The organism is Polaribacter sp. P097 (genome assembly GCF_036864555.1).
Lineage (GTDB): Bacteria > Bacteroidota > Bacteroidia > Flavobacteriales > Flavobacteriaceae > Polaribacter.
In genome coordinates this window covers 1,153,432-1,211,102 of record NZ_JAZETJ010000001.1, presented here as the reverse complement: position 1 = coordinate 1,211,102, position 57,671 = coordinate 1,153,432, and the positions used below count along the sequence as shown (strand labels likewise).

Annotated in this window: 40 protein-coding genes and 1 tRNA gene (2 of these 41 only partly in view); 21 read left to right on the top strand and 20 right to left on the bottom strand. The window is 32.2% G+C overall.

The annotated features are described in order from the left end of the window. Both fbp and V7R38_RS05570 read left to right on the top strand, forming a co-directional pair. On the top strand, nt 1–643 hold the 3' portion of the coding sequence (gene fbp / locus V7R38_RS05575; protein WP_015481307.1) for a class 1 fructose-bisphosphatase. It extends 368 nt beyond the left edge of the window; only the last 643 of its 1,011 coding nucleotides appear in the window; the start codon falls outside the window, past its left edge; it ends in the stop codon at nt 641–643. Nucleotides 644–753: 110 nt separating this feature from the next. Further along, nucleotides 754–1,362 (top strand): superoxide dismutase, encoded by a 609-nt coding sequence (locus V7R38_RS05570; protein WP_334056517.1) that lies wholly within the window; start codon nt 754–756, stop codon nt 1,360–1,362. Between the two features lie 69 nt (nt 1,363–1,431). On the opposite strand, the gene V7R38_RS05565 is transcribed toward V7R38_RS05570, so the two are convergent. Both V7R38_RS05565 and V7R38_RS05560 read right to left on the bottom strand, forming a co-directional pair. Next, nucleotides 1,432–3,330, bottom strand: a complete 1,899-nt coding sequence (locus tag V7R38_RS05565; protein ID WP_334056516.1) for an amidophosphoribosyltransferase — start codon at nt 3,328–3,330, stop codon at nt 1,432–1,434. 62 nt (nt 3,331–3,392) lie between these two features. Beyond that, a complete protein-coding gene (locus V7R38_RS05560) occupies nt 3,393–4,319 on the bottom strand; it encodes a PfkB family carbohydrate kinase (protein WP_334056514.1) in 927 nt (308 codons plus the stop codon). 74 nt (nt 4,320–4,393) lie between these two features. Between V7R38_RS05560 and V7R38_RS05555 the strand changes: the two genes are divergently transcribed. From V7R38_RS05555 to V7R38_RS05530, 6 genes are all read left to right on the top strand, one after another. After that, a complete protein-coding gene (locus tag V7R38_RS05555; protein WP_015481311.1) occupies nt 4,394–4,819 on the top strand; it encodes a SufE family protein in 426 nt (141 codons plus the stop codon). 11 nt (nt 4,820–4,830) lie between these two features. Then, a complete protein-coding gene (locus V7R38_RS05550) occupies nt 4,831–5,151 on the top strand; it encodes a DUF59 domain-containing protein (RefSeq protein ID WP_015481312.1) in 321 nt (106 codons plus the stop codon). Nucleotides 5,152–5,192: 41 nt separating this feature from the next. Further along, nucleotides 5,193–5,702, top strand: a complete 510-nt coding sequence (locus V7R38_RS05545) for a DUF2480 family protein (RefSeq protein ID WP_334056513.1) — start codon at nt 5,193–5,195, stop codon at nt 5,700–5,702. Between the two features lie 50 nt (nt 5,703–5,752). Further along, nucleotides 5,753–6,616 (top strand): DUF3078 domain-containing protein, encoded by an 864-nt coding sequence (locus V7R38_RS05540; protein ID WP_015481314.1) that lies wholly within the window; start codon nt 5,753–5,755, stop codon nt 6,614–6,616. Between the two features lie 152 nt (nt 6,617–6,768). Next, nucleotides 6,769–7,686 carry a DUF3078 domain-containing protein gene (locus V7R38_RS05535; protein WP_334056511.1) on the top strand — a complete coding sequence of 306 codons (918 nt, stop codon included), beginning with the start codon at nt 6,769–6,771 and terminating at the stop codon, nt 7,684–7,686. Nucleotides 7,687–7,772: 86 nt separating this feature from the next. Next, complete coding sequence (locus V7R38_RS05530) at nt 7,773–8,888, top strand: CNNM domain-containing protein (RefSeq protein WP_334056509.1); 1,116 nt, start codon at nt 7,773–7,775, stop codon at nt 8,886–8,888. Nucleotides 8,889–8,944: 56 nt separating this feature from the next. On the opposite strand, the gene hflX is transcribed toward V7R38_RS05530, so the two are convergent. After that, nucleotides 8,945–10,156 (bottom strand): GTPase HflX, encoded by a 1,212-nt coding sequence (gene hflX, locus V7R38_RS05525; protein ID WP_334056507.1) that lies wholly within the window; start codon nt 10,154–10,156, stop codon nt 8,945–8,947. Between the two features lie 207 nt (nt 10,157–10,363). Continuing rightward, the gene (locus V7R38_RS05520; protein WP_015481318.1) at nt 10,364–10,708 is read right to left on the bottom strand and encodes a hypothetical protein; all 345 of its coding nucleotides are present in this window, start codon (nt 10,706–10,708) and stop codon (nt 10,364–10,366) included. A gap of 802 nt (nt 10,709–11,510) precedes the next feature. Here V7R38_RS05520 and V7R38_RS05515 point away from each other — a divergent pair. Next, nucleotides 11,511–12,488 (top strand): endonuclease/exonuclease/phosphatase family protein, encoded by a 978-nt coding sequence (locus V7R38_RS05515; RefSeq protein ID WP_334056504.1) that lies wholly within the window; start codon nt 11,511–11,513, stop codon nt 12,486–12,488. Here V7R38_RS05515 and V7R38_RS05510 read toward each other — a convergent pair. Continuing rightward, nucleotides 12,485–12,724 carry a hypothetical protein gene (locus tag V7R38_RS05510; RefSeq protein ID WP_015481320.1) on the bottom strand — a complete coding sequence of 80 codons (240 nt, stop codon included), beginning with the start codon at nt 12,722–12,724 and terminating at the stop codon, nt 12,485–12,487. The two genes, V7R38_RS05515 and V7R38_RS05510, sit on opposite strands and share 4 nt — an antisense overlap. Nucleotides 12,725–12,771: 47 nt before the next feature. Between V7R38_RS05510 and glpQ the strand changes: the two genes are divergently transcribed. Next, a complete protein-coding gene (glpQ, locus tag V7R38_RS05505) occupies nt 12,772–13,758 on the top strand; it encodes a glycerophosphodiester phosphodiesterase (protein ID WP_334056500.1) in 987 nt (328 codons plus the stop codon). A 55-nt stretch (nt 13,759–13,813) separates the two neighbouring features. Further along, a complete protein-coding gene (locus tag V7R38_RS05500) occupies nt 13,814–14,347 on the top strand; it encodes a tubby C-terminal domain-like protein (RefSeq protein ID WP_334056498.1) in 534 nt (177 codons plus the stop codon). A 1-nt stretch (nt 14,348) separates the two neighbouring features. Here the strand turns inward: V7R38_RS05500 and V7R38_RS05495 are convergent, their stop codons facing one another. From V7R38_RS05495 to aspS, 3 genes are read right to left on the bottom strand one after another with little or no spacing between them, the layout of a single operon-like run. Further along, nucleotides 14,349–16,124: a chloride channel protein gene (locus V7R38_RS05495; protein WP_015481323.1), complete on the bottom strand. Its 1,776-nt coding sequence runs from the start codon at nt 16,122–16,124 to the stop codon at nt 14,349–14,351. Nucleotides 16,125–16,134: 10 nt separating this feature from the next. Next, nucleotides 16,135–16,842, bottom strand: coding sequence for a DUF6503 family protein (locus V7R38_RS05490; protein ID WP_334056495.1), 708 nt, complete (start codon nt 16,840–16,842; stop codon nt 16,135–16,137). A 43-nt stretch (nt 16,843–16,885) separates the two neighbouring features. After that, on the bottom strand, nt 16,886–18,640 hold the full coding sequence (gene aspS, locus V7R38_RS05485) for an aspartate--tRNA ligase (RefSeq protein ID WP_015481325.1): 1,755 nt from the start codon (nt 18,638–18,640) through the stop codon (nt 16,886–16,888). 123 nt (nt 18,641–18,763) lie between these two features. On the opposite strand from aspS, the gene V7R38_RS05480 reads away from it, so the two are divergent. The 5 genes from V7R38_RS05480 (at nt 18,764) to V7R38_RS05460 (ending at nt 22,155) form a co-directional block, all read left to right on the top strand. Then, nucleotides 18,764–19,123 carry a cupin domain-containing protein gene (locus tag V7R38_RS05480; RefSeq protein WP_334056492.1) on the top strand — a complete coding sequence of 120 codons (360 nt, stop codon included), beginning with the start codon at nt 18,764–18,766 and terminating at the stop codon, nt 19,121–19,123. 5 nt (nt 19,124–19,128) lie between these two features. Further along, nucleotides 19,129–19,803 (top strand): 16S rRNA (cytidine(1402)-2'-O)-methyltransferase, encoded by a 675-nt coding sequence (gene rsmI / locus V7R38_RS05475; RefSeq protein ID WP_015481327.1) that lies wholly within the window; start codon nt 19,129–19,131, stop codon nt 19,801–19,803. Nucleotides 19,804–19,805: 2 nt separating this feature from the next. After that, nucleotides 19,806–20,147: a HopJ type III effector protein gene (locus V7R38_RS05470; RefSeq protein WP_015481328.1), complete on the top strand. Its 342-nt coding sequence runs from the start codon at nt 19,806–19,808 to the stop codon at nt 20,145–20,147. Between the two features lie 77 nt (nt 20,148–20,224). Beyond that, nucleotides 20,225–21,583 (top strand): dihydrolipoyl dehydrogenase family protein, encoded by a 1,359-nt coding sequence (locus V7R38_RS05465; protein WP_334056489.1) that lies wholly within the window; start codon nt 20,225–20,227, stop codon nt 21,581–21,583. After that, nucleotides 21,583–22,155, top strand: coding sequence for a uracil-DNA glycosylase family protein (locus V7R38_RS05460; protein WP_334056488.1), 573 nt, complete (start codon nt 21,583–21,585; stop codon nt 22,153–22,155). Before V7R38_RS05465 ends, V7R38_RS05460 begins: the two co-directional genes overlap by 1 nt. On the opposite strand, the gene V7R38_RS05455 is transcribed toward V7R38_RS05460, so the two are convergent. Together V7R38_RS05455 and V7R38_RS05450 are read right to left on the bottom strand one after the other, a co-directional pair. Next, nucleotides 22,145–22,747, bottom strand: a complete 603-nt coding sequence (locus V7R38_RS05455; RefSeq protein WP_334056487.1) for a carboxymuconolactone decarboxylase family protein — start codon at nt 22,745–22,747, stop codon at nt 22,145–22,147. The two genes, V7R38_RS05460 and V7R38_RS05455, sit on opposite strands and share 11 nt — an antisense overlap. Nucleotides 22,748–22,752: 5 nt before the next feature. Further along, on the bottom strand, nt 22,753–24,927 hold the full coding sequence (locus V7R38_RS05450) for an Ig-like domain-containing protein (protein ID WP_334056485.1): 2,175 nt from the start codon (nt 24,925–24,927) through the stop codon (nt 22,753–22,755). Nucleotides 24,928–25,006: 79 nt separating this feature from the next. Between V7R38_RS05450 and V7R38_RS05445 the strand changes: the two genes are divergently transcribed. Together V7R38_RS05445 and recJ are read left to right on the top strand one after the other, a co-directional pair. Further along, on the top strand, nt 25,007–25,432 hold the full coding sequence (locus tag V7R38_RS05445) for an OsmC family protein (RefSeq protein WP_015481333.1): 426 nt from the start codon (nt 25,007–25,009) through the stop codon (nt 25,430–25,432). Nucleotides 25,433–25,453: 21 nt separating this feature from the next. Then, the gene (gene recJ / locus V7R38_RS05440) at nt 25,454–27,139 is read left to right on the top strand and encodes a single-stranded-DNA-specific exonuclease RecJ (protein WP_334056482.1); all 1,686 of its coding nucleotides are present in this window, start codon (nt 25,454–25,456) and stop codon (nt 27,137–27,139) included. A gap of 1 nt (nt 27,140) precedes the next feature. Here recJ and V7R38_RS05435 read toward each other — a convergent pair whose 3' ends face one another. The 6 genes from V7R38_RS05435 to V7R38_RS05410 all read right to left on the bottom strand — a co-directional run bounded on the left by V7R38_RS05435 (nt 27,141) and on the right by V7R38_RS05410 (nt 35,368). Then, nucleotides 27,141–27,512, bottom strand: a complete 372-nt coding sequence (locus V7R38_RS05435) for a VOC family protein (protein ID WP_334056480.1) — start codon at nt 27,510–27,512, stop codon at nt 27,141–27,143. 39 nt (nt 27,513–27,551) lie between these two features. After that, nucleotides 27,552–29,951 (bottom strand): helix-turn-helix domain-containing protein, encoded by a 2,400-nt coding sequence (locus tag V7R38_RS05430; RefSeq protein ID WP_334056478.1) that lies wholly within the window; start codon nt 29,949–29,951, stop codon nt 27,552–27,554. A gap of 78 nt (nt 29,952–30,029) precedes the next feature. After that, nucleotides 30,030–30,395 (bottom strand): DUF2200 domain-containing protein, encoded by a 366-nt coding sequence (locus tag V7R38_RS05425; protein ID WP_334056476.1) that lies wholly within the window; start codon nt 30,393–30,395, stop codon nt 30,030–30,032. Nucleotides 30,396–30,455: 60 nt separating this feature from the next. Then, on the bottom strand, nt 30,456–31,340 hold the full coding sequence (locus tag V7R38_RS05420; protein ID WP_334056474.1) for a hypothetical protein: 885 nt from the start codon (nt 31,338–31,340) through the stop codon (nt 30,456–30,458). 41 nt (nt 31,341–31,381) lie between these two features. Next, on the bottom strand, nt 31,382–32,605 hold the full coding sequence (gene odhB / locus V7R38_RS05415) for a 2-oxoglutarate dehydrogenase complex dihydrolipoyllysine-residue succinyltransferase (protein ID WP_334056472.1): 1,224 nt from the start codon (nt 32,603–32,605) through the stop codon (nt 31,382–31,384). A gap of 33 nt (nt 32,606–32,638) precedes the next feature. Continuing rightward, nucleotides 32,639–35,368 (bottom strand): 2-oxoglutarate dehydrogenase E1 component, encoded by a 2,730-nt coding sequence (locus tag V7R38_RS05410; RefSeq protein WP_334056471.1) that lies wholly within the window; start codon nt 35,366–35,368, stop codon nt 32,639–32,641. 182 nt (nt 35,369–35,550) lie between these two features. Between V7R38_RS05410 and V7R38_RS05405 the strand changes: the two genes are divergently transcribed. Beyond that, nucleotides 35,551–35,624 (top strand) — tRNA-Asn (locus tag V7R38_RS05405). 69 nt (nt 35,625–35,693) lie between these two features. On the opposite strand, the gene V7R38_RS05400 is transcribed toward V7R38_RS05405, so the two are convergent. The 4 genes from V7R38_RS05400 to V7R38_RS05385 all read right to left on the bottom strand — a co-directional run bounded on the left by V7R38_RS05400 (nt 35,694) and on the right by V7R38_RS05385 (nt 39,702). Further along, nucleotides 35,694–36,665 carry a type I phosphomannose isomerase catalytic subunit gene (locus V7R38_RS05400; protein ID WP_334056469.1) on the bottom strand — a complete coding sequence of 324 codons (972 nt, stop codon included), beginning with the start codon at nt 36,663–36,665 and terminating at the stop codon, nt 35,694–35,696. A gap of 49 nt (nt 36,666–36,714) precedes the next feature. Further along, nucleotides 36,715–37,137, bottom strand: coding sequence for a hypothetical protein (locus V7R38_RS05395; protein WP_334056467.1), 423 nt, complete (start codon nt 37,135–37,137; stop codon nt 36,715–36,717). 66 nt (nt 37,138–37,203) lie between these two features. After that, entirely contained in the window at nt 37,204–38,271 is a 1,068-nt protein-coding gene (locus tag V7R38_RS05390) for a zinc metalloprotease (protein ID WP_334056466.1), read from the bottom strand. A gap of 216 nt (nt 38,272–38,487) precedes the next feature. Further along, nucleotides 38,488–39,702: an aminotransferase class V-fold PLP-dependent enzyme gene (locus V7R38_RS05385; protein WP_334056465.1), complete on the bottom strand. Its 1,215-nt coding sequence runs from the start codon at nt 39,700–39,702 to the stop codon at nt 38,488–38,490. 97 nt (nt 39,703–39,799) lie between these two features. Between V7R38_RS05385 and V7R38_RS05380 the strand changes: the two genes are divergently transcribed. Together V7R38_RS05380 and V7R38_RS05375 are read left to right on the top strand one after the other, a co-directional pair. Continuing rightward, nucleotides 39,800–41,125 (top strand): serine hydrolase domain-containing protein, encoded by a 1,326-nt coding sequence (locus tag V7R38_RS05380; RefSeq protein ID WP_334056463.1) that lies wholly within the window; start codon nt 39,800–39,802, stop codon nt 41,123–41,125. 161 nt (nt 41,126–41,286) lie between these two features. Then, on the top strand, nt 41,287–57,671 hold the 5' portion of the coding sequence (locus V7R38_RS05375) for an isopeptide-forming domain-containing fimbrial protein (protein WP_334056460.1). Its footprint extends 7,573 nt past the window's final position; the window shows 16,385 of its 23,958 coding nt (coding positions 1–16,385); it begins with the start codon at nt 41,287–41,289; the stop codon falls past the right edge of the window.

The window sequence follows — 57,671 nt, the reverse complement described above, 5'->3', positions numbered from 1 at the left end:
TAACATAGATGTAAACGTTTCTGTAGGTACTATTTTTTCTATTTACAGAAGAGTTACACCTACAGGAACCCCTGTGCAAATAGAAGATTTTTTACAAAAAGGTAGTGAGCAAGTGGCTGCAGGTTATGTAGTTTATGGTACATCTACAATGTTGGTTTATACAACTGGTGATGGTGTTAATGGTTTTACACTAAACCCTGCAATTGGTTCATTTTACTTATCTCACCCAAACATGGAGTTTCCTGAAGATGGTAGTATATATTCAGTGAATGAAGGGAATTATATGGATTTTCCTTTGGGAGTTAAAAAATACATTAAACACTGTCAAGAAGAGGAAGGTGATAGACCTTACACAAGCAGATATATTGGTTCTTTAGTTTCTGATTTTCATAGAAATATGATTAAAGGTGGTATTTATATGTACCCTAAAGGGTCTAGAAATCCGAATGGAAAACTACGTTTACTTTACGAGTGCAACCCAATGGCTTTTTTAGCTGAACAGGCTAATGGTTATGCTTCTGATGGGTACACAAGAACTTTAGATGTAGAACCTACAGAATTACACCAAAGAGTGCCATTTGTTTGTGGTAGTAAAAATATGGTGGCTGAACTTGAGGAGTTTATGCAGAAATATGGCGAATAACTACAATCTATATTGCTATAAGTTAACAAATTATTAAAGACTTGGTATTGGTTCTTTTAAATGTTAAATTTGTTACTCACTAATTAAAATAAACTTTTAAAAATAAAATTATGGCTTTTGAATTACCAGAATTAGGATACGCACATGATGCACTAGAACCACATATTGATGCTAAAACTATGGAGATACACCATGGAAAACATCACAATGGATATACAACAAAATTAAATAACGCAATTGAAGGTACTGACTTAGCAGGAAAATCTATCGAAGATATTTTAACTAATTTAGATATGAGCAATAGCGCTGTTAGAAATAATGGAGGTGGATTTTACAATCACTCTTTGTTTTGGACAGTAATGAATCCAGAAGGTAGAGGTTATTTATCTGGAGAGTTAAAAGATGCTATTGAAGCAGAATTTGGCTCTAAAGAAGCATTTATGGATGCATTTTCTAAAGCAGCAGCAACTCAGTTTGGTTCTGGTTGGGCTTGGTTATGTGTACATAAAGGTGGTAAAGTAGAAGTTTGTTCTACACCAAACCAAGATAACCCATTAATGCCAGGTGTTACTTGTGGTGGAACTCCAATCTTAGGATTAGACGTTTGGGAACATGCTTACTATTTAAACTACCAAAACAGAAGACCAGATTATATTGATGCTTTCTTTAAAGTTATAAACTGGAATGAAGTTGAAAGAAGATATGCAGAAGCTAAGTAATTAGATTCTAAATGATATAAAAAAAGCATCCAAAATATGGATGCTTTTTTTATGCTGAAACATTGCTATTTAATAAGCTCTCTCATCATTACCTTCATAGAAGTTTATGAATGCTTGATTTACTACTCTCATACCTCCAGGAGTAGGATAATCGCCTGTAAAATACCAATCTCCTAAATTATCTGGACAAGCTTTATGCAAACCTTCTACAGTTTGATAAATTACTTCAACCTCTGCTTTAATTTCTTCAGTTTTTAACATCTCTGCAATTTTAGCTGAAATTTCTTCTGCAGTAAATGGGCTGTAAATTTCCTTAACGTAATTTACAATAGCATCGTCTTCTTTGTTTTGCTGAGCTTTACTTTTTTGATAAACCTCGTCTACAATATGATATTGATCTGTTTGTTTTAATAAAGCTATTGCTGCTTTAAATGCAATAAATGCATCTATTCTAGCCATATCTATACCATAACAATCTGGATATCTAATTTGAGGAGCAGAAGAAACCACCACAATTTTCTTAGGGTTTAATCTGTCTAAAATTTTAATGATACTTTTCTTTAAAGTTGTTCCACGAACAATACTATCATCTATAATTACTAAGTTATCTGTAGGTTTTACAACACCATAAGTTATATCGTAAACATGTTCTACTAAATCGTCTCTAGAATTATCATCAGCAATAAACGTTCTTAATTTTGCATCTTTAATTGCAATTTTTTCAAAACGTGGTCTTTCAGATAAAATTTCTGTTACCTTTTGTGCAGATAATTTTGTACCACCAGCTAATATTTTAGCCGTTTTTTGTTGATTTAATAAATCTTCTGCTGCCTCTGTCATTCCATAAAATGATGTTTCTGCAGTGTTTGGTATATAAGAAAATACCGAGTTTGAAACATCAGAATTTATAGATTTTAAAACTTGTGGAAACACATATTTTCCTAAGTTTTTACGCTCTTCGTAAATGCTGGCATCACTACCTCTAGAAAAATAAATTCGCTCAAAAGAACACGATTTCTTTTCTCTAGGCTCATTTACTTTTTTAATAGAAACTTTACCACTTTTCTTTATTATTAAAGCATGACCTCTTTCTAACTCTTGCACTTTATCTATAGACACATTAAATACAGTTTGTATAACTGGTCTTTCTGAAGCCACAACAACAACTTCATCATCTTCATAAAAAAAGGTTGGTCTAATTCCATTTGGATCTCTTAATACAAAAGCATCTCCATGACCTACTAAACCAGCCATTGCATAACCACCATCCCAATTTTTAGAAGAACGTTTTAAAACTTTCTTTAAGCTTAAATTTTCTTCTATAAATGGTGATGCATCTTTTTTATTAAACCCTTGCTTTTTGGCTTTTTGATAAAGTTTACCCACTTCATCTTCTAAGAAATGCCCAATTTTTTCCATTACAGTTACAGTATCTGTAAACTCTTTTGGATGTTGCCCTAACTCAATTAACTCATCTAACATTTGGTTAGAGTTTGTCATATTAAAATTACCTGCAACAATAAGGTTTTTATGTTTCCAATTGCTTTGACGCAAAAAAGGATGTACACTTTCTATAGAGTTTTTACCAAACGTTCCATAACGTACATGACCTAAAAATAAATTACCTACATATGGCATGTGTTCCTCTTGCCAAGCAACATCGTCTTTTTTGTCTGGATTAACTTCTAGAACACCATTTATTCTATCGTTAATTTGTGCAAAAATATCTTGAATAGGTTGTGTTTTATTAGAACGTACTCTACTAATGTATCTAGTTCCTGGCTCTATATTAAATTTTACACTTGCAAAACCAGCACCATCTTGACCACGATTATGTTGCTTTTCCATTAACAAGTACATCTTATTAATTCCGTAAAAAGCAGAACCGTATTTATCTTTATAAAATTGTAATGGCTTCTTTAATCGAACCAAGGCAATTCCACATTCGTGTTTAATTGCGTCACTCATTTATTCTAGTATTTGTTGTTTTTACTACAAAAAAATCCGCGTTTTTAGGCGCGGATTTTCATTTATGATAATTCTATATCAAATTGCGTTAACTCTTTAAAGGCTTGCAAGCGACTTTTTACTTCTTCTTTCGTAAGCTCCTGCATTCGTTCTGTACCAAACTTCTCTACACAGAAAGATGCCAAATTAGAACCATAAATTATGGCGTTTTTCATATTCTCAAAAGAAATGTCTTCAGTTTTTGCTAGATAACCACAAAAACCTCCTGCAAATGTATCTCCTGCTCCTGTTGGATCAAAAACCTCTGCTAAAGGCAAAGCTGGTGCAAAAAACATTTTACCTTCATTAAATAATAAAGCTCCATGTTCTCCTTTTTTAATCACCACATATTTAGGACCCATTGTATGAATCTTTTTAGCTGCATTTACTAATGAATATTCACCAGAAAGTTGGCGAGCTTCTTCATCATTAATCGTAACTACATCTACTCTTTTCAGCACTTCATGCAAATCATTCAAAGCAATATCCATCCAAAAATTCATAGTATCTAAAACTACCAATTTTGGTCTTTCGTTCATTTGATCTAAAACAGAGGCCTGCGTTAATGGGTGCAAATTACCCAACATTACAATACCTGAATCTTTAAAGTTTCCTGGCACAACTGGCTGAAAATTTTCTAAAACATTCAATTCTGTAACCAAGGTATCTCTAGAATTCATATCATTATGATACTTACCACTCCAGAAAAACGTTTTTCCTTCTTTAATTATTTCAATACCATCTGTATTAATACCTTTGGTATTCATCATTTCTAAATAATTATCAGGAAAATCTCCTCCAACCACAGAAACAACTCCAGTTTTTACACCAAATTGACTTGCTGCTAAACCTACAAAAGTTCCTGAACCACCAAGAATTTTATCGGTTTTACCAAATGGAGTTTCAATTGCATCAAAAGCTACTGTACCAACTGCTAATAATTTGCTCATTTCTTAAATATAATCAGTAATTTTGCACAACTTGTGTATGCAAGATTATTAAGATGCAAAAATAAGTTTTAAAAATGACTATCAAAGAAATACAAGAAGAAATTATTGATGAGTTTTCGATGTTTGATGATTGGATGGAACGTTATGAATACATCATTGAATTAGGGAAATCTTTACCAATTATTGACGATAAATATAAACTAGATGAAAACCTAATTAAGGGTTGCCAGTCTAAAGTTTGGTTGTATTCTGAGTTAGATGATAACAGTGTAAAATTTACTGCAGATAGCGATGCTATTTTAACAAAAGGAATTGTAGCACTACTTTTAAGAGTTTATTCTGGACAAAAACCAGAAGATATTTTAGTAGCAGAAACTCATTTTATAGATGAAATTGGTTTAAAAGAACACCTTTCACCTACAAGAGCAAATGGTTTAGTTTCTATGTTAAAGCAAATAAAAATGTACGCAATTGCACAACAAGCAAAATTGCAGAATTAAGATTATATAAAATGACAGATAAAGAATTAGAAGAAATAGGAGACAAAATTATTAGAGTTTTAAAAACTATTTACGATCCAGAAATTCCTGTTGATATTTACGAGTTAGGTTTAATTTATGATGTATTTGTTTCTGACGAAAACAATGCTAAGATTTTAATGACGCTTACATCTCCTAACTGCCCAGTTGCAGAGAGTTTACCTGTAGAAATAGAAGACAAAGTAAAATCATTAAAAGAAATAAATGAGTGCGAGGTTGAGATAACTTTCGATCCTACTTGGACTCAAGAAATGATGAGCGAAGAAGCGAAGTTAGAGCTTGGAATGCTATAAAAGCTTCAAAAAACAAAAACTCACTCTAAAATTTTAAGAACATGCAAGATGAAATTGTAAATAGAGTTGCCAATAGTAAATTAGTAACCTTTGATTTAGAGGAAATATATCCTGAAGGAGAAAGAATTTTATTCGATATTAAAGATTGGCTTTTTCAAGAATTAATTTTGAGAGAGAGAGATTTTAGAGTTTTGGTAAAGAACCATAATTGGTCTAAATACAAAAAAACATTTGTAGCAGTTACTTGTTCTGTAGATGCTATTATACCTTCTTGGGCTTACATGTTAATTGCAGCAGAACTTGCACCACATGCAAATAAAGTGGTTATCGGAAATTTGGAATTATTAGAAACTGTAATTTACCAAGAACTTATTGGTTTTTTAGATTTAAGACATCTTGCAGACAAACCTGTAATTATAAAAGGTTGTGCAGATAAACCAATACCACCTTCTGCTTTTGCTTTTTTAATTGAAAAGATTCAACCAATTGCCAAGAGTATTATGTTTGGTGAGGCTTGCTCTACAGTACCTTTGTATAAATCTAAAAATTAATTTTATTTTTTTATAGATAATCTTACTTTTGCGATCAATCTATCAATAAAGTGAGAAGTTATTTTCTTCTTTTTCTACTTCTTTTTTCGTTCAGTTCTATAGCACAATCAAAGAAAAAAGACACACTGCCAGAACCTAAATGGAAAATTCATGGAAGGTTTGCCTTTGTATTCAATCAATCTTCGTTTTCTAACTGGAGAACTGGTGGTGTAAATACTATAGCAGGAAACCTAAATGTAAATTACGATTTTAACTATAAAAAAAACAATATTAACTGGGATAGCAGATTGTTAACCAGCTATGGATTAAGTCATTTAAGTGAACAAGGTTGGAGAAAAACAGATGATAGATTTGAATTCAACACCCTATTTGGTTTAAAAACATCAACGTATTGGTTCTTCTCATTTATAGGAAATTTTAGAACTCAATATACCTTAGGTTACGATTACAAACAAGAACCCAAGCAAGCAGTTTCTGACTTTCTTTCTCCTGCCTATTTAACTTTTGGACCAGGAATGCTCTGGAAAAAATCTGATAATTTAAGTTTAAATATTGCACCTGCAACTGCAAGATATACTTTGGTAAACGACTTTTTTTCTGGGAAGTTTGGGGTAGAAGAAGGCAGAAATACAGCATTTAGTATTGGGTATAACTTATCAGGCTATTACAAGTTTCAAATTATGGAAAACGTGGTTATGGAAAACATTTTAACCATGTATACAGATTATCTTGCAAACGTGGGAAATATTGATGTTGATTATCAATCAAACATTGGTTTTAAAGTAAATAAACAAATAAAGATGCACCTAACTTTTCAAGCAATTATAGATGATGATTCTTCGAGTAAAATTCAATTTAGGCAATTGTTTGGTTTGGGGGTAAACTACAGTTTTCATGAAAGAGTTAGTTATTAAAACCTAACTTTAATCGAAAAAAACAAGCCAAACTTCTATTTAGGTAATTGATTATCAATCTAAAAAAATAAAGTAAATTGCATTTCATCTAATTTAGATAATTTGAAATTTTAAATTATTTTAATTTTGCCAACTTATAAAAGCCAAATTTCATGAAAAAAATTACACTATTATGTTTATTCGCATTTATGAGCATAACATTGAACGCTCAAAATGTAGATGAATTAAAAAAAGAGCTAGCCTCTAAAAAAGACTCCATTTCTAAACTACAAGCTAAAGCCAAAAAAATTCAGAGCAAAATAGATGCTCTTCCAGGTTGGAAAGTTGGTGCATTTGGTACTGTAGGTGCAAGTTTATCTGGATTTAATAATTGGTATGCTAGAAACGCACCCAATGCAGATGCTGCAAATATTGGAATTACCGTAAATGCTTTTGCCAATTTAATTCAAGAGAAATTCTTTTGGAGAAACTCTGGAAACCTAAACTTAGGTTGGGTAAAATTAGATGATAAATCTGTTAGTGGAGATGAAGGTTTTGAAACTGCTTCTGATGTATTTACGCTATCATCATTATATGGTAGAAGATTAAACAAAAAATGGGCACTTTCTGCACTTGGAGAATACAGAACTACATTAATTGATAATTTTAATGACCCTGGATATTTAGATTTAGGTGCAGGTTTAACTTGGACACCAACTAGCCATTTAGTGGTAGTAATGCACCCAGGAAACTACAATTTTGTTTTTAGTTCTGGAGACACTGTTTTTGAATCTTCTTTAGGTGCTAAAGTGGTTGCAGATTACACCAATAAGTATGGAGATTTAAGCGTAAAATCTAACTTATCTTTATTCCAAAGCTATAAAGATGGTGATTTATCTAACTGGACTTGGACAAACTCTCTTGGATATACACTTTGGAAAGGAGTAGGTTTAGGTTTTGAAGTAGGTTTAAGAAACAATAAGCAAGAAGCACTTAACAATGCTTTAATAGACAACCCAGCAGAAACATTTGATACTGTAGATAACAAATTACAAACCTATTGGTTGTTTGGTTTAAGCTATGCCTTTTAACAAAAAACATAAATTAATATTCTAAGCCTCAAGAAACTCTTGAGGTTTTTTTATTTTAATTACTTTTGTAACTTAAATTTCTATGGATGACATTATTAATAATTTACGCTACTGTTTCAATTTTTTTCTCTTTTCTATGTTCAATTTTAGAAGCAGTTTTACTAAGTATTACACCTACTTTTATCAACCTTAAAAAAAGTGAAGGTTTAGAATATGCTACAGATTTAGAAGTTTTAAAAAAAGATGTAGACAAACCTTTAATTGCTATTTTAACCATTAATACAATCGCACACACTGTAGGTGCAATATTGGTGGGTGTGCAAGCAAAAGTAGCTTATGCAGAAATGTATGGCACAACCACTAGAAGTGTTTTTAGCATAGAATTTACAGAAGATGTAATGGTTGGTTTAGTATCTACTATAATGACGATTCTAATTTTAGTAGCATCAGAAATTATACCTAAAACCATAGGAGCCACTTACTGGAAAGGCTTAGCTAATTTTACTTCTAAAGCACTTAAGGTTATGATTTTTCCTTTAAAATACACAGGTATTTTATGGGTACTACAACTTACCACTAAACTTATTGGAGGTAAAGGTCATGGAAGTATTTTAAGTAGAGAAAGCTTTTTGGTGATGACAGAAATGGCAGAAAAAGATGGTGTATTTAAAAAGAACGAAAGTAAAGTAATTAGAAACTTACTAGGTTTTAAAGAGATAAAAGTAAATGATGTAATGACACCTAGAACAGTTATGGAACTTGCGGATGAGAGCGAAACTATTCAGGCTTTTTACGAAGCTCATAAAAATTTACGTTTCTCAAGAATTCCCGTTTTTAAAGAAAATCCTGATGAAATTACAGGCTACTTTTTAAAAGATCATTTACTAGAAGCCATTATTAACGGTCAAGGAAATGAGGCTTTATCTACCATAAAAAGAGCTATTTTAATTACAGATAGAGAATTATCGATACCAGATTTGTTTGATAAATTAATTAAAGAAAAAGAACATATTGCACTTGTTGTAGATGAATATGGTTCTGTAAGTGGTTTAGTTTCTCAAGAAGATGTTATTGAAACTTTACTTGGTTTAGAAATTATGGATGAAACTGATTCTGTTGCAGACTTACAAGCCCTTGCAAGAAAATCTTGGGAAAACAGGGCAAAACGAATGGGAATCATAAAGGATGATTTGGAGCAATAACATTCTAAAATAAACACTAAAAAAAATCCTACTACTTTAAAAGTAATAGGATTTTTTTATTCCTCTTCTTTGTATTCGTAATACAAAAAGTCATTGTAAGGAAAACGTTGAATATGAATTTTCTTTACTTCTTCATACGTTTTCTCTTTAAAATCTTCTAGATTTTCTTTGTTTAAAGCAGAAATAAAAATCGATTCTACTTCTTTATCATTCATCCAAGTTTTTTTCCAATCTTGTAAGGTATAATGTTGTTTCCCTTTTTCTGTCTCTAAATCGTCTTCTTCTATAGTTTCATGCTGGTAAGCATCAATCTTATTAAAGACCATTAAGGTTGGTTTATCTGCACATTTGATATCTGTTAGAATAGAATTTACAGATGCAATATGATCTTCAAAATTTGGGTGAGATATATCTACAACATGTAACAATAAATCTGCTTCTCTAACCTCGTCTAAAGTAGATTTGAATGACTCTACTAATTGAGTTGGTAATTTTCTAATAAACCCTACAGTATCTGTCATTAAAAAAGGAATGTTTTTAATAACTACTTTACGTACAGTAGTATCTAAAGTGGCAAACAATTTATTTTCTGCAAAAACATCACTTTTACTAACTACATTCATTAAGGTAGATTTACCAACATTGGTATACCCAACCAAAGCAACTCTTACCATTTTACCACGATTCTTTCTTTGAACCGCCATTTGTTTATCAATAGTTTTTAAGCGCTTTTTTAAGAGTGTTATTTTATCACGAATTATACGTCTGTCTGTTTCAATTTCTGTTTCTCCTGGTCCACGCATTCCAATACCCCCTTTTTGTTTGTCAAGGTGTGTCCAAAGTCTTGTTAAACGTGGTAAAAGATATTCACTTTGAGCCAATTCTACTTGCGTTTTTGCAGAACTTGTTTGCGCTCTCTGTGCAAAAATATCAAGTATTAAATTGGTTCTATCTAAAATCTTACAATCTAAGATTTTTTCGATATTTCTTAATTGTGCAGGAGATAATTCATCATCAAAAATAGCAGTACCAATCATGTTAGATTGTATGTAAGCTTTTACATCTTCTAGTTTACCAGCTCCTAAAAAAGTTTTAGGATTTGGTCTTTCCATTTTTTGAACAAAACGTTTTACAACAACACCTCCAGCAGTTTGCGTTAAAAACTCTAGTTCGTCTAAATATTCTGTTGATTTTGTTTCATCTTGCTGTTGTGTTATAACACCTATTAGTACAGCTTTTTCAGAAATGGCTTCTTTTTGATCTATCATAGAAAACAAAGGTAAAAAGAAAGTTGACACCAAATGGCATTTTTGATGTCAACTAGATTAACAAACTCAATTAACGAAATGAAACTAATATATATTCTTCTTTATCTCACTTTCTAGTATTTACATAATTATGCATTTACTTATTTAAAAACAAAAAGAGCCCCAACATTTGTTGGGGCTCTTTCAACTTAGGGGTATTACTTTAATTTACTCTTTAACAAACTTAATTGGTAAAGTGTATGCTTTCAAGAATTTTACATTCTTTATAGCAGTTCTCTTATAGTTTAACTTAGTTTTAATGTAATTTGCAATATTTTGCTTGTTTGTATTTACAGATAAAACTATAATTTCTCCTTTTCTGTTGATAAGGAATTTTACAGAAGTTTTCTCTTCACTATTATCTAGAATATTCTGATAGTCTCCTAATAAATTTTCTATTTTGTTTCTTAATTTGTTATTTACTTCTTCTTTAACTTTATCATCGTTATTATTTGCAAATGATGAAAATACAGTCATTAAAGAAATTACAAGTACAATAGATAGCTTTTTCATTTTTAATAAGGTTTTTTTTGTTGGATTTTATTGTTTTAATTAACACTGTAAAAGTACTTTACCATTAAAAACTATAGTGAAATTAAAGGTTATAAAAACATATAGTTTTGGTTAGTTTTTACCGATTTTAATTCTCTTAACATTTAGTATACATTGCTGATATTCTGTTAATAAGTACTAAAACACAATAGAATTATCAGTAAAAAACCAAAGACTATTTCTAAAAACAAAACATTTATTAAAATCTGATAAAAAATACTCAATTACTTAAATTAAACTAATATTAAGCCCTAAAAAATAGTATTGCTTTTTAATTCATTTTTTAACTAAGAAGTGTAATTTTTAATTCGATAAAAAGTAATTTTTTATTTGATGAATAGAAACAAAAAAACCTCAAGACAAACTGAGGTTTTAATTAATTAATTCAAATATTTTACTTTTTGCTCTTATATGCTGTATTTAGTGGTGGTTGTATGGTTCTGCAAATTTAATTTGATTCTTTTTTACAGACTAAATTTGAATGTTAACAAAACATATATTTTAGGTTAAATTATCAACTATTTTTTATAGTAGATTTTTATTTTATAAAACACAAAAAATCCTCAAATAAATTGAGGATTTCTCAGCTAAAGTAAATCTCGCGCTTTTATACTAATTCTATATTTAGCCTAATTCAAATTCTAATCGTTACAAATTTATATTTTTATATAAAGTAATTCGTTATTTGAAGGTTATGAAAACAAAACCAATAAGTTAGTTTCATGCCTTATAAATTGGTTATTTTTACTTTAAAGTAAATTTTATGTTTCCATCTATACCAGCTATCAAACAAAAAAAAGATATTACAACTATTGCTTTTTACAATGTAGAAAACTTGTTTGACACAGTAGATAACCCAAATACTGCAGATGATGATTACACTCCAGCTGGTAAAAAGAAATGGACCATAGATCGTTACAACATCAAAATCAAAAAATTGAGTTCAATTATAGCGCAATTAGGGCTCAATAAATCAAAATACCCACCTGCAATTGTAGGTTTGGTTGAAGTAGAAAATGCGAAAGTGGTATCAGATTTGGCAAATTCTTCTTATTTAAAAAAACACCATTATGGTTTTGTGCATTATGATTCACCTGATGAAAGAGGTATTGATGTAGCACTATTGTATAATAAAATTGCATTTGAATTAATAGCTTCTGAAACCTACCCAGTTTTTTTAGAAGATGATGAAGGTGAAAGAGATTATACTAGAGATATTTTAAAGGTTAGTGGCTATTTACATGGAGAGTTAGTGCATATTATTGTTACACATTGGTCTTCTAGAAGAGAAGGTGTAGCAGAAACCGAACACAAACGTATTGCTGCTGCAGAAAAAATAAGAGAAATAACAGCTGGAATTCATGCCAAAGAAATGGACCCTAAAATTATTATTATGGGCGATTTTAATGATGATCCAAAAAGTAAAAGTGTTAAGGAATATTTGGTAAAAGATGATTTTTATAATCCTATGGAAAAAATCTTAAATCCTACTAGTAAAGGTTCTTTAACCTACAATGGAAGCTGGAATTTATTTGATCAAATTATATTCTCTAAAAACTTTTTGGTAGAAGAAAAAGACAAATTGTACTTTAAACATGCAGAAGTTTTTAATAAAAAATGGATGAAAATTTATAAAGGAAAATACAAAGGGAGCCCTTTTAGAACCTACATTGGTCCTTGGTATAAAGGAGGCTTTTCAGATCATTTTCCTGTATATGCTTTTCTAAAAAAGAAACTTTAATTTTTATCTCTATTTTTAAAAGCAGCCATTAATTTCTCGTCTGTAAGTATGTATTTTTTATACTTACCATCTCTATACCTGTAGTAGATAAAAATTGGCATAAATATAAAAGACAAGTAAAACACGCCTAAACCCATTACAATTTCTGCTTTTTCGTGTTCTGTATTTAGTAAAAATGCTCCAACAGACATCCAAACTATAAATATCACAAAAAGAATTTTTAATAATAACTTCATACTGCAAAATTACAAAAGTTCTATCTTTAAAACTTAATATAGTTTAAATGAAATACAATTTATTATTTTTGATTTGTTTGTTGCTAACTAGCTGCAACCAAATCCAAAAGGAAAAAAAATTGAGCAATAAAATTGTTATAGCACATAGAGGTGCTTCTGGCTATTTACCTGAACATACCTTAGAATCAAAAGCGATGGCTTATGCAATGCAGGTAGATTTTATAGAACAAGATTTGGTGCTAAGTAAAGATGATGTACCCATTGTAATACATGATATTTATTTAGATGATGTTACAAACGTAGCTAACAAATTTCCTGATAGAAAAAGAGAAGACAATCGTTTTTATGTGATCGATTTTACATACGATGAATTAAAATCTCTACAAGTTACAGAACGTTTTAACCCGAAAACTGGTGAGCAGTTCTACCCAAACAGATTTCCAAAATGGAAAGGCAACTTTAAACTACATTCTTTACAAGAAGAAATTGAATTGATACAAGGTTTAAATGCTTCTACAGGAAAAAATATTGGAATTTACCCAGAAATTAAAGAACCAAAATTTCATCAAAAAGAAGGCAAAAATCTAACTGCAATTGTTTTAAATGTTTTAGCTGATTATAGTTACAAAACAAAGAAAGACAATTGTATTCTACAATGTTTTGATGCAGAAGAATTAGAACGAATTCGAGTAGATTTAAAATCGGAATTATTTTTAGTTCAGCTTATAGAACACCCTGAAGAAGCAAAACAATTAGCCCATTTTGCAACCTATGCAGATGGAGTTGGACCTTGGTACAAACAAATATTATCAGAAAAAGTAAACAACAGGTTTCAATTTACAAACTTGGTAAAAGAAGCTCATGAGTTAGGGTTAAAAGTGCACCCATACACATTTAGAGCAGATGCTTTAGCCGAGTTTTCATCTTTTGATGAAATGCTAAAAACCCTGTTAATAGATGCGAATGTAGATGGTGCTTTTACAGATTTTCCTGATAAAGTTATTGATTTTCTTAAAAAAGAAAATGAGCGTTAACAATTGCAACTTTTATGAATTCCATTTTGTATTTTTATTATAAATATGCTCTAAAATGGATTTAGAAAATTACAGAATACAACACACCAACAACACTCTAGAGGTTTATGATGAAAACACCTTAAAATTTTCTTCTGCCTGGTATTCTGGTTTTGGTAAATTTCATACAGATGTTTTTAACGCCAATCAGCAAATAATATATGTTGTAACCAAGCAATTTCAATTTTGGAAATGGAGAATGGTATATCAGATCAAAAATAACAATACTGTTTTATCAGAATTAATTTCTAAAAACAATAAGAAAACAGTTTTTGCAATAGATGTAAACGAAATTACCTATCAAATTAAAATTCACTTTCAAGATAGGTTGTCAATTTTAAAAAACGGAATTAAAATTGCTGAGTTTAATGAAGCTTGTACCAAAGAAAATTTTGCAGGTAAAGTAAAATTACTAATGCTTGATAAAAATGATTTAGAAATAGCTTTTCTACTGTATTCTTGCTTAAAAATCGGCGAGCAAAACAGGTCTAGTAAATCTATTATTGCTAGTCAAAAGCAACTAGAGCCTAATGAAGATCCTTGGAGTTAAACTAACTTGTTACTTCTATCAACTTATTTCGATACGCAGTTAATAATTTAGATTTAGATATAAAACCTACATATTTATCGCCTTGAACTACAGGTAAATTCCAAGCATCACTTGTTTTAAATTTCTTCATAATTTCTGTCACAGAATCTTCGTAGAAAATAATTTCTGGTGCAGCTTTCATTAAAGTTTCTACTGTAACATTATTATACATTTCTGTATCAAACATAAAAGGTCTTATATCATCTAATAATACAATTCCTAAAAAAACTTTATCTGCATTGGTTACAGGAAAAATGTTTCTAGTAGATTTTGCTACTGCAGATTTAAGCATATCTCCTAACAACATTTCTGGATGAATGGTTTTAAAGTTATCTTCAATTAATCGATCAATCTTCATCATCATCATTACATTCTTATCCTTATTGTGTGTAATCAATTCACCTCTTTTAGCCAATTCTGTAGTGTAAATAGAGTTCGCTATAAAGTATTTGGTAAACGCAAAACTAATGGCTGCAACTAACATTAAAGGCACAAACAAATCATAGCCTCCAGTTATTTCTGCAATTAAAAAAATAGCGGTTAAAGGTGCATGCAAAACTCCAGCCATTAAACCAGTCATGCCAATTAAGGTAAAATTAGATTCGGATACATTGCCTCCTAAAGCATTTATAATTTTTGCAAATACATTGCCTAAAGAAGCTCCCATAAATAAAGTCGGAATAAAAATTCCTCCAACTCCACCAGCTGCAAATGTGGTTGTCATTGCAATGGCTTTAAACAATGCTATTAGAATTAGAAATGCAATAACAATCCAAATATTTGTTAAATCTACTTTATAAGGTAAAGTTGCTAGGGCATCTGCAGTATTTCCATTCAATAAATTATTAATTAAACCATATCCTTCACCATATAATGGTGGTATAAAGTACAGCATAATTCCAATGGCTATTCCACCAAGAATTAACCTGTGAATTGGTTTCTTAAAATGATTAAAAAACTTGGTAATTCTAAAATAGATTTTAGAAAAATATACAGAAGCAACTCCTGTACCTAAACCTAAAATAATATAGTAGAGAACATCTTTAATCTCAAATGCATCAATAAGCTGAAAACCAAAAAGTGCATCTTTTTCAAAGAAAAAATAAGAGGTAATTACTGCAGAAACAGAAGCCAATAATAAGGGTACCAAAGATGCAAAAGCCAAATCTAAACTAAATATTTCAACAGCAAAAACAATGGCTGCCACTGGTGCTTTAAACATAGAAGACATTGCACCAGCTGTTGCACAACCAATGAGTAACATTCTTGTTTTTGCACTCATGTGAAATAACTGAGCAACATAAGAACCTAAGGCAGCACCTGTACTCACTGCTGGGCCTTGCAAACCTGCAGAACCACCAAAACCAACTGTAATTGGGGCTGTAATTAAAGAAGCATACATCTTGTATTTATCTATAATTCCGTTTTTTTTAGAAACTGCATGCAATGTTGTTGGTATACCATGCCCAATTTCTTTTTTTATGATTTTCCTTTTGATGTAATACACCAAAATCAAACCAATAATTGGAAAAATAAAGTACAATGAATAATGAAAATCTTTAATGAATTTACCTTCCAATAAATTCTCAAAGAAAAAGGTTAAGTTCTTTAATACAGCAGTACCTAAACCTGCCAATAAACCAACTAAAACACTAAGAACATAAATAAATTGTCTTTCAGAAATAAACTGATATCTCCAAAGTAAAATTTGTTTCAAATATTTATTTTTAGTGGGCATTGAAAATAAACTATTTGGTTTTAGATAGAATATCTGTACCTAGATAATTATTGTCTTTATTATAATACCAAGCTCTTACTTTTGGCATTTTAATAGCATTAATAGTTTCTATACCAGATAACAAGATGTACTCTCCACTGTCTTTAGAATCTTTAAAAAACTGATATACTTCCATAGCAAACGTTTCTGGATTAAAATAAAAATACCAAGTGTCTTTACCCACTTCTTTATTATAGGTTGCTTTTAATACCAAGTAATCTTTTCCTTTAAACTGACGTTTTTCTACTTTTTGATGTATGATTGTTCCATCATCTTTTAACTTCATAGGTAAGCCATACAAATAGATATAATAATTTTTATACAACTCAGCTCGTTCACAATTTAAACTATACTTCTTCTTTAGGTCTGCAGATAAATCTTGTTTTCCATTTAAACTAAAACTACAATTCTCTTTATCAACTATAAACTCTGTAATAATTGTATCTCTTTTAGCAAGTACAGAAAAATACTGATTGGGCAAATCTATATTTATTTTACTTTTTCGATCTGCATTTTTAGGAGTTTCCATGGTTACAAACAATTCTCCTTTAAAAGTATTCCAATTTCCATTTGGATCATGAAACTGAATTGCTTTTTCCAATAATTCATCACCTGTCATAGTTTGCGAAAATCCAGATACAGCAATGAATAATAGTAAAAGTGTGGTTAATTTTTTCATATTTTAAATGTAATAAAAAATCCTGCAAAAGCAGGATTTTAATTTATTCTTGAATATCGAGTTTTAAACTCAATTCTTGCAGTTGCTCATCATCTATAAAGGCAGGTGCATCTATCATTACATCTCTACCAGAATTGTTTTTTGGGAAAGCTATAAAATCTCGAATGGTTTCTTGGCCTCCTAAAATGGCAACCAATCTATCTAAACCAAAAGCCAAACCTCCATGAGGTGGTGCTCCATACTCAAAAGCATCCATTAAGAAACCAAATTGTGCTTTCGCTTCTTCTTCAGAAAACCCTAAGTGTTTTAGCATGGTTGCTTGTGTGGCTTTATCATGTATTCTAATAGAACCTCCACCAATTTCATTTCCATTCAACACTAAATCATAAGCATTTGCTTTCACTTCTCCTGGTTTAGAATCTAACAATTCTAATTGACCTGGTTTTGGTGAGGTAAAAGGGTGATGCATTGCATGGTAATGACCTGTTTCTTCATCTAACTCTAATAAAGGGAAATCAATTACCCAAAGAGGAGCAAATACTTTAGGATCTCTCAACCCTAAACGTTCTGCTAATTCCATACGTAAAGCAGACATTTGTGCTCTTACTTTATTGGTTTCACCAGATAAAACACAAACTAAATCTCCAGGTTTTGCACCTGTAACTTCAACCCATTTTGCTAAATCTTCTTGATTGTAAAATTTATCTACAGAAGACTTAAATGAACCATCTTCGTTAACTCTACAATAAATCATTCCAAGAGCACCAACTTGAGGTCTTTTTACCCACTTTATAATGTTGTCTATTTCTTTTCTTGTGTAAGCATTCCCTCCAGGTACAGCAATACCAATTACTAATTCAGCATCATTAAAAACCTTAAAATCTTTATGTTGCGTAACTGCATTTAACTCGCCAAATTCCATTCCAAAACGAATGTCTGGCTTGTCATTACCATACAAACGCATGGCATCATCAAACAACATTCTTGGAAACTTATCTACTTCAACTCCATTAATTTCTTTTAATAAATGACGTGTTAATCCTTCGAAAATATTTAGAATATCTTCTTGCTCTACAAAAGCCATTTCACAGTCTATTTGTGTAAATTCTGGCTGTCTGTCTGCACGCAAATCTTCGTCTCTAAAACATTTTACAATCTGAAAATATTTATCCATTCCACCAACCATCAACAATTGTTTAAAGGTTTGAGGCGATTGTGGTAAAGCATAAAATTGACCTTCGTTCATTCTAGAAGGTACCACAAAATCTCTTGCGCCTTCTGGAGTAGATTTAATTAAATACGGAGTTTCTACTTCTATAAATTCTTGATCAGACAAGTATTTACGAACTTCCATAGTTACTTTATGACGAAAAATTAAGCTGTCTTTAACAGGGTTTCTTCTAATATCTAAGTATCTATATTTCATTCTGATGTCCTCTCCTCCATCAGTTTTATCTTCAATTGTAAAAGGTGGTAGTTTAGCTTCGTTTAAAATTTCTAGTTCAGTAACCAAAACCTCAACTTCACCAGTAGCTAACCTATCATTTTTAGATTCTCTTTCAATAACAGTACCTTTCACTTGAATTACAAATTCTCTACCCAAAGACTTTGCTTTTTCTATAATGTCTTTAGATGTACGTTCCTCATCAAAAATTAACTGTGTAATTCCATATCTATCTCGCAAATCTACCCAAACCATAAAACCTTTGTCTCTAGATTTTTGAACCCAACCTGCTAGTGTAACTTCTGTGTTAATGTGTGATGCTCTTAAGGCACCACAAGAATGACTTCTGTACATTTCTTATTGAAAATTTTCTTTCGCCAAAAGCGAATATCCTTAAATTATCTTCTCAAATTTATTTCGAGATCTGACTGCAAAATTACACATTTTATCCATTAAAATCTTTGTAAATTTGTTTTTATGAGCGTAGTTAATATTCAAAAAAAATTTGGCCTTTTTAAAGATTTATGGTCTCCAAAAAAAATAGGAGAATTAAATGGTCAGCAAATTTTGTTAGCCAAAATTAAAGGTGAATTTGTTTTTCATAATCATGAAAATGAAGATGAACTTTTTATGGTACAAAAAGGAGTTTTAGAAATGCATTTACGAGATGAAATCATCACTATAAACGAAGGTGAATTTTATATTGTGCCTAAAGGTGTAGATCATAAACCTGTTGCCAAAGAAGAGGTTCATATTTTATTATTTGAGCCACTATCTACAAAACATACAGGAGATGTTGTTGCAGATATTACTGTAGAAACTTACGAATCTATCTAACAATTATGAGTAAACTTTATTTAGTACCAACGCCAATAGGCAATTTAGAAGACATGACATTTAGAGCCATTCGTGTTCTAAAAGAAGCCGATTTTATTTTAGCAGAAGACACAAGAACAAGTGGAAAACTGTTGAAACATTTTGAAATTTCTACACAAATGCATAGTCATCATATGCACAATGAACACAAATCTATTGAGGGCATTTTAAATAGAATTAAAAGTGGAGAAACTTGTGCTGTAATTTCTGATGCTGGAACGCCTGCAATTTCTGATCCTGGATTTCTACTAACGAGAGCTTGTGTAGAGAATAATATTGAAGTAGAATGTTTACCTGGTGCCACTGCTTTTGTACCTGCTTTAGTTAATTCTGGCCTACCAAATGACAAGTTTGTTTTTGAAGGTTTTTTACCTGTAAAAAAAGGAAGACAAACACGTTTTTTACTTTTGGCTGAGGAAACAAGAACCATGATTTTTTATGAATCGCCTCATAAATTGGTAAAAACATTAGGCCATTTTATTGAATATTTTGGAGAAGAAAGAAAAGTTTCTGTTTCTAGAGAACTTACAAAAATGTTTGAAGAAACTGTTAGAGGAACTGCAGCCGAAGTTTTAGCTCACTTTACAAAAAAGCCACCAAAAGGTGAAATTGTAATAATTGTAGAAGGAAAAAATAAATAAAAATGACGATTACTCAATTTAAAGAGAAACTCAATAACCAACCAAACCAAGTGTTGTTTTCTGAAACAATGCAGCTTATAGAAGATAATTATACGTTTATACCAACAGCATTCACCAATGGTGAAATTACAAATAAGGCTGGCGAAAACTCTGGCTCATGTAAAGTTTTTGCTTTTGCACTAGCGCAAAAGTTGACAGAGAAAGAAACCTTAATTTGCTTTGGTGAACACTATAGAAATGTTCTAGAAGATTCAGAAGGTACATCACATCAAAATATTAGAAATTTTATGAAATTTGGTTTTGATGGTTTGACTTTGGCCAATAAGGCACTTTCTAAGAAGTAAATCAGTTCATAATTGCAGCAATACAATTAAGAACAATTTACTAAGAACATTATTTTTGATACCTAGATACAGTTATTATGGAAGAAATTAAATATGATGTTTTTGTTATTGGTAGTGGAATTGCAGGCCAAACAGCAGCCGAAATTTGTGCAAAAGAAGGTCTAAAGGTAGCTATTGCAGATAATAAAGCTTTTGGAGGAACTTGCGCTATTAGAGGTTGTGACCCTAAAAAAGTGATGCTTCAATTTGCAGAAATTACACAAAAAGCAAAACATTTAAAAGGTTTAGGGTTTACTAAACTTCCTAAAATAAATTGGGATGATATTTTAAAATTCAAGAATAATTTTACTGAAGCTGTACCAAAATCTACTGAAGAAGATTTGGCTGATTTAAACATCGATTTGTATCATCAATCTCCAAAATTCATATCAAAAAATAAAATTTCTGTAGAAGGTAAAACTGTAATTGCAGATAAATTTGTAATTGCAACAGGTTTAATACCAAGAACATTAAAGTTTAAAGGTGCAGAATTTTTAAAAACTAGTGATGACTTCTTCAACCTAAAAAAACTACCCAAATCAGTTACTTTTATTGGTTCTGGTTATATAGGTATGGAGTTCTGTTTTTTGCTATCAACCTTAGGATGTAAAGTTACAATGATTGATAGAGGACCTAGAATTTTATCTCAATTTGAAGAATCACTAACCGAAAAAATTAAACAAAATTTAGCCAACAATGGTGTTGAATTTATCTTTGAGGCAGATGTTCTATCTGTAGAAAAAGGTAGAAAAAAATTAAAATTAAACTACAAAGTTGGCAAGGAAGAGCGCAGTTTAAAATCTCACATCATCTTTAACACTTCTGGAAGAGTACCATCTTTAGAAGCCTTGAATTTAGAAAATGCTGCGATAAAAGCAGATGAATCTGGAGTTTTGGTAAACGATTATTTACAAAGTTCTAGTGCAAAACATGTTTTTGCTTGTGGAGATGTTTCTAGTAAATCTTTGCCCTTAACACCTTTATCTGGCTTACAAGGTTATATTGTTGGTCATAACATTTTAAAGGCAAGAAGCAAGAAATTTAAAAATCCGTTAGTACCTTCTATCGTTTTTACAGATCCTAATTTAGCCATGGTTGGTTATTTAGAAGAAGAAGCAAAAAAACGATATAAAAACATTAAAGTTTATAAGGGAGATGCATCTAATTGGTACAATGCAAAAAAAGAAAATGCACCTTTTTACGCTTATAAAATTATCGTAAACAAAAGAACTGATCAAATTGTAGGTGCTCACCTTTTAAGTAGTGAAGCAAATGAAACCATTAATATTTTTACGACTGCCATAAACGCTAAAATGACTGTAAGTGAATTTAAGAAAATGATATTTACCTATCCTTCTTACGCAAGTGATTTAAAAAGTATGTTTAAAGAAGACTAATGCAAAAATTATTAGCAGAAATTAGAAATTGTAAGCATTGTGAACCTCATTTAGATTTGGGAGCAAGGCCAATAATAGCTGCTTCGGAAAATTCTAAAATACTTTTAATAAGTCAAGCTCCTGGAAGAATTGCTCACCTTAAAAATAAAGCTTGGGATGATCCTAGTGGAAAATTGTTAAGAAAATGGTTACAAGTAGATGAAAGCCAGTTTTACAATACAGATCACTTTGCTATTCTACCTACAGGGTTTTGTTTTCCTGGCAAAGGAAAAAGTGGAGATAAATTGCCCAGAAAAGAATGTGCTCCTCTATGGCATTCTAAAGTTATGCATCAATTTAAAAATGTACAACTTAAAATTTTAATTGGTAACTATGCTCAAACTTATTATTTAAAAAATAAACCTAGAACATTAACAGAAACAGTACAAAATTATCAAAGTTTTTTACCTGAATATTTTGTATTACCTCATCCATCTCCAAGAAATAGATTTTGGATTCAAAAAAATCCTTGGTTTACGAATGAGGTAATTCCTGATTTACAAAAAGTGGTTACAAAAATACTTAGTACTTAGAACCATCGTGCTTACCAACTTCAAAACCATGTTTACCTAAAAACTGATTTCCACTTTCTATAGCATCCTCTTCTAAAGTTGTACCCATAGAATCATTCCATCTATTTAAATATCCAAATAAAGAAATAACACCTAGCATTTCTACGATTTCTCCTTCATCCCAATATTTATATAATTCTTCTTTGATTTTTGAGTCTACTGCATTTGGTACCATAGAAGCTGCTAAAGAAAAATCTAACGCAGCTCTTTCTGCATCTGAAAATGCTTTGTGGGTTTTATATTCCCAAATATTATCTAACTGCTCTTGCTCTGCTCCATAACGTTCTGCAGCTCTAATGGCATGTGCTTGGCAGTATCTACAACCTGTAGCATTGCTAGAAACCCAAGCAATCATTCTTTTTAAGGCAGAAGTTACTCTACCCTCATTAGCCATTACGGCTTTATTTAAGTTGATGAATGCTTTAGAAATTGCTGGTCTTCTTTGCATGGTAAGCACTGAGTTTGGACAAAAACCTAAGGTTTCATTAAAAAACTCTGCTAACTTTTTTGTTTCTAAATCGTGTTCTGCTGCTAAAGGTGTTACTAATGCCATAATTGTTATTTTCTTATTAAACTAAAATTGCCTGTTTTTTCTATTGATAAATTATTAATATCGGTTAAAGTTACTTTAAACCAGTAGGTATTAGAGGGTGCAGGTTTGCCATTTGTAAAACCATTCCAGCCCTCATTGTTATCCATTTTAAAAATTAAAGAACCATATCTATTGTAAATAAAAACCGTAGATATTGAATAAAAGGTTTCATCGAAACCAGAAATTTTCCAAACATCATTGCTATTATCTCCATTTGGTGAAAAGAACTTTGGATAAGCCAAAATTGAAAACACCAAACTAGCTGTTCCACAACCTCCCTGATCTCTAACATAAAGTGTGTGAATACCTGTGGTTAAATTTTGAAAAATTACATTATCTGAATAATTACCAAACTCATCATCTAAAGCATATTCATAGGTACCATTTCCTAAATTTGTATTTGCAATTTGAATGGAATTATTGTTAGAATCATCTGTAATGATGACGTCATTCATGGTTATAGTTGCCTTTTCACTATCTATCACTAAAAAAGTTTGTTCTGCTGACACACAACCTGCTGCAGATACTGCACTTACAGCATAAGAGCCAGTCTCAGTTACATTTATTTGGGCGGTATTCTCAGGTAATAATGCTCCTTCTCTTTTCCAAATATAGGTGTAATTGCCTTGTGCATTTGTTGTTATTAAATCTACAATACCAATATCTTCACACAAAATAAACTCAGGTTGAAGCAAATCAAAAATAGGAATAGTATTATCTACTTCTGCAATAACTTCTGTTCTATCAACAGAAATACAGTCTAAATTATTAGCTTCTACAAAATAACTTGTAGTTGCATTTAAATTTGGAGTTTGATAATTATCGCCAATAAAAAGAGGAGTGGTACTTGTAGGTGTTTCATACCAATACACATCTCCTTGATTTGCTTCTGCACTTAATAAAGCAGCACCAGAACAAATTAAATCATTAGTAACTTCTGTAATTTGTGGTCTTTGATTTACAATTACTGTAACAGGAGTTCTTGTATAAGAATTACAACCATTTACGGTAATTGCTGCAAAATAAGTAGTGTTTTCTGTAATAAATGGCGTTGTAAAGCTGTTTCCACTGCCTAGCAAGTTATTACCCGATTGCGTTTCATACCATAGAATATTTCCTTCACTTGGTTCTGCAGAGATTGTAACTGAACCAGATTCACAAATGGTAGCAGATGTTGTTGCTATTATTTGTGGTAAATAAATGCTTGTACTAGCAACAATATTTAACGGGCTATCTCCTGGTTTTCCATACTCTACAATATAACCTCGTGGAATGTATAAATCTGTACCTCCTGTATTTGGCAAATCGTTCCATGCACCTAAAATTCCTATAGAAGGGTCTGTAATATGTGCATAGTCTTCTCCTGTAGTATTATTTCCTCTAAAATCATTTGGTTCTCCATTATTCCAAAAAGCAAAGTTTGGCGACGTTCCATTTACTTGACCTCTCCAAAAAACAGTACCTGCTTCTGGGCCTGTAACCCATTTCCATTCTCCTTCTGTTTCTTCATCAGAACCACCTATCCAACCAGCACCTGCAGCTTGTTTTCCTGCAAAATCTGCTTCTTCTCTACTTGTCAGTGTTGCTAAATAACCCTCTCTACCAAAATAAGTTCTGTTTTCTGCTAGCAGTCTTGCTTGAGCCCAAGTAATACCTTCATCTGCTACAAATTCATAAAAATGATCTGTTGCTGGCAAATAATTTGCATCATCTACAGTAAGTGAAAATATCTTTTCTTCTGCTACATCTGTGGCAGTTGTGGAAAATACAATAGCCCTAACTGCAGCCGTTAATTCAGAAAACTCAATTTCTGTAGTTCCGTTTATAGGTAATAAGGTTAGTTTACCTTCATTCGGATTCCAACTTGCAGAAATATTAGGATGACTGCCTGTTAATTCCAACAAATCAAAATTACGTTGGTAGCCCTCAGAAATCTGAACGAAAAAATTTTCTATACCTAAATCATCAGGATCTGTAATAGAAAAATTGGTTACAATATTAATACTAGATCCAGCACAAAAAAGTTGCCTACCTTCTGCAGTAATTGAAGGGGCAGAATCAGCTTGTGCATACACAAAGAAATTACTACAAAACCATAGGATAAAAAATAACCTAGTTTTTAGTTGCAGAGAATTTTTCATTTTAAGGATAAACTATTTGTGATTTCTTACTTTTGTAACAAAGCACAATTTACTACTTCATTCTTTAAATATATAAATTATGGTAAAAAATATAGTTACTACAAAATGGACTCAAAAGTCTCAATTCGATACAGATAATCCAAGTGGGCATCACCTAACAATGTTCGATAAATCTCAAGATAATGGAGATGTTGTAGGTTTTGCTCCAAAAGCATTAATGTTATCTTCTTTGGCAGGTTGTTCTGGTTTAGATGTAGTATCTCTTTTAGAAAAAATGAGGGCTGAAGTAGCGCAGTTTCATATAGAAGTAACTGCAGAACTTACAGATGAACATCCAAAATATTATAATAAAGTAAAGGTAGATTATCATTTTTCGGATGCAGAATTACAACCAGATAAAATACAAAAAGCTGTAAATTTATCTGTAACCAAATACTGTGGAGTAATGGAAATGTTTAGAAAATTTGCTGATGTAAAAACAGAAATTCATTTACATAATTTATAAAATTAAAGTTCAACATTTGCTATGAGATGGACTTTAAAACCAACACCAGATTTAGAAAAAGTAAAATCACTTGCAAAAGAATTGCAGGTATCGCCTACTGTTGCAAAAATACTTTGTCAAAGAGATATTAATACTTTTAAAGAGGCTAAATTATTTTTTAGACCAAGTTTAGAAGATATTCATGATCCTTTTTTAATGAAAGATATGGACTTGGCTGTTGCAAGAATTGACAAAGCTATCGCCAAACAAGAAAACATTTTGGTCTATGGAGATTATGATGTAGATGGCACAACAGCTGTATCTTTAGTAGCCTCTTATTTAAGAACTTTATCACCTAATATTGCTACTTATATTCCTGATAGATATGCAGAAGGTTATGGAGTTTCTTATGCAGGAATCGATTTTGCAGAAGACAATGATTTCGCTTTAATTATTGCCTTAGATTGTGGAATTAAAGCCATTGATAAAGTGGCTTATGCTACTCAAAAAGGCATAGATTTTATTATTTGTGATCATCATAAACCTGGAGATGAAATACCTAAAGCTGTGGCTGTTCTTAATGCAAAAAGAGAAGATTGTTCCTATCCTTTTGATGAACTTTGTGGTTGTGGAGTAGGCTTTAAACTCATACAGGCCTTAGGTGTTTCTAGGCAACAAACTATAGAAGAGTTTGTGCCTTATTTAGATTTAGTAGCTACAGCCATTGCTGCAGATATTGTACCTATGAATGGCGAGAACAGAGTTCTTGCTTACTATGGTTTACAAGTAATTAACAACAATCCTCGAAATGGAATTAAAGCATTAGTTCATCAAACTAAAAAGAAAGAGCTAACCATTACAGATGTTGTGTTTATTATTGCACCTAGAATTAATGCTGCAGGTAGAATGAAACATGGTAATTATGCTGTAGAATTGTTGACTGAAATGGATTTTGATTCGGCTGTACAATTTGCTGCAGACATAGAGATTTTTAATGCAGACAGAAAAGATCTTGATAAAAAAATTACAGACGAAGCCTTAATTCAAATTATAGATAATAATGAAGAAAATAAATTTACTTCTGTTGTTTATCAAGAAGATTGGCATAAAGGTGTAATTGGTATTGTAGCTTCTAGATTAATAGAAAAATATTACAGACCTACTTTAGTATTTACAAAAAGTGGCGATAAATTGGCAGCATCTGCTAGATCTGTAAAGGGTTTTGATGTATATAATGCCTTATTAGCTTGCTCTGAATTTATAGAACAGTTTGGAGGCCATAAATATGCTGCTGGCTTAACGTTATTGCCAGAAAATTACAACAAGTTTAAAAATAAATTTGAAGAAGTTGTTTCTAATACTATAGATAAAAACCTTCTTACTCCAGAAATTACAGTTGATGCAGAAATAGAACTTTCTGAAATTACTCCAAAATTATTCAGGATTCTAGAACAAATGGCGCCTTTTGGCCCTCAAAATATGAAGCCCGTATTTAAAACAAGTAGTGTTAGAGACAATGGTTATGGTAAAAAAGTAGGTGCAGACCAATCCCACCTAAAATTAAATGTTTTTCAGGGTGATAATAAACAAACTTTTGGAGCTATTGGTTTTGGTTTGGGTGATAAATTAGAAGAAGCTCAAAACGATTTTGATATCGTCTATACCTTAGACGAAAATATTTGGAATGGTCATAAATCCATTCAATTGGTTTTAAAAGATTTGAAATAATCTAAACATGCTGATCAATTAGAATTGTATTTCCATCAGGATCTAAAATTACCAAACTAGCTGGCCCAGAATTGTTTTCATCTGCCTCTTGCTCAAATTTTATATCATTTGCTTTTAAGTGTTTTTGAATTTTTCGAACATCATCAAACTCTTTTAGTTCACTTGCATTTTCATCCCAACCAGGATTAAATGTCATAATATTATTTTCAAACATCCCTTCAAAAAGACCTATTAAAGCATTCCCGTTTTTCATAATGAGATACTTTTTTTCAAGCTCACCTGCAAAAACAGAAAAACCTAACTTTTCGTAAAACTCCTTTGATTTTTGAATGTCTTTTACTGCTAAACTATTAGAAAATGCACCTAATATCATATAAATAAGTTTTTTGGTTGATGACTTAAAGTTAAGAAATTATCTCTCCATAGAAAGTAAAACCATTCTTAATTCCATAAAAGTGAATGATTTATCTACCTTTTCTTTTAATTCTGTGAGGTTTTTAAATTCTACTTCCTCTATTTGGTTTACAATCTTTTTGTAGCGCTTTAATTCTATTAACTCTAGAATATCAACATCTCCTGAAGGAATAAAACTTGCTAAATGACTTTCTATTGTACCTTTGGTTAAACTGCGTTCTTTTGCAATTTCTGGAATAGATAAGCCAGACTTAAACAATTCAAACGAAATTTGTTTTGTAGACTTTTTATCTTCTTTCTTTTGTTCATTAAACTTATTAATTCCGTTTTCTGAACAGTATTCTTCTATTGCTTCTAAAATTTCTTCACCATATTTCTGTACTCTAATTTTACCCATTCCAGAAATTTTTAGCAACTCTCTTTCAGTTCTTGGCAAAGCATCGCAAATGGCGTATAAAGTTTCTTGGGTAAATATTTGAAAGTGTGGAATTTTTGCTGCCTTAGAAATATCATCTCTCAACTCACGCAACTTTAATGCTAAAATAGGATCGCGTTTTGAACTTAATTTCTTCTTCTTTTTAGGTTCAGATTTTTGCAAAACTGCATTGGCTCTTACTTGTAAATAATCTTGAACTTTAAAGCCCATCTTCATTTTTTGCAAGGCAAATAATTTTTCTTCTAATAGTTCTTGCAAGGCATCAAACTGCTTTAAAAAATCTTTTTTTATAGCTTTATTGTCTGTAGAAAACTCAATGGCATCAATTGGTTTTTGAATATTAGTAGTGGTTGTATTCAAAAAATAATCTACCCCTTTTAAAAATCGTTCTTGAATAGATGAACTATTTTCGGGCAACACACTATTCTCGGCTAATGTTGTTAACTGATTTTTAAACCCGTTCGTAACTTTCATCAAAGCTGCTACTCCATCATCTTTTATGGTTTGTAAATGATCTATAACATCACCTTTTATACTCGTTTGGTTTTTGTAGAAAATATCTATCAACCTAGAAATTGGATATAAGAACTTTTGATAATCGAACAATTCAGCAATTAAATTTAACTGAAAATCTTTTTCTGATGCTATTAAATCTGCTTCATCTGGATGATTTTCTTCTACACGTTCGTTAAACTGACTCACAGTTTGATCATTAATAATGGCACTGCTAGTAATTGGTGTTTTTAAAACCAAACCATCTAAAGAAGTACACCTACTTAAAGCCACATAAGTTTGCCCATGAGCAAAAGAAGCTTCTGCATCTATAATGGCTTTATCGAATGTTAATCCTTGACTTTTATGGATGGTAATTGCCCAAGCTAAACGCAATGGGATTTGAGAAAATGAGCCAATTACATCTTCTTTAATTTCTTTGGTTTCGTCATTTATTGAATAATTTACATTATCCCACTTTTCTCTTTCTGTAACAATTTCATCAATTTCATTTGGGCATTGCACAGAAACACTATCTCTAGAAATATCTGTAACTACACCTATTTTACCATTAAAATATCTTTTTTCTGGTGATGAGTCATTCTTAATAAACATAACTTGAGCACCAACTTTTAGCGCCAACTTTTCGTCATTAGGAAATGAATTTTCATTAAACTTACCTGAAACATCAGCTGTAAAAAAGTGGGTTTTGTTGTTAAGCTTATTTAATTCAGAATCGTTAATGGTGTTTGCTCTTTTATTATGTGTGGTGAGCGTTATATAATTGTCGTCTGCACTTGGAGAAAAACTAGGATGAAACCTTTCATTCAAAATTTTAGCAGACTTATCAGACAGATTGTCGTTTCGAATCTCATTAAGAATGGTAATAAATTTTTCGTTTTTCTGACGATAAATATGCTTTAATTCAATGGATACAACATTGGCTTCTTGAAAAGCTTTTGAACTAAAAAAGTAAACAGTATTATAATACTGTTGCAATAAACTCCATTCATTTGGTCTTATAACTGGCGCTAATTGCTGTAAATCTCCAATCATTAATACTTGTGCGCCACCAAAAACCTTATTTCTGTTTTTGTATCTGCGCATAACTTGATCTATACCATCTAACAAATCTGCACGTACCATAGAAATTTCATCAATAATTACTAAATCTAAAGACTTAATAATATCAATCTTTGTTTTAGAAAATCTACGTTGCTGATTGTTTTGAGTTTGGTTGGGCAAAATAGGCCCAAAAGGCATTTGAAAAAAGGAATGAATTGTAACCCCTTTTGCGTTAATTGCTGCAACACCTGTAGGCGCTACAATTACTAATCTTTTTAAAGATTCATTTTTAATTTGATGTAAAAAAGTAGTTTTACCTGTACCCGCTTTTCCTGTAATGAAAAGGTTTCTATCTGTTTTTTCGATAAAACTTAAGGCAAGTTCTAATTCAGGATTTGTGGGCATTTTACTTTTTGATGCAAGATAAACAAACCTGAATTATATCTTAAATATCGTATTAAAAAGTTACCTAGAATGTTTGGTTTAAGAGCGTAAAATTTTCTCCATTTTTCTACCTTTTGCAAGTTCATCTACCAATTTATCTAGATATCTTACTTTTTGGGTTAACTCATTATCTATTTCTTCTATTCTATAACCACAAATAACACCTTTAATCAAACTAGCATTATCATTTAAATTTGCTTCTTCAAAAAAAGTAGTAAAAGTGACTTGATCGTTAATTAATTGTTGAAGTTTCTCTGAATTAAAACCTGTTAACCATTCTATTACTTGATGTAATTCATTAATGGTTCTGCCTTTTTTCTCAATCTTTGTTACATAATGAGGATATACAGAATAGAACTTCATGTTAGCTATTCTAGCATTATGCTTGTCTGTAGTTGTGCTCATAAATTTGGTTTAGCCGAATTTACAAAAAATTCTATGGTAATAGAAATAAGAAAGGTTTGGTTACTCTGTAATTAATTGATAACCTCTAAAATTAACATTGTCTAAAATTACAGCAACAGGATCTACACCTACTGAGTTTTTAACTGACTTATTACCATTGATTTGCATGCCTATTTGAATAAAGTTTTCTACCCAGCCGCTTTTTGCATTTACGTAAGGTAAAGTTGTGTTTTGCAAACTAAATACTTCATTATCAATAATCATTGATTTGTAAACAATAGTATTTTCAGTGATATAACTTTCTAACTTAATGGTGTGCCATTCTTTTGGAGACAAACAAAAATTAATTTTAGGACTGAATGATTGCCAACCAATGGGCATATTATCTGCATCTTGCTCATCATTCCAAAAACGCCATTCACCAGCTTTACTAAATTGTAATCCAAATCCATGTGAAAAAGGCAATTCTATATGTTGCCAAGTAAGTTCTATACCTTCTATTGTTGCTAAATCTGAGTTAGAACAGTCTAATTCTCCATCTATATACAAATCTAATTCATATACCAAATACTTTGCTTCTTGATACTGCCAAGGTTCTCCTTGCCATTTTAAAGCTTTTGTGTTTGTGAAAAATACATTATTGTATTGGTCTCCTCCTGTTATTGCACAGTGTAACTTTATATTGCTAGTACTATTGGTATGATCTAAAGACCAATTTATTGTTGTACCTGGAAAAATAATATCTTCATAAACGCCCCAACCTGTGTAAAACAACTCCAATTGTTCGTCATAAATTCTTTGAGAAGCATTGAGGGTATCATTCTCAATGTTTTGATAGTCAAAAATAAGTTCTCCTTTTTGATAAGAAGAAACTTGAAGTGGATTTTCTTTAGAACACCCAAAAATAAGAAGAGCACTTGCGAAAAAAATGACCTTTTTAATCATACTGTCGTGCTTCTTATTTTTGGATATTGAAAAGAATAAAATTACATTTCTAATGCTTTTGTTGGATTATTATCCATCAATAATTCTACAGGGTTTTCTAATGCTTCTTTAATAGCAACTAAAAAACCTACAGATTCTCTACCATCAATAATTCTATGATCGTAAGATAATGCTACATACATAATTGGTGCAATTGTTACACCACCATCTACAGCAATTGGTCTTTCTACAATATTGTGCATTCCTAAAATTGCACTTTGAGGTGGATTAATAATTGGCGTAGATAACATAGAACCAAAAACACCACCATTGGTAATTGTGAAGGTTCCTCCTGTCATTTCATCAATAGTAATCTGCCCATCTCTAGCTCTTAAGGCCAAACGTTTTACTTCGCTTTCTACACCTCTAAAAGATAAGTCTTCTGCATTTCTAATTACAGGTACCATTAATCCTTTAGGACCAGATACTGCAATTGAAATATCTTGAAAATCATGTTTTACTTGGTAATCTCCATCAATCATAGAGTTTACATCTGGGTACATTTTTAATGCTCTAACTACTGCTAAAGTAAAGAAAGACATGAACCCTAAACCAACACCATGCTTTGCTTTAAAATCTTCTTTATATTGAGATCTTAAATCAAAAATTGGCTGCATATTTACTTCGTTAAACGTAGTTAACATTGCAGTTTCGCTTTTTACAGCTACTAAACGTTCTGCAACTTTTCTACGTAACATAGACATTTTCTTACGCTCAGTTCCACGAGTTCCGTTTGCAGGTTGAGTACCCATAGATGGTACTGCTTTTACAGCATCATCTTTAGTAATTCTGCCATCCTTACCAGTACCTTTTACTGTTGAAGCTTCAATTCCTTTTTCAGCTAAAACTTTTTTAGCTGCAGGAGATGCAACACCAGATGCATAGGTATCTTTTTTCTCTACTGCTGGAGAAACTTTATGCTCTTGTGTTGGAGCTTCTTTGGTTGGTTTTTCCTCAGTTGATGAATCTCCTCCTTCTGGTTTAGAAGCGCTTGTATCTATTAAACATACTACTTCACCAACAGCAACAGCATCACCTTCTTCTGCTTTTAAAGTGATAATTCCGCTTTCTTCTGCAGGTAATTCTAAAGTAGCTTTGTCTGAATCTACTTCTGCAATTGGTTGATCTTTCTCAACATAATCTCCATCTTCAACTAACCAAGTTGCAATTTCTACTTCTGTGATTGATTCTCCTGGAGAAGGAACTTTCATTTCTAAAACACTCATGGTTTCTCTTTTATATTTATTCTAAATCTCTTATTAACTATTAAAAACGCTGTCTATTACAGCTTTATGTCTTTTCTTAAAACGTGTACTTGAACCTGCTGCTGGTACTGCATAATATTTACGAGAACGTACAGATAGGTTTTTCAATTCAAATCTTTGTAACATGTAGCTCCAAGCACCCATATTTCTAGGTTCTTCTTGTGCCCAAATATATTCTTCAATATTTGGATATCTGTCTATTACTTGCTGAATTTTTTCTTTATGAAGTGGGAATAATTGCTCTATTCTAACTAATGCAATATCTTCTCTATTATTTTCTTCTCTTTCTGCTAATAGATCATAATAGAATTTACCCATACAGAAAACTAATTTCTTTACTTTATCTGGGTTAATTGTATCGTCTATTACTTCCTGGAATTCTCCAGTAGCTAATTCTTCTATGGTGTTAACCGCTTTTACATGTCTAAGTAAACTTTTAGGAGTAAAAACAATTAATGGTTTTCTATAATCACGTTTCATTTGACGACGCAATAAGTGGAAAAAGTTAGCTGGAGTTGTACAGTTTGCAACTGTCATATTATCTTCTGCACAAAGCTGTAAATAACGTTCTATTCTTGCAGATGAATGTTCTGATCCTTGCCCTTCATAACCATGAGGTAATAAAACTACAATTCCGTTTTGAACTTTCCATTTGTCTTCTGCAGCAGAAATATATTGATCGAACATGATTTGTGCTCCGTTTGAAAAATCTCCAAACTGTGCTTCCCAAATTGTTAATGTATTTGGGTTAGCCATGGCATAACCATAATCGAAACCTAACACACCATACTCAGATAATAACGAATTGTAAATCGTCATTTTACCCTTATTGTTTGGGTTAGTGTTTAATAAATTTACACGTTCTTCTGTTTTTTCATCTCTTAAAACAGCATGTCTGTGCGAAAATGTTCCTCTTTCTACATCTTGCCCAGATATACGAACATTAAAGCCTTCTTCCATTAATGAACCATAAGCTAAATTTTCTGCCATTCCCCAATCTAATTGATTGGTTTCGAATGCCATTTTAGCTCTACCTTGTAAAATACGTTCTGCTTTTCTTACAAAATTTGCACCTTCAGGAACAGTCGAAACTACTTTTGCAATATGCTTTAAACCATCTACAGGATACTTTGTGTCTAAAGTTTGTAGCATGGCAGTTTCGTTCTGACGCTCAAAGCCCTCCCAAGTAGACTCCATAAATTCTTTTACTTTCGAATTTTCGTCTTGCTTAGAATTATCAAACTCTCTTTCTAACATTCCTTTAAATTCATCTGTAATTTCTTTTACATATGATGAATCTATAGAACCTTCTTGTAATAATTTCTCTGCATAAATTTCCTTCGGATTTTTATGCTTAGAAATTGCTTTGTATAATTTAGGCTGTGTAAAACGAGGTTCATCACCTTCATTATGACCATATTTGCGATATCCTAATAAATCAATAAAAATATCGGTTTTAAATTTCATTCTAAACTGCAAAGCCATTTCCATTGCATGACAAACAGCTTCTGTATCATCTGCATTTACGTGCAATACAGGAGATAACGTTACTTTTGCAACATCTGTACAATATGTACTAGAACGTGCATCTAAATAATTGGTTGTAAAACCTATTTGGTTATTTACAACTATATGTATAGTACCACCAGTTTTGTAACCATTTAGTTTAGCCATTTGTACAACCTCGTAAGCTATACCTTGCCCAGCAATAGCTGCATCTCCATGAATAACGATTGGTAAGATTTTACTAGAATCTCCATCGTATTTTCTATCAATTTTAGCTCTTGTAATACCTTCTGCAACTGCTGCAACAGTTTCTAAGTGAGATGGATTTGGAACTAAATTCATTTTAATTTCATTACCATCTCTGTAGGTTTTACTTAACGTTAAACCTAAGTGATATTTTACATCACCATCTATATCTTGGTCTTCAAAATCTTTACCTTCAAACTCACTGAACAAATCTCTTACAGGTTTTTTAAAGATGTTCACTAAGGTATTTAAACGCCCTCTGTGAGCCATACCTAAAACACATTCTTTAACTCCGTATTTCTCTGCAGCATCTCTTAACATTACACTAATTCCAGGAATTAATGTTTCTCCTCCTTCTAAAGAAAAACGCTTCTGACCTACATATTTAGTTTGTAAAAAGCTTTCAAATGTAACTGCTTGATTTAATTTAGATAAGATGTATTTCTTAGAATCCTGACTGTAGTTAGGGTGATTATCGTTTTCATTTAAACGCTCTTGCCACCATTTTAATTTCTCAGGATTACGCATGTACATGTATTCTACACCAATAGAATCGCAATAAATGCTTTTAAGATGATCTATAATTTTAGATAATTTTACTCTACCAATGCCTAAAACATCACCTGCAGAAAATTCTTTATCTAAATCATCTTGAGTTAAACCAAAGTTTTCTATAGCTAAAGTTGGTTCGTATTTTCTTCTATCTCTAACAGGATTTGTTTTTGTAAACAAATGACCTCTAGTTCTATACCCATTTATTAAGTCTACAACTAAAAATTCTTTTCTAACTTCTTGTGGAATTTCTGTAGAAACTTCTTCATCTGTTAACGAATAGTTTTCATTTGCAAGATCATAACCTTGAAAAAAACTTCTCCAACTTGGTTCTACTGAATCTGGGTTAACTAAATATTGATCGTATAAATCTGCTATAAAGCCTGTGTGTGCTGCGTTTAAGAACGAAAATTTGTCCATATAATTATTTATGCTTTTGTTTAAGCTACTAATTGAAACAAAAATACAATTTTTAAAAATATTGCGTAATTTATTTAGGAATATAAATCATTAAAATTTTATTAAAAAAAATAAAAAAGTATTTGGCAATATTCTAAAATAATATATATTTGCACTCGCTAATCACAAATTGTGAAGCAAACTCCTCCTTAGCTCAGTTGGTTAGAGCATCTGACTGTTAATCAGAGGGTCCTTGGTTCGAGTCCAAGAGGGGGAGCAAAAAAGCCTTATCTAATTTAGATAAGGCTTTTTTATTTATACAATTCAAACTTAAAATACTTCTTTTTTAATAATACACTTCTAATAATTTTGCGCTAGAAGCCTCAATATTAATACTGTTAATTGCAGCTGGCAACAAAATCGTTTCACCACAATTTATAGTATATGTTTTATTTTCATGATGAATAGTTGCATTACCTTCTACACACATAAAAATGATAAACGAATCTATAGCTGAATAATCTTTTATAATTTTTGAATCTACATCTAAAATATTTGTAGTAAAATATGGCGAATGCACTAGTTTGTTAGATTTATTTTTATCTAACTCATAAGACGTTTTGTAACTATCATGCACTTGATAATCAATAACATCTATTGCTTGCTCATTATGTAAATCTCTTTTTTTACCAGTTTTAGCATCTACTCTGTCATAATCGTAAATTCTATAGGTAATATCTGAAGTTTGCTGAATTTCTGCCAACAAAACTCCTGCTCCAATTGCATGTACTCTACCTGTAGGAATGTAAAAAGTATCACCTTTATTTACATTTTCATGATGCATTACCTCTAAAATTGTATTGTTTTTTAGATGCTCTTGGTATTCATCTTTATTAATTTCTTTATCAAAACCAACTATTAACTCAGCCTCTTCATCTGCTTGCATTACATACCACATTTCATTTTTACCAAATGAATTGTGCCTTTCTTTTGCTATTTCATTACTAGGATGCACCTGAATAGAAAGAGGTGTTTTTGCATCTATGAACTTAATTAGTAAAGGAAACTCTTCACCAAATTTTTCGTACACGTTGTTTCCAACGAAATCTCCTTTAAACTCATTGGTTAAATCTCTTAATGATTTACCTTCTAAATTACCATCTGCAACTAAGGTTTCATCTCCAGAAACATCTGATATTTCCCAAGACTCACCAATATTCTCTTCTGTGTATTCTTTATTTAATTCTGTTTTTAGTTTTTCACCACCCCAAATTCTGTACTTATACAAAGGCGTAAACTTTAAAGGATAAAAATTCATAATAATTTATTTTATTCAAAGATAACAAAATGACCTTTTTAGAAGTGTTTTACTCGTTTAATGATATCATATATGCATATAAACTGCGTAAAGCTTTAGGTGGATTACCATGATCAAACTCAACAGAACTATATGTGGTATTGTCTTTTGTGATATTTAGGGCTGCAAACATAGCACCATCTGTATACCTTTTTTCTGAAGGTGCTTCCATTTGATTTATTTGTGATAAATCAATTTCATTTACCAATTCAGTTAGTTTGCTTATTTGAGTTTTGCTTAAAACTTTAATTTGTTTTGTATCTGAAGAACTAAAATTGAATTTACCATTTTCGATAGTCATTAAAAAAGACGAACCTCTAGTTTTAGCTTCATATTTTATTGATAGATTATCCTCTTGACGCGCATCTTGACTCTTACAATCTAGGCACGCAAAAAAGACCAAGAAACCCAAAAGTTTAATGTATTTATTCATAATTGATTTTTAAATTAACAAAAAAAAGGCGTCTAAAGACGCCTTTTTACTAAATTTTTGAAAGTATTAGTTTCCTGCAATTGAAGCTCTTCCACCTCCTGAAGCAAATAAAGCTCTCATTCTTTCTTTTTGACCTTCACTAAACATATTCATACAAGCATCATCTGTATAATCCATGTAATTCATGAATTGATCATTACTTCTACAGTGATATGCTGTTGTAGGACAACCATAATTTGGTCTGTCTGAAGATGGTGTATCTGCAACAAAATCATCTCTGTTACATCTTCCATCACCCCAAATATGTCTTAAGTTTAAATAATGACCAACTTCGTGAGTTGTAGTTCTACCACCATCAAAAGGAGCAGCAACGTAACCAGTTGTTCCAAAATACTGAGGAGAAACTACAATACCATCTGTAGCAAGGCTACCTCCAGGAAATTGTGCATAACCTAAAATTCCACCACCAATATTTGCAACCCAAATATTCATATGAGTTTCTGGATTTACAGGAGGATAAGCAGATTTTACTGCATTATTAGTACCCCAAGCAGTTGTTGTACTTGCGTTTCTAAATGTACCCGCTAATGAAAATGTAATTTCTGTATCTGCTGCTACACCTGCAAAAGCACTTGGTGTATTGTTTGCATCATTATTAGTTCTTCTAAAATCATCATTTAAAACTGCAATTTGAGAGTTAATTTGAGCATCAGAAATATTTTCATTTGAGTTACTATAAACAACGTGCACATAAACAGGAATGTTTACAACACCTAAGTTGTCTGAAACTGGTGGGTCTCCTCCACCATCATTTCCTCCACCACCATTTCCATTTCCATTACCAGCACCAGATGGCTTTTTTCCAGCAATAAAACTTCTAGTAGCATATTCAATATCGTACATTTTTTTATAAAGCCCTTTATTTTCTGCAAGTTGTTTATTTAAAACCTGCATAGAATAACATTCTTTACCATCTTTTTCTGATGGTCCTTTAGCTTCTAAATCGTCTGTATGAACAAAAAAGTCGCTCATATCTATTTTAGATTGTTGATCGTTTGAAATGTCTGTTGTTTCATCTTGACATCCCACAAAAATTCCTGTTGCTAATAGCAAGCCTAATAATGATTTTCTCATAAATTAAAATGGTTTTGGGGTTTAATTAAAAAGTTAAAGTAAGTTAATTTTTTATAAAATAATTAATAAAAATGTTTAAATAATAACAATTATTCATAATTATGTTAAATTTTTTAACGATGCGAATATACAGTTAATTTTAACATTTCAAAATAATTCATAAAAAAAATCATCAAATATTGATGATTTTTAAATTTTTATAAGAAAAGCTTGAATTTATGACAACATAGTAACTGCCCTTTTTAATGCGTTCACAAAAACGTCTATTTCATTCTTCGTATTGTAGAAAGAAAACGATGCTCTTACAGTTCCTGGTATTTGAAAGTAATCCATAATAGGTTGTGCACAATGATGCCCAGTTCTAACTGCAATGCCTAATTTGTCTAAAATTGCTCCAATATCATAAGGATGAATCTCATTTACATTAAACGAAATAACTGCAGTTTTTTCTGCTGATGTTCCATAGATTTTTAATCCTTCAATTTTAAGTAATTCTTCTGTAGCATAAACTAACAAATCATTTTCATAAGATGCAATATTATCAAAACCAACAGAATTCATGTAATCTAAAGCTGCACCAAAAGCGATTCCTCCACAGATATTTGGAGTACCAGCCTCGAACTTATGAGGTAAACCTGCATAGGTAGTTTTTTTGAAAGAAACAGTGGCAATCATTTCTCCTCCTCCTTGATAAGGTGGTAATTTTTCTAACCATTCTTGCTTACCATACAACAAACCAACTCCTGTTGGCCCACATAATTTATGAGCAGATGCTACATAAAAATCTACGTCTAAAGCCTGTACATCTGGCTTAATATGAGGTGTAGCTTGTGCACCATCAATTAAAACAGCAGCATTAACTTTATGTGCGGCTTCAATAATTTCTTCTATAGGATTTACGGTACCTAAAGCATTAGATACGTGATTACAAAAAACAAGTTTTGTATTTTCATTTAACAATTCATGATAGGTTTGCATATCTAGCACACCATCAGCAGTCATTGGTATTACCTTTAAAATAGCGCCTGTTTTTTCGCAAAGCATTTGCCAAGGCACAATATTAGAATGATGCTCTAAAGCAGACACAATTAATTCATCTCCCTTACTCAATAAAGACTCAAAACCTGAAGCTACCATATTAATGGCATGTGTTGTACCTGCAGTTAAAATAATTTCATAAGCTTCTTTCGCATTAAAATGATGTTGAATTTTTATACGAGCTTCTTCGTATTTATCTGTAGCTTCTTGGCTTAATGTATGCACACCTCTGTGAATGTTTGCATTGTAATTGCTGTAATAATCTACAATAGTATCTATAACAACTTGAGGTGTTTGAGAAGTTGCTGCATTATCAAAATACACCAAAGGTTTACCATGTACTTTTCTTTTTAGTATTGGAAAATCTTCTCTAATCTTATCTACATTAAACATGGGAATCATTTTAAAATACAAAGATAAAACTTGATTTTTTAAAGTGCGAAGAAAGACAATATGATTTTCTTATTTTTACATCACTAAACTCTTTGCAATGAAAATTTTAAAGCGAATTTTACTTTTATTCTCTATTTCTTTAATCCTTATTATTTTTTTTAACTACCCAAAGTTAAATATGCTTTCTGGTTATGCTGCCAAAAGTACAGCTTCATCTGTTTTTCTTGCTAAGAGAGATTTAGATTTTACCAATGCTACAGACAACAATTTTTCTCCAGTAAACTTAGCTACAAACACCATGAATGCTGATGAGAAAATTGCCATTTCTTCTGCATTTGGGCTTTTAACAAGAAAAGCAATTTATAGAGATGGTTTAGGTGCTGTACTTACTCTGACTGAAGAGGATGAATCCGCCACTTATTTAAAACCGAAAAGACGTATTCCTGATAATAAAACGCCTTATCCTTATGGAAATGCAGAACAGAAAGACACTATTTTCAACAATATTGATTATTCAAAATTAGATGATGCTTTAACCTATTTATTTGATGAAAAAAACCAGACTAGAGCTGCTGTAATTTTGTACAAAGATCAAATCATTGCAGAAAAATATGCAGATGGTTTTACAAAAGAATCTAAGTTATTAGGCTGGTCTATGACAAAAAGTATTACCAGTACCATTTTCGGAATTTTAGAGCATCAACAAAAAATAAATGTACAAGAGAAAGCACCTATAGCCGCTTGGAAAAATGATGAAAGAAGCAAAATTACCATTCATAATCTGCTACAAATGAATTCTGGTTTAGAATGGGATGAGAATTATGACAAAATTTCTGACGCCACAAAAATGCTTTTTTTAGAGAGAGATATGACTAAAACCCAAGAACTAAAAGAACTTGTAGGTCAACCAAACCAAAGCTGGAATTATTCTTCTGGAACCACCAATTTATTATCTGGTATTCTTAGAAAACAATTTCAATCTCATCAAGAATATTTAGATTTTTGGTATACAGATTTAATCGATAAAATAGGCATGAATTCTATGCTAATAGAAACTGATTTAGAAGGCAATTATGTAGGGTCTTCTTATGCTTGGGCATCAGCCAGAGATTGGGCTAAATTGGGCTTACTTTATTTAAAAAATGGAAACTGGAAAGGCGAACAACTATTTGATGAAAATTGGGTAAAATACGCTACAGAACCTACACCAAGCTCTAAGGGTTGGTATGGTGCTCAAATCTGGCTAAATGCTAGCAATAGATACCCAAGCGTTTCTAAGAACATGTACTTTTTTAGTGGTTACCAAGGGCAAAATGTATTTATTTTGCCAGATGAAGAAATGGTAATTGTAAGGCTAGGTTTAACCAAAAACGCAGACGTAAATACCTTTCTAGAAAAAGTTGTTAACAGCATCCGAAATTAAACTTAACGTTAAATGTCTGATAATAACTGAAATCTGTTAAATTCTTGTTAATAAGTTTCAACTTTTTTATTTACTTTTAGCTTTTAAAATTAAAAAACATTCTTTTTCCCTTCTTGACAGGTGTTTTTTTGCCTATGAAATAATTAATATTTTTAATAAAGATGATTTATAGTTACCTTCATTCTATTCTATTAAACATTAAAAAACTTACCTTAATTTTAGTACTAAGTTCGCCTGTTTTATTAGGTCAAAACTTAGTACATAACTTTGAATTTAATGGTAATTTAAACGATACTAAACCTACTGGAGTTAGTTTAACAGCAACCAATGTAGCATCTTCGAGCTTTAGTTCAAATCCTAATAGATGGACCTGGTCTCAACCAAGTTCTCCTGGAGGAGGTTTAATTTTACAAACCGATAAATTAGTTGATGAAGAAAGCTATTCTATAGGTTTTAGAATTTCTTATCAGAACACAGGTAACGCAGATGGAACTTCTAAAAGTTATAAAAAAATTCTTTCTTTTAAAGGACCTTCAGATGATGGTCTTTATTTTAATCATCAAAATTTACAATATTTTCCTTTTGGTGCAGATGATAAAGTAACTTATTTACCTAATGTTTTTTACGATTTCATTTTAACAAGAACAGCGTCTAAAGAAATAAAAGTTTACATTGTAGAAAATGATGGCTCAGTAACACTGGTATACTCAGAAACCGACACCAATGATACTTCTGTGCCTAGATTGGTTGGAGGTAAACACGAATTTATCTTTTTTAAAAATGATCCTGTAGGTTCAGAAAATACACCTGGAGGAACTGTAGAAGGAATCCGTTTGTGGGATGGCCCTTTAAGTCAATCACAAATTGGGGCTGCTCTTTCTTCTGTAACTACAAATCCAGCAACAAATATTACAGGCTCAACAGCTACCTTAAATGGTGAGGTTAATCCACAAGGTTCAACTTCTAATTTTGAGTTTGAATATGGGTTAACTGCAAGTTATGGCCAAACTATTAATTCTGCACCTTCATCTGGTAATGCATCTTCTGCAATTACAGTTTCTGCAAATTTAACTGGTTTAGCTCCTGGAACTGTTTATCATTACAGGTTAAAATCTACAAATACAGCAGGTGATTCATTTGGTTCAGACCAAACATTTACTACTAGTTCTCCAGGTGGAGTTACTGGTGCAAGTTTATGGTTAAATAGCAGTGATGGTGTTTCAAATTCTGGAGATAAATTAACCAACTGGGATGACCAATCTGGAGCCAATACTTTTACTGTTAATGGAGACCCAAAAATTGTAGGTAATGGTATTAATTTTAACAAATCCATTGTATTTGATGGTGTAGATGACTATTTGCAAGGGAGTCAATCCATAGTTTTTCAAAATATATATGCCGTTTATAAAAGAAATAGTGCAACTGAAAGAGACCCTTTAATAGGTGTTAATAAAGGTGTGGAAGGTTTTGATGGTAGTATGCTTGCTGGCCCAAATATGTGGGTTTCTAACTCCTCTTCTGGTCAAGGAATAATTTTTCAATCTGCAGGAGATCTAGGAACTTCAAAGGCTAGAATAGCTGTTTCTGAGATTATACCAGCTAACAATTTAAATAACCAATTTAGCTCTATTGATGGTAAAGTGTTTTCTACCTCTGAAGTTACAAGTACTGGATCGTCTATTAGCACTTTTACAGGAACTCCTATATTAGGTACAGATTTTGCGCCTGTTAGTAGAGCTTATTTTAACGGAGAAATTGCTGAATTAATCATGTTTTCTAGCCCTCATACAGAACTTCAAAGAAAAAAAATATACACGTATTTAGCCATTAAATATGGTATTACTTTAGACCCATCTGTTGGCAGCTACATTACTTCTAATGGAACCGTTCTTTGGAATAATACTAATTATTGGAATGATGTTTTTGGAATAGGTAAAGAAAACGGCGATGGCCTAAATCCTGAAAGAAGTAATAGTATAAATACTGGTTCTGGAGATGGAACAGGTCAAGATGGAAAAGGGAATATCACCATTTCTAAAGCCAATATACAAAATGGGGCTTACTTATTAATTGGTCATAACAATGATCCTTTAACTGAACAAACCACTGGTTTGCCAACAAATTCAACTGGCAAGACTAGATTAGCTAGACAATGGAAAGTTAAAAACACGAATAATGTAAGCAATGTAAATCTTACTTTTGATTTAAAGGGATTATGTTTATCAGGTGTTTTTCACACCGATTACACTTTATTAATAGATGAAGATGGAAATGGTGACTTTACAGATGGTACTATAACTCAAGTTACAGCAACAGCACTATTTTCAGATATATTAGTTTTTAGAAATGTTACCTTAAATGATGGTGCCGTTTTTACAATTCAAGGTACACCAGCATCAATTGCTTTATCTTCTGCTAGTACTACAAATAACCAAGAAATTTGTATTACAGACCCAATTACAGACATCACCTACGATGCAAAAAACATAGATAGTGCTACCATTACAGGTTTACCAACAGGTTTAACTGGTAGTTTTAACAATGTTGCTAAAGTTTTTACTATTTCTGGTACGCCTACACAAACAGGTAATTTTACCTACACCATAAATACAGTAAGTTCACAATGTAGTACAGCACCAATTATTACTGGTAAAATCACTATTTATGAGGTAGAAACAGTTAGTGCAGCATCAAGCTCACCAACTGTAGGAACTAACCAAACTTTACCACCAATTACACATACTACTACTGGTGCTACAGGTATTGGTACTGCCACAGGCTTACCAAGAGGAGTTACAGCAAATTATGCTGCAGATGTAATCACTTTAAGTGGTACACCAACTTTGGCAGGTACTTATAATTATAGTATTCCTTTAACTGGTAAATGCGGAAATGTAAGTGCTACAGGTACCATAATTGTAACTGATAATTTAGATACAGATGGTGATGGAGTGTTAGATTCTGACGATTTAGATGCAGATAATGATGGTATTTTAAATACAGACGAAGGTTTTGGGGCTATAATTCCTGCAAGACCAATAAGCACATATACTTCATCAACATCAATAAAAGCTGCTGCTGGACCAAGTATTTCAAATCCTACAAACGGTTATGTGGTTACAGATAAATCAACTACTGGTAAATTTGCTTTCGAAGCTGTTTCAAGATCGGAAAGTGGTTCTGGAGGTGGTATTGGAACCATTTCTTACGTAGATATAGATGTAGATTTTGCACCTAAAGAAACTGTGAGTAATGTTGTTGTAGACTTTAAAATTGGTAGTCAATCTAGCGCAACAGGTAATGGGTATTTTGATGAAGGTTTTTATATTGAAATCAATGGAACTGTTATTGTTAATTTTAATTATTTACAATACAACAATAATGCTGCGTTTAACAGCAAATTCGATATTAATGGTGGTGGCTGGGCTCCTTGGAATGGAGAAGGTAACCCCACTCTGGAATTAGATTTATTAGGCAGACAGGTACGTTTAATGGCAGACACCAAAGGAGGTGGACGTGAAGACGCATTGCCTTTTATTACCAATGCAAAACCTAACCCAATACCTGTTGTAGATTTTGAAAAAGGTGTACAAATAGGTACTGCCTTTAACAATCAAGATGGTCCAGGAGGTATAGGAATACAAACCTTATCATTTTCTGCAGATGTAACTACACACATAGATAGTAATAACGATGGTGTATTTGATTACTTATCTGATGATGGTGATAGTGATGGTTGTAATGATGTTGATGAAGCATATGGAACAGGTTTTGATACCAATGGAAATGGACAATATGGAGCAACACCAACCTTAGCTAATGGAGGTGTAAATGCCAATGGTTTAGTAGTTGCTGCTGGTATTGCAGCAAGTACTCGTGCTTATACAAAAAGTCCTTTAGATGCAGATTCAAATGGTACTAAAGACTTTCAGCAATTAAGTCAAAAATTAGGAGCTATTTCCACGCAACCTACTGCAGTAACTTCTACAATTGATACTGATGCCGTTTTTACAGCAGACTACACCTTAACAGGTTCAGGCACAGACACCTCTGTTATTCAATGGTACCTTAAAGAAAATGGCACAGGTGCAGAACAAAAATTAACAAATTCAACAGCTACTGCTGGTAGTGTTAATGAAGGGTATAGTGGTGTAAATACTAAAACACTTACAGTATCTAACTTTAAGAGTACAGATAATGGGCATGTATATTTTGCTAAAATCACTAATCCTGCTTTGGCATGTGACCCTGAATTAACAACCAATGAAGTTGCATTAACAGTTACACCACACGCAATTGTGGCTAATTTAGACACCTACACTATTGTACAAAATAGTACAGGCGATTTAGCTACAAGTTTAATAGCAAATGATCTATTTAAAGGGGCAGCTGCAACAGATTCTGATTTAAACGTAACTGTAACCGACTTTGGTACCACCAATGGTAACGTAACCTTTAATGCTGCAACAAACTCGTTAGTTACACAGGCTGCTTTAGCTCCAGGAAATTACACTATACAATATCAAATTTGTGAAAAGGCAGATCCAACCAATTGTGATTCAACCACTGTAAATTTAGTAGTTCAGTTAGATACAGATGCAGATGGTGTTCCAGATGTAACAGATTTAGATGATGATAATGATGGAATTTTAGACACTGTAGAAGGAGAATGTATACTACCCACTCAAATGCGTTTAGGATATATACCAAATGCTAGAGATTTAGATGGAGATGATGGCTATACTCTAGATGGTAATAATATGAGTAATGCACTTACTCAAAAAATTCAAAATCCAGCAAATTTTGGTCCTTCAGGTATTGTAAAAACAGAAATTGTTTTAGTGCCTATAAACGCAAGCCCGATAACCAAAACCGATTTAGATAATTTAAATTTAGATGCTATATTTATTGGTGGTATAGATAAAATTCCAACTATAGAATCTTGGCTTTCAGATGCAGAATTCACGGCTATAAAAACATGGTCTTCAAGTCCTAACAAAACAGTTATAGTTACGCAAGCTTCGTCTACAAAATGGGGCAGAGTTCTTAAATCGGGTAATACAAACCCAGACACACCAACTACAATTGGTGCCTCAACTAGTATTTTTGATGGGCCTTTTGGTAAAAGTACTTCTTTTATCCAAGGAGGAACTTTTCAAGCTGTTTATGAACCAAATTCTACTAAAAATGATGTTATTCTTGCTGCAGATGCTAATAACAATATTGTAATTATAAAAGATGAAGTTTATAATGATATTTTATTATCTGATGTTGATATTTTAACCACTGTAGGAGGAGTTTCTAGTGGGCCAAATTTAGCCACACTTAATAATAATGATATATTAGCCATGAACCTAATATACACAGCCATTCCTTTAAGTTCTTGTCCTGGTTCTGATATAGATTTAGATGGTGTTTCTAACTCATTAGATGCAGATTCAGATGGAGATGGTTGTAATGATGTAAATGAAGTTTATGGTTCAAAAATAGATCCAGATTCTGATGGAGTTTATGGTGTTGGTAAACCAGCAGTAGATGCTACAGGTAAAGTAATAGCTGCAGACTACAGAAATCCTCAAGATATCGATTCTAATGGTGTAGAAGATTTTATTCAATCTTCACTTATAGTAACACATGTAAAAACACAACCTAACCCAATTACAGTAGACTCTAAAGACGATGCTACTTTTACGGTTGAATTCAATACAAAAGGATCAGGAACCTCACCTATTTATCAATGGCAAGTTAAAGAAGCTGGTGCTTCTGGTTGGACTGATTTAACTAATAATGCAGAATATTCAGGAGTTAATACGCCTACTCTAACCGTAATTAGAGCACTTTATGCTAAAAATAATAACCTATATAGAATAGAAGTATTTAACAATTCTAGTGTTTGTGCTGGTACTTTTCTTACGGATGCTGCAAAATTAACAGTTACTCCAGAGCCATTTGTAATTGTAGATGAAACTGAAACAATATCGCAAGCTTTTAATGGTACCATTATTCCTACAGTGCTTTCTAACGATATGTCTGCAGGAATTACAGCAAGTGTAAGTAATTTAACCATTACATTAATTGGTACAGTGCCTAATGGAATTACTTTTGATACTGCAACAGGTGAAGTTTCTTCAGACGGAACAGCTACTCCAGGCGTTTATTCTTTTCAATACAAACTTTGCGAAATTGCAGATCCAACGAATTGTACATTACCAGCAGAATATGGTACAGTAAATTTAACTATTTTACTTGATACAGATTTTGACGGAGTTGCAGATGTGAATGACTTAGATGATGATAATGATGGTATCCTAGATAGTATTGAAGATGCTGGAAACACAGATATAGATTCAGATGGAATTATAAATTCTTTAGATGCAGACTCAGATAATGATGGTTGTAATGACTCAAATGAAGTTTATGGTGCAAATGCAGATTCAGACAACAATGGAAAATTTGGTTCAGGTTCACCTACTGTAGATGCTAATGGTTTGGTTATTGCAGCTGGTGTAACAGGTAATGCATATAACACACTACCAAGTGACAATGATTCAAATGGTACAGATGATTTCTTACAAACTTCAAAAGCCTTATCAGGCATTACTACACAACCTGTAGATCATTTAACTAATATTAATAGATCTGTTACCTTTTCTGTAACAACTGCAATAAGTGGTTCAGGAACAGATGTTAGTTATCAATGGCAAGTAAACGATGGTGGAGTTGGTACTTGGACAGATTTATCAGACAATAGTTTTTACACAGGTTCTACCTCAGCTAGTTTAGTTGTAACGCCTAACAATAGCACGTTTAATAGCAATCAATATAGAGTAGTTATCACTACACCTTCTTATGTTTGTGACTCAGATGTAACCTCGAATGCTGCTGTGTTATCTATTATTTCTAACAATATTAGTGCAGATAATGATGCTGCTCAAGTAGTAGAAAAAGTAGCGAATTCATCTATTGTAAATGTTTTAACCAATGATATTTTAAACAATTCACCAGCACTAATTACAGAAGTAACACTTAACCAAATAAGTAGTACAAGTGCAGGAATTTCTTTAGATATAGTCACTGGAGATATTAGCATTAACGCTAGTGTTCTTGCAGGAATTTACTTCTTAGAGTACAGAATTTGTGAAAATGTAGATCCATCTAATTGTTCTAATGGTATTGTAACAATTGTTGTTCAAAAAGATACTGATGGAGACCAAATTCCAGATCAAACAGATCCAGATATTGACAATGATGGTAATCCGAATGCAACAGATCCTAACACCAATATTGCCACTGCAAATAATGATACAGCTACTGCAAAAGTAGCTCAAGCAAAAAATGTAGACATTTTAGCGAATGATGATTTTCTACCTGGTGCAAATACAACAATAACGCAAACAGGAGGTTCTGCTGCAGGTGTTGCTTCATTTGATAACACAACAGGTATTTTAACCTATACACCAACCTTAGCAGAGGCTGGTACTGATGTAACTATAGAATATCAAGTTACAAATACACCAACATCAGTTTCAAAAACTGCTACTGTTACTATCACTATTGATAATGAAGCAGATTTAAGTATTGCTTTAACTGTAGATAATAACGCACCAAATGTTGGCGATAATGTAGTGTTTACAATTACATTAACAAATGCTGGCCCAAGTAATGCAACAAATGTAGATGCTACTGCTTTATTACCTTCAGGTTATACTTATGCTAGTGCAATTGTAAGTAAAGGAACTTATAACCCAGTAACAGGAAATTGGTTTGTTGGGCCTGTAACTAATGCAAATCCTGAGATTATAGCCATTACAGCTTCTGTAAATGCATCAGGAACGTACTCTTTTCCTGCTGAAATAGCATTTGCAGATCAAACAGACCCAGATTCTACACCTGGAAATGGAAATACAACAGAAGACGATTATGCTTCAATTACAGTAACACCAGTTGCTCAAGCTAATTTGGTTACTGTTTTAACAGTAAATAATGCTACACCAAATGAAAATGATGAGATAACTTATCAAATAAAAGTAACCAATAACGGACCTAGTGCAGCTACTAACGTTCAAGTTAATTCTGCTACAATTCCTTCAGGAATCACTTATATTTCAGATGATGGTTCAGGAGATTACAATTCAACTTCAGGCATTTGGTCTATTGGTAATTTGGCATCAGGAAACAGTGCAACATTGCATATTGTTGGAAGTATAGATTCTGGTGAAGCTGGTAATACCATCAACCAAACTATTGCAACAACTGCAACTGAAAACGATACCACTACTACAGGTGATATTTTATCTGCAGATTTAACTGTAAATCAAGCAGCACTTACAACTACAATTGTGGTAGACAATGCAACACCTAATGAAGGTGATACAGTAAAATACACTATAACTATTAGCAATTCAGGTGCAAATACTGCTACAGGAATTGAGCTTACTAGTATTTTACCATCAAGCTTAACTTATGTATCGGATAATGGTGCAGGTGCTTACAATTCAGCAACCGGAATTTGGCAACCAGCTGCTATTGCAAATGGTGCAAATGCCTCTTTAGAAATTACTGCAACTGTAAATTCAGGTACTGCAGGTAATACCATTTCAACTGCAGTTTCAAAAATAGAAAGCAATCAAAGTACAAGTAATACATTACCTGCAAGTACTGCAGATATTACTGTAAAAAGCATCAATTTAGTTACTGTAATTTCTGTAGATGATGCCTCACCAAATGAAGGACAAACGATTCAGTATACCATCAACTTAAATAATGCTGGTACAGATAATGCAACAAACGTTTCTTTAACTGATGTATTACCAAATGGAGTTACTTACGTTTCAGACAATAGTGGTGGTACTTACAATTCAACAACGGGTCTTTGGACAGTTGGTAATATCAACGCTGGAAATTCTGATTCTTTAATCATTACTGCAACTGTAGATTCTGGAACTGCAGGTAATCATATAGATAATACCATCACAAATATTAGTGCTACAGAAACAGACACTACAAATACAGTTGATGTTTTAACAGCATCTATTACAGTAACTAGTGCAAATTTGGTAACTGTATTATCAATCACTAATGCATCACCTAATGTAAATGACAACTTTGCCTATACTATTACAGTTACGAATAATGGTCCTGGAAATGCAACAGGTATTTCATTAACTAATATAGTGCCTAGTGGTTTAACCTATGTTAGCAATGTTGCTTCAGTAGGGTCTTACAATCAAACAACTGGTTTATGGACTTTAGGTAGTTTAACCAATGGTAGTTCTGCAACTTTAACGATTAATGCAACTGTTGATGCTAATCAAGGTAATGTTACCAATACAATTAGTACAACTGCTGCAAATGGAGATCAAACAGATGCAACTACTGCAGGAGACGTTTTATCACAAAGTTACACACCTACTTCAGCAAACCTTATTACAGTATATTCTGTGAATAATCCAACACCAAATGTTGGTAGTCAGGTTGTATTTTCAATCACTGTAAACAATGCAGGGCCTAGTAATGAAACAAATGTTTCTTTAACTAGTTTGTTACCATCAGGAGTTACATATATTAGTGATGATGCTTCAGGTGCCTATAATACCACAACTGGTTTATGGACAATTGGTGCTATAAACGATGGTGCTACTTCTCAATTAAATATTACTGCTTCTGTTGATTCAAATCAAGGAGGACAAACCATAACAGGATCAACAACAGCTGCTACTGGAAATCAGGTAGATTTAATAACTGCAGGAGATGTACTTTCTGCCAGTTTAAATGTAACTAGTGCTGATCTTGTAACTATTTTAAGTGTAGATAATGCTACACCAAATGTTGGCCAAAATGTTACGTTCACTATCAATGTAACAAATAATGGTCCAAATGATGAAACAAATACAAGTTTAACAAGTCTGTTACCTAATGGATTTGCCTTTGTTAGTGCAACTCCAAGCCAAGGAACTTATAATGATGGTTCAGGCTTATGGACAATTGGTAATATTACTCAAAACACTACAGAAACATTAACTATAGTTGCAACTGTAAATAATGATCAAGGAGGAAATACACTTACCGTAAACACAACAGCTGCTAATGGAGATCAAACAGACCCTACTTCTACTGCTGATGTTTTGTCTGTAAATGTGAATCCTACAAGTACTAATTTAGTTACAGTTTTAAGTTTAAATAATAGTGTTCCAAATGAAGGAAGTACTATTAAATACACTATTAACGTTACCAATGTTAGTGCAACAGAAGCTACAAATACTTCATTAACTGCAAGTTTACCTGTTGGCTTAACTTATGTAAGCAACTCTGCATCTCAAGGTACTTATAATGACTCCACAGGACTTTGGACCATTGGAGCTATAGGTTCTAATGCAAAAGTTTCTTTAGAAATTACAGCTACAGTTAACGCTAATACTAGTGGTACTTCAATAACAAATACTATAACTACAGCTGTAGCAGATCAATCAGATACAAGTAGTGTTGGAGATGTTTTATCGAAATCACTTACAGTTACAAATTCTAACTTAATTACAGTAAAAACGGTCGATAACCCAACACCAAATATTAATACCAATGTTGTTTATACAATTACGGTTTCTAATGTTGGTGCATCAGATCATACAGATGTATCTTTAACAGATTTATTGCCTGCTGGAGTTAGTTATGTAAGCCATACTGAAAGTCAGGGTACTTATAATCAAACTTCAGGGCTTTGGACTATTGGTAATGTAGCAACAAATTCTGATGCAACATTAAGCATAGTTGCTAGTATAGATGCAAATCAAGGAGGACAATCTATTACAAATACAACAACAGCTGCTAAAGGTAATGAAGCAGATCCGTCAAATGTAGGAGATACTTTATCTGCCACTGTTAACGTAACTAGTGCCAATTTAGTTACCGTTCTTAATGTTGATAATAAAAACCCAAATATTGGAGATCAAGTAAAATATACAATTACTGTAACCAATAATGGAGCTTCTAATGAAGATGCGATTTCTTTAACAAGTATGGTACCTTCAGGTTTAACTTTTGTAAGTGCAAACCCTTCTTCTGGTAGTTATGCTTCAGGAGTTTGGACAATAGGAAGCTTAACAGCATTGTCTTCTGCTACAATCGAAATAATAGCAACAGTAGATTCGAATCAGGCTGGAAACACAATCACATACACAACAACTGCTGCCTCAGGTAACCAAACAGATCCAACAACAGTTGGTGATATTTTATCTACTGATATTTTAGTAGCAACATCAAACTTAGTTACAACTATTCGTGTAGATAACCCTTCACCAAATGAATTGGAAACAATTGTATACACAATTTTAGTTAGAAATGCAGGGCCTAATGATGAAACAAACACCAAATTAACTGATGTTTTACCTTCAGGTGTTACTTACCAAAGTGAAACTGTAACTCAAGGTTCATATAATAATAGTAATGGTTTATGGACTATTGGAACTTTAACAAATGGTGCAACAGCTACTCTAGAAATCACAGCCACTGTTGATGCAAATGAAGGTGGAAATACAATTACAAATACAATAAGTGCTGCTTCAGGTGATGTTGCAGATTTAGATACAACAGGCGATATTTTATCTGCAAGTATTACTGTAGAAGATGCAAAATTAGTTACTACTTTATTTGTTAATAATACTACTCCAAATGAAGGTGACGAAGTTACATATACGTATACAGTAGTTAATAATGGCCCATCAACAGATAGAAACATCGAATTAGCAAGCCAGTTGCCTGCAGGTTTAACTTTAGTTTCGGCTACTGAAAGTCAAGGTAATTATAATGCAGGTGGTTTAGGTAAATGGGAGTTAGGATCACTTGCAAATGGTGCCAATGCTACTTTAATAGTAAAAGCAACTGTAAACGCAAGTACAGGAGCTTCTACGATTACAACAACTACTACAAAAGCAGAAGGTGACCATACCAATGCATCTACAACAGGAAATGTATTATCTGCTTCTATAAACGTAACTACAGTTAATTTAATTACAACAAAATCAGTTGATAACCCTGTACCTAATGAAGGTGATACTGTTATTTATACCATTAATGTTTCTAACATTAGTAAAACTAATGCTACAAATGTTTCTTTAACAGATAAATTACCAACAGGTGTAAGTTTTGTAAGCAGTTCAACTACAGCAGGTTCATATGATGATTCTAGTGGAATATGGACCATTGGAAATATAAATCAAGGAGCTACAGCAACTTTAACTATAACAGCCACAGTAGATGCAGGGACTTTAGGTAATGTAATTACCAATACTATTTCTGCTAGAGGTGCAGGAGATCAAACAGATAGTACAACTGCAGGAGATGATTTAACAGCAGATATTACTGTTAGTGCATCAGATTTAGTAACTGTAATTGCAGTAGACAATCCAACTCCGAATGTAGATGATATCATTGAGTACACAATTACTGTGATAAACAACAGAGGTTTAAGTGACACAAATGTTTCTTTAACAGATCAATTACCTACAGGTGTAACTTTAAGTGGAACACCAATAGCATCACAAGGAACCTATGATTCAGGAACTGGTGTTTGGACCATTGGTACCTTAGATTCTGGTGATAAAGCTACTTTAAAAATTAAAGCGAGTATAAATTCAGATCAAGGAGGACAAACCATAACGAATACTATAGATTCAGTTGCGAGTGGAGATCAAGCAGATCCAACAACTAATGGAGATATTACTAGTGTTGATGTAAATGTTACAAGTGCAAACTTGGTTACAACTATTAGAGTTGATAATCCAAATCCGAATGTTGGTGATACCATTAAGTATTTAATAAGTGTTACCAATAATGGCCCAAGTGATGAGACTAATACAAGTTTAACAGCGCAATTACCTGCTGGAGTTACTTACAGTGCAGATAATGCAAGTTCTGGTACTTATAATTCAGTTTCTGGTTTATGGACCATAGGTAGTATTGCAAAATTTACTACTGTAACTTTAGAATTAACGGCAACTGTAGATGCAAATACTGGTGGAACTACCATTAGCAACGTAATTACTGCTGCAAATGGAGATCAAACAGACCCAACAACTACAGGTGATAATTTACAATCAGATATTATAGTACAAACAGCAGATTTAATTACCCAATTATCAGTAGATAATACTACTCCAAATGAAGGTGATACTGTAGTTTATACTTTATCCGTTAGAAATTCTGGGCCAAACTCAGAGTCTGGTATTAATTTAACAAATGCACTACCTTCAGGAGTAACTTATGTATCGAATTCACCAAGTCAAGGTACTTATACTTCAGGAAGTGGTTTATGGAATGTTGGTACATTAACTAATGGAAGTATTGCAACATTAACTATAAATGCAACTGTTGATGCAAATACTGCAGGTTCTGCAATTGTTGCTACAACAACAGCAGCTTCAGGTACAGTAACAGATCCAAATACAAATGGCGATAATTTAACAGCAACTATAAATGTATTAGGTGCAAAACTATTAACCAATGTTGTAGTTTCTAATGCTTCACCAAATGAAGGAGACATTGTAACCTATACAATTACAGTTACCAATAACGGTCCAACTGCAGATGAGAATATTAGCTTAACAAGTTTTGTTCCATCAGGATTAACTTATAACAGTAATTCTGCTTCTCAAGGAAGTTTTATTCCTGGAACAGGAGTTTGGTCTATAGGGAATTTAGCAAATGGAGCTCAAGCTATTTTAGTAGTAACGTCACAAGTTAACAATAATACTGGTGGTACTTCAATTACAGTTAATACTACTGCTGCAGATGGAGATCATACAAGTAGTACTTTATCTTCTAATGTATTAAGTGCAGTAATGAATGTTACAAGTGTAGATTTAGTTACCACTATAAGTGTAGACAATCCTGTACCTAATGAAGGAAATACTATTGAGTATACAGTTAATGTATCTAACATAAGCAGTACAAATGCAACCAATGTTTCTTTAACTAGTTTATTACCTTCAGGGCTTAGTTTAGTTGGTTCAGCATCTGTATCTTCTGGAACTTACAACAGTAGTTCTGGCTTATGGTCTATAGGAACATTATCAAAAGGAAATAAAGCTACCTTAACCTTAACAGCAACAGTAGATGCTGGTACAATTGGTAGTGTTATTACAAATACTACAACTGCTGCAGTAGCAGATCAATCAGATGTTAGTAATTCTGGAGATGTTTTATCTGTGCCTATCACAGTTACTGGTGGTAATTTAATAACAGTAAAAACGGTAGACAATACATCACCAAACACAGGAGACACTGTAAATTACACCATCACTTTAACCAATAATGGGCCATCTGCTTACACTAATGTTGTATTTACTGATAATTTACCTTCAGGTGTAACTTATGTGGGTAATTCAGCAAGTCAAGGTACTTATTCAAATGGGAATCAACTTTGGACAGTTGGTACAATTCCAGCAAATAGTACTGCAAATCTGCAAATTACAGCCACAATTAATGCTGATAAAGGTGGTGATACAATTGTAAGCACCATAACACCTGCAACAGCAGATGAAGCAGATGTATCTACAATTGGTGATGTTTTAGAGGCAAGTTTAACAGTTACTAGTTCTAATTTAATAACATCAATCTCATTAGATAATACAAACCCTAATGTTGGTGACACTGTAAACTACACTATTGTTGTTACCAATAATGGACCTAATGATGAGTATAACATCACACTAGAAGATTATGTGCCAACTGGCTTAACATTTGCAAGTGCAACAGCAAGTCAAGGTTCATATGCATCATCAACAGGAATTTGGAATATAGGTACTATTAATGAATTTGGAAGTGCTACTCTTACCATCTCTGCAACTGTAGATTCTGGAACAAATGCACAAACCATAACAAATACAATAACACAAAGAGCAATTGGTGATCAAACAGACCCAACAACTGCTGGAGATGATTTAGAAGCTACCTTAACAGTATCTAGTGCAAATTTAATTACGGTAATTAGTGTAAACAACCAAACACCTAATGAAGGTGAAGCAGTAAACTATACAATTACTGTAACCAATAATGGGCCAAATGACGAATCATCTGTTAGTTTAACAAGTTTATTACCAAGTGATATTAACTTTAATTCTGCAATTGTTGCACAAGGTAGTTATTCATCTACCTCAGGTATTTGGACTATTGGTAATTTATCTAAAAACACCTCTACTACTTTAACCTTATTAGGTACAGTTGCAAGTGGTGCAGCACAAAATAATCCAATAACGACAAGTACAACAGCTGCTCAAGGTAATATTGCAGATTCAAATACTGCAGGAGATGTACTGTCTGTAGCTATAAATGTTACACAAAGTGATTTAATTACAACTATTGCAGTAGATAATCCTACACCTAATGAAGGTGATACAGTTACCTATACTATAACAGTAAATAATAACGGACCAAATGATGAAACAAACGCATCTTTAACATCAGTTTTACCAACAGGTTTAACTTTTGTAAGTTCATCTTTACCTGGAGCTTATAACCAAGCAACTGGTTTATGGACAATAGGAAATATCTCTAAAAATTCATCTAAAACTTTAACTATTTCAGCTACTGTAAATGCAAATACTTTTGGTAATACTATTACTGCATCAACAACAGCTGCTAATGGAGATCAAGCAGATCCTAGCACTGCAAACGATGTACTTTCTACAACCATAACTGTTGGTAACTTTACAGATATTGTATTATCGAAAACAGTAGATAATAGTTCCCCTAATATTGGAGATACTATAGATTATACAATTTCTGTAACCAATAATGGGCCAGCCAATGCAACAAATGTTGTTATTACAGATGTTCTTCCTGCAGGATTAACTTTTGTAAATGAAATTGCTGGTTCTGGAGTTTGGAATGCTACAAATTCTACTTGGACGTTAGCTTCTTTACCAAATGGTGAAACTAGAAATTTAACGATTACTGCAACTGTAAATGCAGATCAAGGAGGAAATACCATTACCAATACAATTTCTAATACGCAAAATCAAGTAGATTCAAATGCTACTCAAGATGATAATTCAGAAGCAATTACAGTAACATCAGTAGATTTATTTGCTACTAAAACAGTGGATAACAACAATCCTAATGAAGGTGATGTAATTAGCTATAGTATAAAAGTAACCAACAATACAGGCTCAGACACTGCAACAAATGTGGCTATTACAGATGTTTTACCAACTGGAGTAACTTATTTAAGTAATACTGCAACTAATGGTTCTTATAATTCAGGATCAGGTTTATGGTCTATTGGAACTTTAGCTAGTGGTGCAAATGCCTTATTAATTATTGATGCACAAGTAAATGCAGGTACTTTAGGTACAACTATTGTAAATACAGCAAGTACATTAATTTCAGATCAAGCAGACAACAATACAACTGCAGATGATTTATCTGAATCAATAACGGTAACTAGCACTGATTTAGTTACAACCAAAACTGTAAATACTGCAACACCTACAGAAGGTGAAGACATTATTTATACGTTAACAGTAACTAATAATGCTGGTAACAACGCAACTAA

Coding starts and splice junctions, on each gene's coding strand:
- V7R38_RS05535 (WP_334056511.1), top strand. CDS start 6,769: ATGAAAAAAATTACACTATTATGTTTATTCGCATTTATGAGCATAACA.
- recJ (WP_334056482.1), top strand. CDS start 25,454: ATGAGATGGACTTTAAAACCAACACCAGATTTAGAAAAAGTAAAATCA.
- hflX (WP_334056507.1), bottom strand. CDS start 10,156: ATGATAGATCAAAAAGAAGCCATTTCTGAAAAAGCTGTACTAATAGGT.
- V7R38_RS05500 (WP_334056498.1), top strand. CDS start 13,814: ATGGATTTAGAAAATTACAGAATACAACACACCAACAACACTCTAGAG.
- rsmI (WP_015481327.1), top strand. CDS start 19,129: ATGAGTAAACTTTATTTAGTACCAACGCCAATAGGCAATTTAGAAGAC.
- V7R38_RS05465 (WP_334056489.1), top strand. CDS start 20,225: ATGGAAGAAATTAAATATGATGTTTTTGTTATTGGTAGTGGAATTGCA.
- V7R38_RS05390 (WP_334056466.1), bottom strand. CDS start 38,271: ATGAGAAAATCATTATTAGGCTTGCTATTAGCAACAGGAATTTTTGTG.
- V7R38_RS05550 (WP_015481312.1), top strand. CDS start 4,831: ATGACAGATAAAGAATTAGAAGAAATAGGAGACAAAATTATTAGAGTT.
- V7R38_RS05480 (WP_334056492.1), top strand. CDS start 18,764: ATGAGCGTAGTTAATATTCAAAAAAAATTTGGCCTTTTTAAAGATTTA.
- V7R38_RS05435 (WP_334056480.1), bottom strand. CDS start 27,512: ATGATATTAGGTGCATTTTCTAATAGTTTAGCAGTAAAAGACATTCAA.
- aspS (WP_015481325.1), bottom strand. CDS start 18,640: ATGTACAGAAGTCATTCTTGTGGTGCCTTAAGAGCATCACACATTAAC.
- V7R38_RS05545 (WP_334056513.1), top strand. CDS start 5,193: ATGCAAGATGAAATTGTAAATAGAGTTGCCAATAGTAAATTAGTAACC.
- glpQ (WP_334056500.1), top strand. CDS start 12,772: ATGAAATACAATTTATTATTTTTGATTTGTTTGTTGCTAACTAGCTGC.
- V7R38_RS05430 (WP_334056478.1), bottom strand. CDS start 29,951: ATGCCCACAAATCCTGAATTAGAACTTGCCTTAAGTTTTATCGAAAAA.
- odhB (WP_334056472.1), bottom strand. CDS start 32,605: ATGAGTGTTTTAGAAATGAAAGTTCCTTCTCCAGGAGAATCAATCACA.
- V7R38_RS05380 (WP_334056463.1), top strand. CDS start 39,800: ATGAAAATTTTAAAGCGAATTTTACTTTTATTCTCTATTTCTTTAATC.
- V7R38_RS05510 (WP_015481320.1), bottom strand. CDS start 12,724: ATGAAGTTATTATTAAAAATTCTTTTTGTGATATTTATAGTTTGGATG.
- V7R38_RS05490 (WP_334056495.1), bottom strand. CDS start 16,842: ATGAAAAAATTAACCACACTTTTACTATTATTCATTGCTGTATCTGGA.
- V7R38_RS05570 (WP_334056517.1), top strand. CDS start 754: ATGGCTTTTGAATTACCAGAATTAGGATACGCACATGATGCACTAGAA.
- V7R38_RS05395 (WP_334056467.1), bottom strand. CDS start 37,137: ATGAATAAATACATTAAACTTTTGGGTTTCTTGGTCTTTTTTGCGTGC.
- V7R38_RS05400 (WP_334056469.1), bottom strand. CDS start 36,665: ATGAATTTTTATCCTTTAAAGTTTACGCCTTTGTATAAGTACAGAATT.
- V7R38_RS05470 (WP_015481328.1), top strand. CDS start 19,806: ATGACGATTACTCAATTTAAAGAGAAACTCAATAACCAACCAAACCAA.
- V7R38_RS05455 (WP_334056487.1), bottom strand. CDS start 22,747: ATGGCATTAGTAACACCTTTAGCAGCAGAACACGATTTAGAAACAAAA.
- V7R38_RS05515 (WP_334056504.1), top strand. CDS start 11,511: ATGTTTCCATCTATACCAGCTATCAAACAAAAAAAAGATATTACAACT.
- V7R38_RS05560 (WP_334056514.1), bottom strand. CDS start 4,319: ATGAGCAAATTATTAGCAGTTGGTACAGTAGCTTTTGATGCAATTGAA.
- V7R38_RS05565 (WP_334056516.1), bottom strand. CDS start 3,330: ATGAGTGACGCAATTAAACACGAATGTGGAATTGCCTTGGTTCGATTA.
- V7R38_RS05450 (WP_334056485.1), bottom strand. CDS start 24,927: ATGAAAAATTCTCTGCAACTAAAAACTAGGTTATTTTTTATCCTATGG.
- V7R38_RS05425 (WP_334056476.1), bottom strand. CDS start 30,395: ATGAGCACAACTACAGACAAGCATAATGCTAGAATAGCTAACATGAAG.
- V7R38_RS05555 (WP_015481311.1), top strand. CDS start 4,394: ATGACTATCAAAGAAATACAAGAAGAAATTATTGATGAGTTTTCGATG.
- V7R38_RS05410 (WP_334056471.1), bottom strand. CDS start 35,368: ATGGACAAATTTTCGTTCTTAAACGCAGCACACACAGGCTTTATAGCA.
- V7R38_RS05520 (WP_015481318.1), bottom strand. CDS start 10,708: ATGAAAAAGCTATCTATTGTACTTGTAATTTCTTTAATGACTGTATTT.
- V7R38_RS05420 (WP_334056474.1), bottom strand. CDS start 31,340: ATGATTAAAAAGGTCATTTTTTTCGCAAGTGCTCTTCTTATTTTTGGG.
- V7R38_RS05385 (WP_334056465.1), bottom strand. CDS start 39,702: ATGTTTAATGTAGATAAGATTAGAGAAGATTTTCCAATACTAAAAAGA.
- V7R38_RS05445 (WP_015481333.1), top strand. CDS start 25,007: ATGGTAAAAAATATAGTTACTACAAAATGGACTCAAAAGTCTCAATTC.
- V7R38_RS05495 (WP_015481323.1), bottom strand. CDS start 16,124: ATGCCCACTAAAAATAAATATTTGAAACAAATTTTACTTTGGAGATAT.
- V7R38_RS05530 (WP_334056509.1), top strand. CDS start 7,773: ATGACATTATTAATAATTTACGCTACTGTTTCAATTTTTTTCTCTTTT.
- V7R38_RS05460 (WP_334056488.1), top strand. CDS start 21,583: ATGCAAAAATTATTAGCAGAAATTAGAAATTGTAAGCATTGTGAACCT.